Source organism: Algoriphagus lacus (genome assembly GCF_003583985.1).
Classification (GTDB): Bacteria; Bacteroidota; Bacteroidia; order Cytophagales; family Cyclobacteriaceae; genus Algoriphagus; species Algoriphagus lacus.
The window spans coordinates 1-57,671 of sequence record NZ_QXML01000003.1 but is presented as its reverse complement, the minus strand read 5'-3'; the positions used below and the strand labels follow the sequence as shown (position 1 = coordinate 57,671).

Genomic DNA, 57,671 nt, shown 5'->3' with positions numbered 1-57,671 from the left:
GAAATTGATAGTGTGATTAGGAAAATAAGAAACACTGCTCCCAAAAGCCGATCATCCGGACTTTAGCCCCAAATCGATATCTAAGCAGTATAAAAGAATTCACCGATTCCTTTTAAAGAAAATCGCATCTCCAAAGAGGAATGAATCCCAAACAAAAAATCAGGAAAGCTGCGGAGGAGGTGAGTCTAAGGTGAAATAAGGACTCATGTAAGGTGAAAAAATAAACCCAATCTTATCTTTAATAGTGTCCTGAGCAACAAATCCCAACTGGAAAGGCTCAGTTTCTATGTAATCTTTTACAAACAGCTTTAACTGTGTTTTGCCGTTTTGATCCTGAGGCAATTCATCCTCAGTTAAAGAAGATATCCAGCTCTTTACTGTGGATTCCAAGACCTTTCTTGCGGTATCCGGAACGTATACGATTTGTAAGGTATCGTTTTGGTAGCGTTGCTTGATCGCACGGAAGTATTTTCCGTCTTTTTCAAATCGCGTATTGGTTGGCTGAAACTCATCCTGATTGGACATGTAAGGTGCCGACAACGGAATTTCCATCAATCGTTCTTCCAAAGTCCCCAATTGCTCGCTGTAAATTTTATCCTGCCACTGATTTTCGAGGGTGTATTGGTAGGAATAATAGAATGCAAAGTAGCCAAAGTGATACATGGCGAAGCAAATTAAAAGTGCTATGGCTACTGCTTTTCTCAAAGGAAAGAATTTGAATCTGAAAAATAGAAAAAAACCTCTTCTCTAGTTCTCAACTTTAAAGATTTATCTAAAACAAAATACATTATTTTTTCAATCTCTATTTTTCAGACTATTATTCTGAAATTTCTTCGACTAAAACAAAAATCCGCCAAAGTAGGAGCGTGAAAAAAATCGCTTTGCCATAAAAGGCCAAGACCTTTTGACGGTTAAACCGATCCATGAACCACAAAACTAGGACAGGTTTGTACAAGCCCACAAGTATACAAAGTGAAAAAAACCCTGACAGAAGTAACAGAAATACCTGAATGGCAGAAAGCATGGGTTAAAAATAAAAAGGAACGACGAATGCCGTTCCTTTTTTATGAATAACCTGTGAAGGATTATTTTTTACGCTTAATCTCCTTCATTTCGTAACCTTCAATCGTATCGTCGATCTCGATGTTATTGAAATTTTTAATGGAAATACCGCACTCGTAACCAGCTTTCACTTCGGAAACATCGTCTTTGAATCGCTTCAATTGATCAATTTCTCCTTCGTGGATAACGATACCATCTCGGATGATACGAATCTTGTTCTTTCTGGTGATGAAACCATCGGTAACATAAGAACCTGCAACGGTACCCACTTTGGAAATTTTAAATACTTCTCGAACAACGATATTTCCGGTGATGACTTCCTCGAATTCCGGCTCCAACATCCCTTCGATCGCATCTTTGATTTGATTGATCGCATCATAGATGATGGAGTAGTGGCGGATTTCAATTTCTTCCTGTTCTGCGAGCTTCTTCGCATTTGAAGAAGGTCTCACGTTAAATCCAAGAATGATGGCGTCTGAAGCAGAAGCCAACAAGACATCGGATTCAGAAATTTGTCCAACTCCTTTGTGAATGATGTTTACTTTCACTTCATCTTTAGAAAGCTTCAGCAAGGAATCAGAAAGTGCTTCCACGGAACCGTCAACGTCACCTTTGATGATGATATTGAGTTCCTTGAAGCTTCCAATTGCCAAACGACGACCAATTTCATCAAGAGTAATGTGCTTCTTGGTTCGCAAGCTTTGCTCACGCTGGATCTGTTCTCTGGAGTTTGCAATTTCTCTAGCTTCTCTTTCAGTATCGTAGACCTTGAAGGTGTCTCCTGCCTGAGGAGCACCACTCAATCCCAATACCTGTACTGGAGTAGATGGGCCTGCTTCCTTCAATTTTTTGCCTTTATGGTCAAACATGGCCTTTACGCGACCATAATGTTGACCTGCAAGCATGACATCTCCGACTCTAAGTGTACCCGCCTGAACCATGATGGTAGCTACGTATCCACGTCCTTTGTCCAAAGAAGCTTCAATTACGGTACCTACTGCATTTTTATTCGGATTGGCTTTTAGCTCTAGAATTTCTGCTTCCAGCAATACTTTCTCCAACAGTTCGTCCACACCCTGACCGGTTTTGGCCGAGATGTCCTGAGACTGATATTTTCCACCCCACTCTTCCACGAGGAGGTTCATATTGGCTAGGGCTTCCTTGATTTTCGCTGGATTTGCATTGGGCTTATCCACTTTGTTGATTGCAAAAATCATCGGAACACCGCCCATTTGAGCGTGGTTGATTGCCTCTTTCGTTTGCGGCATAATGCTGTCGTCCGCAGCAATCACAATAATTGCCAAGTCGGTGATTTTTGCACCACGGGCACGCATCGCGGTGAATGCCTCGTGACCCGGTGTATCAAGGAAGGCTATTTTATGCCCAGTTTTGGTCGTTACATCATAGGCTCCGATGTGCTGAGTAATACCTCCAGCTTCGGCAGCTGTTACTTTGGACGTTCTAATGTAATCCAGCAATGAAGTTTTACCGTGATCGACGTGACCCATGATTGTAACAATCGGGGCTCTTTCGATGAGGTCTTCTGCTTCATCAGCAGCTTCTTCCACCATTTCATCTTCGATGGATTTGGTGAATTCTACATCATATCCAAATTCATCCGCAATGATCGTGATTGCTTCAGCATCCAATCGTTGGTTGATGGAAACGAACATTCCCAAAGACATACAGGTAGAAATGACCTGATTTACAGAAACATCCAATAATGCTGCCAGGTCATTGGCTGAGATAAACTCAGTTACCTTCAATACCTTGGACTCATCGCCCTCAACTTCTGCATCGCGGTCCCTCTCGGCGCGCTTGTCTCTTCTTGACTTGGTTTTTCCTCCTGGTTTTGATCCCTGAAGTCTGGCCAAGGTCTGTTTGATCTGATCCTGAATTTCCTTTTGGGTTGGCTCGGCTTTTTGTAAACGCTGCTGAGGAGGTTGATTACCACCACTTCGCTGTTGGTTTCCACCACCGCCTGGTCTTTGACCTTGTCCTTGTCCTTGACCCTGCCCCGGTCTACCGCCACCACCACTTCGTTGATCCTGTGGTGGTCTGTTTCCTCCGCCCGGTTGTGCACCTTGAGCGGGAGTTCCTGGCTTATCTATACGTTTTCTAGGGCGCTTTTTATCTCTTCCTTTTTCATCCGAAGAGGCAACCGGACCACCTTTCTTCTTTGCACGATCAACCGGCAATTCAATTTTACCCAAAACAGTAAGTCCTTTCAGGGAGTCTGCTTTAGCTGAAATTAAGGTATCCTGCTGCTGAACTGGCTCTTCTTTTACCGGCTGTGGGGCTGGCTTTGGAGCTTCTGGAGCAGGAGTTGGTTTAGGCGCTTGCTGAACCGGTTTGGATTCAGGTGCAGGCGCAGGTTTTGGAGGCTCCTGTTTCCTAGGCTCCTGATGCCGGGGTTTTTCGAATTTTTGTGCAGGCTGTGGAGCCGGTGCAGGCTTGGGAGCTGGTGCAGGAGCAGGAGCAGGTTTCTTTTCAAGATCGATCTTTCCAAGAATTCTGATTCCCTCCAGTTTAGGAGCATCCGGTGTGATTTTTTCCGGTTCCGGAGCAGGGACCGGGGTTGGTACGGCAGGTTTTGGTTCTTCCTTATGAACCGGTGCAGGAGCAGGCTCTGGAGCTTTTTCCTGTTTTGGCGACTCAGGCTCGAGCGAAATAGGCTCATGCCGCTTCCCTATAGAAAGGTGGGAAGCTTCCTCTTTTTCAAGGGCCGAGGATTTGAATTCCTTTTCCAACATAGCCACTTGCTCCATGGTTATTTTGGAATTTGGATTGTTTTCAACCTCAAAGCCCTTTTTAGCCATTGACTCAACGATGGTTGCCGTACCCACGTTGAGCTTTCTGGCTATTTGGCCCAATCGCATCATTTTCTCTTCTGACATAAGCAAAAACCTCTTTCGAAATCTTAAGTAAAATTAGGGTATTCTAAGGGGGAAGTCCCCCTTTTTATTGTTCAAATTCTTGTTTGAGGATTCTGAAAATCTCTTCGATAGTCTCTTCCTCCAATTCTGTACGACGTGTCAAATCTTCTTTGGTCAATGCCAAAACACTCTTGGCAGTATCCAAACCCGTCTTCTTGAGCTCCTCGATGATCCATGCATCAATTTCGTCCACAAACTCATTCAAATCCACATCCTCATCATCGTATTCGTTCAACTCACGGAATACGTCGATTTCATATCCTACCAATCGGCTTGCCAACTTAATGTTGAACCCACCTTTACCGATTGCCAATGAAACTTGATCTGGCTTTAGGAATACAGAGATCCTCTTTCGGTCCTGATCCACTGTAATTGAAGACACCTTAGCGGGGCTAAGTGCACGCGTCACATACAATTCCAGGTTTTCAGTATAGTTGATGACGTCTATGTTCTCGTTTTGCAATTCACGCACTACGGCATGAATTCTTGAACCTTTCATTCCTACACAAGCACCTACAGGATCAATTCGATCGTCATAGGATTCCACAGCTACTTTGGCTCTTTCTCCCGGCTCGCGAACAATCTTCACGATCGTGATCAACCCATCATAGACTTCAGGAACTTCGTTTTCAAAGAGTCTTTCAAGGAAAACAGGAGAGGTTCTGGACAAGATGATCTTTGGATTACCGTTGATCATATCCACCCGGTGCACGATCGCCTTTACAGTATCGCCTTTTCTAAAGCGGTCTTTTGGAATCTGCTCTCCTTTTGGAAGAATCAATTCATTGCCTTCGCTATCAATCAATAGGATCTCTCGACCCAGTATCTGATACACTTCAGCAGAAATGATTTCCCCGACTTGTTCCTCATATTTATTATAGAGAATGTCTTTTTCCAGATCTTTGATTCGCTGGATCAATGTCTGACGGGCCATCTGCACAGCCCTTCTTCCAAACTCTTCCAGTTCAATCTTTTCATAAACTTCTTCCCCAATTTCAAAGTCCGGCTCGATCTTTCTCGCCTCGCTGAAACTGATTTTGTCAAAATCCCAAATATCTTCGGAATTGTCGTCTACGATTTCTCTGATCCGAAATATCTCCAAGTCGCCCTTGTCGGCATTGATTGTTACATCGAAGTTTTCGTCGGTCTCAAACTTCTTACGAATCATTGCTCTGAACACATCTTCCAGAATACGGATCATGGTTGGGCGATCCACATTTTTAGATCTCGCAAACTCTGCGAAGGATTCTATTAAGACTTTGGCATCCATTTGAGTTATTTAAAAGATACTTGTACGATAGATTTCTTGATTTCCATTACAGGGAGAGTTATTTCCTCCTCCGTAGCTTTCTTTCCTTTTTCCTTTTTTTTCACCAGCAACTTGACTCTTTCCGAATCAGCTTCGAGTAATTTACCCGAAACGTCAGTTCCTGAATTAAGCATCACTTTCAGTTCCCGGCCGATATTTTTCTGATACTGCCTTTGGCTGCTTAGCGGATAATCCAATCCCGGAGAAGATACTTCAAGCACATAAGCTTCTCCAAGCAATTCATTGGTTTCCAATTCTTCAGATATTGCACGGCTTACTTTGGCACAGGCCTCGATGGTGACTCCTTGATCTGCATCAATCAGAATCAACACATGCGTTTTTCCAGCCTTGTCTTCCACTTTAACTTCTACCACGAAGTGGGACTCATCCGGGAGATGCTTTTCTACCAACTTTTCGATAGTCTGTCTCAGTCCAGTCATACGTTTGAATAATGAAAGAGGGGACTTTTGTCCCCTCCAGAAACTTTCGAATACGGTGCAAAAGTAATAGAAAGAATTCCGAAATGCAAAGCAGGGTGCTCTATTCCAAAGAGATTAGAAATTTTTGTTTGAAAAAATCTTTAAAAACTTCTCGAATCCAAAGTCAACAATTCATTTAGGCTCAGGAAACAAAAAAATCTTCTTTCCCTGAGTTTTGTCGATTTAAGATAATAATTTTGCCGACCCGCGTTTAAAAACGGTACCTACGTACTATCTTAAACAACAAACTCCAGTAAAAAAGACAATCAATATAAAATGGGATTATTTGATTTTTTCTCTAGTGATATAGCCATTGACTTGGGTACCGCAAATACCCTGATCATTCACAAAGATAAAATTGTGGTGGATGAGCCATCCATCATCGCTATCGATAAAACAAACAACCGGGTACTTGCTGTTGGCCGAGAGGCAATGAACATGCACGAAAAAACCCACGAAAACATCAAGACCATTCGCCCATTGAAAGATGGCGTGATTGCTGACTTCTATGCTGCAGAGCAGATGATTCGTGGATTGATCAAAATGATCCCAGGGCAGAAAAAGGGAATGTTCCCACAGTCCCACCGCATGGTAATCTGCATTCCATCGGGCATTACCGAAGTGGAAAAAAGAGCGGTTCGCGACTCAGCCGAGCATGCCGGGGCAAAAGAAGTTTATATGATTTATGAACCAATAGCCGCAGCGATTGGTATTGGAATCGACATCGAAAAGCCCATGGGTTCCATGATCGTGGATATCGGGGGAGGTACAACGGAAATCGCTCTTATCGCTCTTTCAGGTATTGTTGCGGATCAGTCCATTCGGGTGGCCGGTGACACCTTCACTAAGGATATTTTGGATTACATGCGCCGTCAGCACAATCTCCTCATCGGAGAGCGCTCAGCTGAAAAAGTTAAAATTGCAATCGGGTCGGCATTGACAGAACTGGATGATGCACCAGAAGATTACGAAATCCGAGGACGTGACTTGATGACCGGTATTCCTAAGGTGATCAAGGTATCCTATTCAGAAATTGCCTTCGCTTTGGACAAGTCTGTTTCAAAAATTGAAGAGGCTGTTTTGAAAGCGTTGGAGATTGCACCACCGGAACTTTCTGCTGATATTTATGATAACGGGATTCACCTAACCGGAGGTGGCGCACTTTTGAAAGGTCTGGATAAAAGGCTGCATCAAAAAACCAAGCTGCCTATCCACATTGCCGAAGACCCGCTAAGAGCTGTGGTAAGAGGTACAGGTACAGCCCTGAAAAATATCCAAAACTTCCGAACCGTCCTGATGACTTAAGTACTGAATGCTACGCATCCTGCAGTTCCTTTATCGAATAAGGGCATTTATTTTATTTGTTTTTCTTGAGGTGGCGGCGGTCTGGATGATTGTCTCCAATAATTCTCCACAGGGTGCCGCTTTCTTCAACAGTTCCAATGCGCTGGTGGGGTCTGTATTGAAAAAACAGGCCGATGTCGTCCAATTCTTTTCACTGGCAGATGCGAATGAAGCTTTAACAGCTGAAAACGCAGAAATTCTTCAAAAGCTTCAACTGTTTCAGGTCAAACCCGACAGCATCACGTTTACTCTTGACTCTGCACTGACAGCTACCTATCAGTTCAAAGGAGCCCGGGTAATCGGAAGTTCTTTAAGGTATTCACAAAACTACCTAACCCTCAATAAAGGCTCGAAACACGGGATCAAACCCGGTATGGGTATTTTTAATCCGGAAGGAGTGGTGGGCAGGGTAAAATCCGTTTCTGAAAACTATGCTGTGGCATTTTCCTTGCTGAATACTGGCTTGATGGTTTCCTCAAAAATCAAGTCTTCTGATGTGTTTGGATCAGTGCAGTGGGATGGGAAAAACTCCTCCGAAGCTCGTTTGCTATTTGTGCCCAGACACGTCAAGGCGCAGGAAGGAGACACAGTGATTACTTCGGGTTTCAATGCAGTTTTTCCGGAAGGAATCCTGATCGGTGTAATCTCCAAGGTAGCCCCTGATGCCAAAGATCCCAATTACCTGGACCTGACTGTCAAATTGAACACGGATTTCAGCAAGGTCAATTATGTCTATTTGGTGGAAAACACCCAATTCACGGAACTTGATTCGCTTTATCGTCAATCGGAGATAAGCAATGAATATTAGAAATCTGATTTCCCATCTTCTTCTAATCATTTTCCTCGGAGTGGTTCAGATTTTCCTTCTGAAAAATCTGGCTCTTTTTGGAGTTGCTTTTGCATTCCTTTATTTGTTGGGGATCTTGGTTTTGCCAATCTCTCTCCGCACAGTACCCCTACTTTTCATCGCATTCAGTCTTGGGTTTTTATTGGATGTTTTTTACGAAACCATCGGCATGCATACTGCTGCCGCTACGTTTCTTGCCTTTGTCAGACCTCTTTGGCTCAAAGCTATCAGCCCCACCGGAGGATATGTAGATTCTGAAGAGCCAACCCTTTCTGAAATGGGCTTGGGGTGGTTTTTAAGCTATTCACTTCCAATGGTTTTTATTTATTCACTCGTGTTTTTCACGGCTGATCAGTGGGGAACCGGGGGCTTTTTCGGAGTGCTGAACAAAAGCCTTTTTTCCTCGATTTTCACCTGCCTTTTGGCTATACTTGTACAACTACTGTTCTTCAAACGAAGGAGAGGAATCTGATGAAAGACCAAAGACCTGTAGTCATTCTCATCTTTATTTTCCTGGTGAGCGTGATTTTGCTTACCAAACTGTTTATGATCCAGGTGGTGGATGACAGCTTCATGAAAAAAGCTGAAAGCAACGCCATTCAACGAATTGTGGATCACCCCTACCGCGGACTCGTTTACGACCGAAACGGAAAATTGCTGGTCTTCAACAACCCGATTTTCGATCTTATGATCGTCCCTAAAGAATTTAAAGTCGGAGATACCACGCGCTTTTGTGAGCTTTTTAAAATATCCAAAGAAGAGCTGATCGAGTCCTACACTGCCGCACGAAAATATTCTTCTGTAAAGCCATCCACACTGATCAAGCAAATCTCCACCACAGACTTTGCCCGGATTCAGGATTTTCTCGTGGACTATCCCGGGTTGTTTATCATGACTCGGTCTGTAAGATCCTATCCTAGCTCCACAGCAGCTCATGCCCTGGGCTACATTGGTGAAATCAACGCCGGACAATTGGAACGGGATACCCTGAAATACTATTCTCAGGGCGATTATGTGGGCTTGAGTGGTATGGAGCGCTATTACGAAAATGACCTCCGCGGAAAAAAAGGGGTCAAATACAAAATGGTCAACGTCCGTGGGGTGGACAAAGGACCTTTCAAAGATGGGGAATACGATACCGCTTCAGTAGCCGGAAAAAACATCACTTCCACGATCGACATGGATTTGCAGGTCTATGGAGAAATGCTGATGGCTGGAAAAACAGGCTCTGTAGTAGCCATTGAGCCCAAAACCGGTGAAATCTTGGCGATGATCTCCGCCCCTTTTTATGATCCAAATGAGCTAACCGGAGCCGACTTCAGCAAAAACTACCGAAAACTCAATGCCGATCCCAGCAAGCCTCTCTTCAACCGGCCGATCATGGCCACTTATCCTCCGGGTTCGATCTTCAAGATTGTACAAAGCTTGATCGGACTACAGGATGGAGTATTAACCCCGGAAACCACTTTCCCATGCAACCGGTCTTTGGTGGCCTGCCATAATCACCCCAATCCGGTGAATCTATTTGGCGCTATCCGAAACTCCTGTAATCCATATTACCATCAGGCTTTTCGTCAGATCATCAACCGGGAAGTGTCCTCCAACACCTTCAAAGACACCGAGATCGGTCTGAATGACTGGCGCGAAAAAGTGCTGAAATTTGGGCTGGGTGGCACGTTGGGTGTCGATATGACGAATGAAAAAGGCGGATCCATTCCATCCAGCAAACTCTATGACCGGGTTTATGGTCAAGGCCATTGGAAGTATTCCACCATTTATTCGCTTTCCATCGGACAAGGTGAAATGCTGGTCACACCACTTCAGATGGCCAATTTGGCGGCAATTTTTGCCAACAAAGGCTATTATTATACCCCTCACTTGATCAAGGAAGTGGATGGTGATCCCACACAGATCCCAGCCAAATACCAGATCAAACATGAGGTCGGAATCGATGCCCATCACTTTGATTTGATTCAGGATGCTATGGCTGAGGCGCTTTACGGCACGGCTAACCGCGCGGTCATCAAAGATTTGGTGATTGCGGGAAAAACCGGAACTGCTCAAAACCCGCATGGTGAGGATCATTCCGTTTTCATTGCTTTTGCCCCAAAGGACAATCCAAAGATTGCCATCGCTGTCTATGTGGAAAATGCCGGTTGGGGTGGCCGAGCCGCCGCTTCGACGGCTTCACTTATGATCGAAAAATATTTGAAGGGTGAAATCACCCGTCCTGAATTGCAGGAATATGTCTTGGCCGGAAACTTTATCTACTGATGCGCGAATCTGACATCCATATCAACCGGGTCGATTGGATCACCGTTTCGATTTATTTCGCATTGGTCATGATCGGCTGGTTCAATATTTATGCGGCTGTCTATGATGGACAGGCTGAAAAAAGCATTTTTGACTTCTCGATCAATTCAGGAAAACAACTGGTCTGGATTGGTACTGCTATCATGTTGATTACGGTCATCATGGTCGCTGATCCCCGGTTTTTTGAGAATTTATCCCTGTTTATTTACCTAGCATTTGTTCTTCTATTGGTTGTCACCCCTTTTGTGGGAAAGGAAGTCAATGGTCAGATTCTGTCGGTAGGCTTTGGTGATTTCCGGATCCAGCCTGGGGAATTTGCAAAATTTGCCACGGGCCTTGCTTTAGCCAAAGTCATGGAGAGGCCGACTTTCGACCTTTCCAAAAAAAACTACCAAGCAATCGCATTTGGGATTTTGCTCGTACCGGTAATCCTGATCCTTCTTCAGCCTGACACGGGTACGGCAATGGTTTACTTTGCCATGTTGTTGATGTTTTATCGAGAAGGCCTTCCCTCGATTTACTATATTTTAGGATTTGGATTTGTAGGCATCACGCTACTGGCCCTGGGAATAGAAAATAACCTATACTTGGCAGGAGCGATTGTAGCAGTCGTACTGATTCTGATTTTTCTCGGAAAAAGAACCTGGCAAAGAATCCTTGCTTTTTCCCTGATCGGAGTAGGGTTAATTGCCTTTATTTATTCCTTGGATTTTGTCGTTTCCAAACTTCCCGAGCATCAGCAAAACCGGATTATGGTCTTGTTCAATCCAGACATAGATCCCTTGGGTGTGGGCTGGAACGTGACCCAATCCAAAATCGCAATTGGTTCCGGAGGATTGTTTGGAAAAGGCTATCTGGAAGGCACTCAGACCAAGTTTGACTTTGTACCGGAACAACATACCGACTTTATTTTTTGCACGCTTGGAGAGGAATTTGGCTGGATCGGAAGTTTGGTTGTGATTGGACTTTTTGTTGGTCTGCTTTATCGGCTGGTCATGATGGCTGAGCGACAAAAAACCCGGTTTTCGAGAATTTACGGCTACTGCGTGATCTCAATTCTATTCTTCCATTTTATGATCAATATCGCGATGACCATCGGTCTTTTCCCTGTGGTCGGGATTCCTTTGCCGTTCTTCAGCTATGGAGGTTCCTCGCTTTGGTCTTTTACCGTGCTGCTGTTCATCTTCATCAAAATGGACTCTTCCCGAGCTACCCAACTCGGCAGATTAGGATAAAATAAGACAAAAAAAGAGCGGCCTCAACCGCTCTTTTTTTTATTGCTATCAATCTGAAAACTTCCTGTACACCAGCTGCAAAAACTCCCTTACTGCATCAGAGTCCGTTTCCCAGCTTAATTCGGATACAAAGCGGGAATTGATCAATTCAACAGCTCCTTCGAAATTTTTACATTCATCGATGGATTTCAGTGCGTGACGAAGCAAATCTGCGTTCCCGTCAAAAAGCTCCTTGGTAAACATAAACCGTTGGTTCAGTGCAAGGCTCTCGGAAAGCTCTCCGATGATTCCTTTCATTCCCCGATACGATTCCGTCGCAAATTGAGCCTTCAGTTTGGCAGGATTCAACTGAACTCCTGCACTAGAAGCTGTATTTTTCATAACCGGCGGAGCCTCTACCAAGGGTTTTGCAACTACAACGGGCTCAATCACAGGTGCCGGAGCAGCCTGGACAAGTTGCACCTCCTCCACTTCCTCAAAGAAAGAAGATTGCGGATCTTCTATTTTCAGCTCTTCAGTCTCTTGCTTAGCAGATACAGGAACGTCAACCAGATAATGATCCAAGTCAAAAACTTTGACATCGCCCAAGGTGGCCAAGAGTAAATTCACAGACTCAAGGGAATCCTTAATGACCTGATAATTCGCACCAATTGCTCTGAGATAAGCTTCCGAATCATGCCCAAATCCCGTCTTGTCGATCAGAAAGGTCACGACCTTGTCATGCCACTTGTAATACTTTTTATTCTCTTTCAGGTACTCGTTGATTTTCCCCTGAGGAGCTTTACTGATTTCTTTTTGATAAAATCCAACCGGATCAGTTGCCACTTGAATGGCCAGGGAAACTGCCTCTTTGACCAATGGTTGCAGATTTGTGCGCTCCACTTTGATCCTTCGGGAAAGCACATTCATAAACTGTGTCAGCGCCTCATGTACTGCGATGTCACGGTAGTCGAAGTAAGGGCTACTTTTCAGTTTGGTCAATTCCTCCTGCCATAACTCAAACAATCGCTTGATGACAAAAAAATTGACCTGGGTACTACCCGTCAATTGAATGATATCCTGTCCGGTGATAAATTGCCTGTTGGAGAAAAATCGCTCGCAAACCAACTGTGCATACTCACGGGAATAATTTTCTAAATAATTGCTGTTAATTTGAACTGTCATGAGTGGGTCTTGTTTTCAAAAGCAAACGTGCAAATGCCCCGAATAGTCATTCAAAACCTGGAAAATCTTACCATTAATTCGGAACTCACTGATCGTAAAGTTATCGAATTAATTCATGAAAACGGCACAGATTGGATGCATGCTTGCGGGAAAAAAGGCCGTTGCACCACCTGCAAGATGATCGTTTTGGAAGGAATGGAAAATCTCAGCGATCCCACCGAGAGGGAGATTGTATACCGAAATCAAAACCGACTGAAATCAAACGAACGGCTTGCCTGCCAAGCTACAATCCAATCCGGCGAACTGATCATCCGGGTAGCAGAAATCAACAAATTCCCCCATATCGTCTATACTGAATAGAAATGTTTGTAGAACCCTCCCTGAACAGCCGCCGACAATCCGAACGGAAAGGACAGATCGAAGTCATCTGCGGCTCGATGTTTTCCGGGAAAACAGAAGAATTGATCCGTCGGCTAAATCGAGCTCGGTTGGCCAAATTAAAAGTTGAAATTTTCAAACCATCCGTAGATAGACGATATCACGAATCGGACGTTGTCTCCCATAACGAAAACAGCATTCGCTCCACTCCAGTCAACTTTGCCGGAGATATACTCCTGCTAAGCGGGGATTGTGATGTAGTCGGAATCGACGAAACCCAGTTTTTCGATGAGGAAATCGTCAGGATTGTCCAGATACTTGCCAATCAGGGAAAGCGCGTAATTCTGGCTGGATTGGATATGGATTTCGAAGGGAAACCTTTTGAACCTATGCCACGCTTGATGGCCATAGCGGAATACGTGACCAAAGTCCATGCAATCTGTATGAAGTGTGGGGATCTGGCTGCTTTTTCCCATCGCCTGACCGAGGCAAAAGAAAAAGTGGTTTTGGGAGAAAAGGAAAGCTACGAGGCACGTTGCCGCAAATGCTTTTTTGAGGATAAGAAGTAGTAATGCGGGGTGATGTTTTCGTCATTGCGAAGCGCGGTTTTAACCTCCAAAGTCAGAAGAGATTGCAAATGCACTGAAGCAATCCCTTAAAATGGAATACTACCCCATTAATAATTTATCTTTTCATAGCAACTTCCAAATTCAAAAAGATTGCTTCGGTCGTACCTCCCTCGCAATGACGAATCTCAAATCTCCAATACGATGATCCGAAAAACTTCCGGTTTGGTGCTAAGTTCGATCCGATACAAGGACACCAGCATCATTGTGAAGATTTTCACCCGGGAGCTCGGCCTGAAATCCTACCTCATCAATGGAGTAAGAAGTATGGGAAAGGGATCCAAAATGGCACTTTATCAACCCCTTACTTTGCTCGATATGGTCGTTTATGACAAGGAAAATTCCGGACTGCAGCGGATTTCCGAAGCCAAACTGCAGAGGGCCCATCAGCGCATTCCCTTTGAATTTTCCCGGACCAGCATCGCGCTCTTTATGACTGAGATTATTAACCGGAGCATTTATGAAAACTATCAAAATGAATTGCTCTTCGATTTCCTCTCTGAAAGCGTCGTCACACTGGACCAATCCGAAACCACCCTTTCCCACTTTCCGCTTGTTTTCCTGATGGAAAAAGCAAAGTACTTGGGATTTGCACCGGAAGAAGCCGAAGGATTTATTCTGGAATCAAAAAATCAACCTTTTAGTAGGGAAGAACTTAGCCTAACCCTAGAATACCTGAGAATCCTGCTGGAAGAAAGATATGAATGCAGGGAAAAAATCCCTGTAAGCTTGAGAAGAAAACTCCTTGATCATCTCCTGAACTTCTATGCCGAGCACATGGATAACCCCAATCCGTTGAAATCTCTGGCCGTGATCCGCCAGCTCATGGAGTGAAGAAGCTGACTTTCAAAAAGCTGGGCTGAAAACAAAAAATTTGTTTAATCCAAAAGCATCGTTTAATATTGTGCAATCACCGTGTATGAGCAAGTCAGCCCACTTTGACTTGAGCTTTTCCTGCAGACCTTTTTTGCTCAGAAAATCATCCACGATTCCAAAAACCGCATTTTACAATATCTTATTTATTTCATACCCTCTTTATGTATAACATAGAAGAACTCCGAATCAGGCTTTTATCTGAACTGAAGGAGATTGCTGAGGAGCTAGGAGTGAAAAACTTCAAAGGACTCAAAAAGGACGAATTGGTTTACGCCATCCTTGACCAGCAAGCCATCACCCCAGAGCAAGCCCTTCCCAAGAAAAAGCCTTCCATCGTGGAAATCCAAGCCACTGAGGTAGAAAAACCCGCCGAATCCCCCGCATCAAGCACTCCCGCACCAGAAGATCAGGCCGAATACAAGCCTAAGTTCAGAAGACAAAACGTCACTGAAATCCCAACCGCACCAGAATCTGAAAGTCCCGCTCCAATCAGCGCTGCCCCAACAGAAACAGCTCCGGAGCCAAAACCCGCAAAAGCGGAATGGAAACAAAAACGGGAGGAAAAACCAAGGGAAGAGAGACCAAAGGAGGAAAGACCTAAGTTTGAAAAGCGGGAACCAAGACCCGTTCAGCAACGAAAAGAGGTTCAACCCGAACGAAAAGAAGCTCAGCCGGAACGTGCTGAAACTCCAGCAGGCGAAGAACCAAAATCATTTAGACCACGCCGAAGAGTTTTTGAAGAAGTGGATGTCACCGCCAATGTAACGGCCGAAACCCCTGAAGGCACTGTCTCCTCGGTACCAATGGACGCTGCTTCCCCTAGACCTGAAGTTGAAATCGAACTTCCAAAGCGCAAAAACTTCAAATCTCCGGATGAGGTAATGGCCCCGGCAGCGGAGACCATCCACAATCCAAACCGCAAAAAACCTTTCGTAAGCCCAAGAGAATTTGACGGGGTGATCGAAAACGAGGGCGTGCTGGAAATCATGCAGGAAGGCTACGGTTTCCTTCGCTCACTCGACTACAACTACCTAGCCTCCCCGGACGATATCTATGTGTCTCCAAGTCAGATCAAACTTTTTGGTCTAAAAACAGGAGATCACATCAAAGGATCTATCCGTCCACCGAAAGAAGGGGAGAAATATTTTGCCCTACTGAAAATTGGAACTGTAAACGGAAAGACCACAGACGAAATCCGTGACCGGGTTCCTTTCGAATACCTGACTCCACTTTTCCCGGAGGAAAGATTGAACCTTTCAACAACTCACGACCGGTACTCCACCCGTATTCTGGATCTTTTTGCTCCAATCGGTAAAGGGCAGCGTGGAATGATCGTTGCTCAGCCAAAGACCGGTAAAACTGTCCTTTTGCAGCAGATTGCAAATGCGATCACCAAAAATCACCCGGAAGTTCATTTGATGATTCTTTTGATCGATGAAAGACCGGAAGAAGTAACAGACATGGCCCGTTCGGTCAATGCCGAGGTTATTTCCTCCACATTTGATGAGCAGGCAGAGCGTCACGTGAAAGTAGCCAATATCGTACTGGAAAAAGCGAAGCGAATGGTGGAAGTAGGTCACGATGTCGTGATCCTGCTTGACTCCATCACCCGTCTGGCCCGAGCACACAATACCGTGGTGCCAAGTTCCGGTAAGATCCTCTCTGGTGGGGTGGATGCCAACGCACTTCACAAGCCGAAGCGCTTCTTTGGTGCTGCCCGAAATGTGGAAAACGGAGGATCATTGACGATCATCGCCACTGCATTGGTAGAAACAGGCTCCAAAATGGATGAGGTAATCTTCGAAGAATTCAAAGGTACAGGTAACATGGAACTTGCCTTGGACAGAAAACTTGCCAACCGAAGAATCTACCCTGCCATCGATGTGCTGGGTTCTGGAACCCGTCGCGAGGACTTATTGATGGACAAGGAAGAAATGCAGCGTGTTTGGATTCTGAGAAAACTGATGAGCGACATGAACTCACAGGAATCCATGGAATTCCTCCTCAACCGTATGAAAGGAACCCGCGACAATGCGGAATTTCTGATCAGTATGAACGGGTAAATAAACTCCTCTTCGGAATAAAAATGATACCCCGGCCGGATTTGGTCGGGGTTATTTTTTTGGGTTATGATCACTTGGATGGGAAACCCGGTCTTTCAGACCTCTGTTCTTCCTACAATGTGACCTTTTCCCGGGGCTCTCGCCCCGGGTTGGTATAAGACAGGCTTTCAGCCTTTGGATTTCGATATAAGACTAGAGATTACTATTCCCGTGACAGAACTTCGAGAATGCAAATCCCCAAGAGCTGAAAAGCTGACCCAGCCGCATATCCTTCTGAAAATCGCAAGGAATCCAGCTGGTTTTTTAGAAGGTTTCTTTAGGCTTACTTTAAATTATTTTTAAGGTTAATACAGCTTTATTTATAAAAAAACCATATTGAACAGTAGTGTAGTTTCCATAAAATGAGAGACTTACACTTGGAATTACACACCTTTTTATCTAGTTTAAACTTATTGTTTGGCTGTTAACTTTTTATTTTATGGCAAAACTTCCCAACACCAGTCTCATACTACCGAAAGGCAAAATCGGCAATTTGGTATTTTATACACTGAACGGGCAAACGGTGGTTCGAAAAAGACCTTCGGAAAACAAAAAAAACAAAGAGCACCCCAGTCCCCTTCAACTAATCCAACGGGAAAAACTTCAAACCATCAATTCTTTTCTAAGGCCCATCAAACAGGTCTTGGATTTTGGGTATCAGGAAGTCATTACCCAAAGCAAAAAGGGAATCCATTGGGCCTATTCCGAACTGAACACCAAAGGCTATAATCATACCCGGGAACCAAAAATTGATCCTGCATTTCTCAGGATAAGCAAGGGGAATTTACTGGGGCCATTGGCTGCCGAACTCCACCGGATAGGCAACCGAATCCAAATCACCTGGGAGGATAATTCAAGGGAGGGAAAGGCAAGGGCTGAAGATGAATCGTTTATCCTTCTTTATTCGGTTGAAAATCAGCAATACATCTGGATGAAGAAAAAATTCCAAAGGAAATCAGGATTGGCAGAACTGGATTTGAATTCCGAACAAGCGCAACGGAACTGGCATGTCTACCTGGCATTCAGTCAAATCAACCTAAAGAAAAAAAGCTATCAACTTTCAGATTCTGTGTATTTGGGGAAAGTTTGAACGCGCTTTACCCGGAGAATTTGTGACAGACTTGAAATAGTTGAAAGGTGATTTTCAGTAATCGCTTGCCCAGTGATTTATTGAATGATGAGGTATGATGTTGGACTAAGTGGTATCCAATTGCCTGAATTTTAGAATTAACAGGTGAAATAAGGTGTAATGATGATTTCCCTCGCTCCATCCAGGCCAAAAGGCTGTGACGAGTATCCACCACATTCGGAGTCCTAAATGCTCTCCTGAAAAGAATTTCGGATAACCCTCCGGGTTAGGATAAAAACGATTCACCTTGTTAATCCGCTACGAAATCCTACTTCGTAAGTCTTCAAAAAATAGGATTCTGTTTTCAATCCACTTTAGGACCAACTAGCCACCAAATTGGAAGCAATAAGGTATATGCCAGCCTGATTTTCTCTTGAGGAAAAAATTATGGAAAATTCAAACCAGTACTTGATACTAAGCCAATAACCCTCCAATTCGAAAGTAAACAAGGAATAAGGAATTTTTACCCAGTATTAAATTTGTTTTATAAATATCATACATTATTTTCGAAGGCTTTTTTCGCATGTTAAACAAATAATATTTGTTTCAAGTGAATTAAATGCAACTCATTTACAAAAAAACGCAGTTGAAAAAATCCAGATAAAAACCCTAAAACCAAAGAAACTGAATCACCCGACCAATTCAATCCTTGGATTTATTTCCACTTCTTTTCCGGACGTGGGGGCTTAACAAGTATAAATTATTCAAAGCGAAAATAATGTTAGTCAAAATGCATTTTTATTCGTTTGAAATTTATATATTCTCTATATTTGTGCTCAAATCCAGGCCATTAATTACCTAAATACCTGTGAAAATTTTTACCAAATTGTTTCAGTTTATTTTTAAAGTTTCCCCAATGCTATTGGGGTTGGGGTTGGTTTTGGGTTTTCAGTCAAATGTTTTAGGTCAATCACAGACTTATAATTCTAGCGGCACATTCACGGTTCCCCATAAAATCACTTCAGTACAGGTTCAAATATGGGGAGCAGGCGGAGGAGGAGGTTTTGTAGATTCTAATAGAGGCGGTGGCGGCGGTGGCGGCGGAGCATACTTGCAGGTAAATTCATTTCCGGTATCTCCGGGAACAATTTCAGTTACTGTTGGTGCAGGAGGTAATGGTCAATCCCTGACCTTCACTGGGGTTGGGACCGGAGGAAATTCATCTTTTGGAGCACTTAGTGCCAACGGAGGAACAGGAGCTAATGGACTGAATGGTGGAACAGGTGGAGCTGCCGCCGCTTCAGGTGATATACGCACTGCTGGATTCTCCGGAATATCCGCATCTAACAGCGGAAATTCAGCAGGTGGTAATGGAGGAAATGGCGCAAATTCCACTGGTACTGGTGGAGCAGGTGGACCTACCTCTTCCGGAGTTGGACAACCTGGTACTCAGCCAGGCGGAGGTGGAGGTGGAGAAGGAGCAAATGGTGCCAATGGAGGGAGAGGTGGTGATGGACGAGTGATTGTTTCTTGGACTTGTTCAAATACCTTGACTTCTGGTGTAGGAACTAATAATCAGACAATCTGTCAAGGAACAGGAATTAGCAACATAACCTATGTTATTGCGGGTGCAACTGGTGCAACAGTTACCGGATTACCAGCGGGAGTAACTGCAAACTATGTCGATGGAGATTTAACCATCAGTGGAAACCCTGCTACACCTGGTACTTACAATTATTCCATTACCCCAACCGGAAGTTGTACCTCATCAACCGCTACAGGAACTATTACAGTTACTGCAAATAAAGCAGTCTCAGCTGCATCTTCTGTTCCTACCCTGTGTATTAATACGCCTCTTTCCGCAATAACCCATACAACGACTTCAATATCTGGGATTGGAGTGGGTCCGACTGGACTTCCTCCTGGAGTGACAGTAGGGCTTAGCGGCAATACCCTTACAATAAGCGGTACACCTACCGCCTCTGGTACTTTTAACTATTCGATCCCTTTGACTGGAGCCACTTGCGGACCGGATGTTTCAGCAACCGGAACCATTATTGTAAACCCCGATAAAACGGTAGGCGGTGCTTCCTCCTCACCTACACTCTGTATCAATAGCCCGCTTACGGCAATTACACATTCCACGACAAATGCCACGGGAATTGGTGTTCCCACAGGGCTGCCCTCTGGTGTCACTGCTTCTTTCAATCTGGCTACCCAAACCATCACAATATCCGGAACTCCTACAGTATCTGGTCCATTTAATTATTCCATTCCAGTCCTTGGATGTGGACCAGCTGTTTCTGCAACCGGAACAATTACTGTGACTCCAGATAAGGCAGTATCGGTAGCCTCTTCTGCTCCTACCCTGTGTATTAATACGCCTCTTTCCGCAATAACCCATACAACGACTTCAATATCTGGGATTGGAGTGGGTCCGACTGGACTTCCTCCTGGAGTGACAGTAGGGCTTAGCGGCAATACCCTTACAATAAGCGGTACACCTACCGCCTCTGGTACTTTTAACTATTCGATCCCTTTGACTGGAGCCACTTGCGGACCGGATGTTTCAGCAACCGGAACCATTATTGTAAACCCCGATAAAACGGTAGGCGGTGCTTCCTCCTCACCTACACTCTGTATCAATAGCCCGCTTACGGCAATTACACATTCCACGACAAATGCCACGGGAATTGGTGTTCCCACAGGGCTGCCCTCTGGTGTCACTGCTTCTTTCAATCTGGCTACCCAAACCATCACAATATCCGGAACTCCTACAGTATCTGGTCCATTTAATTATTCCATTCCAGTCCTTGGATGTGGACCAGCTGTTTCTGCAACCGGAACAATTACTGTAAATCCTAACAATACAGTCTCTGCCCCTTCTGCCAATCCAACGGTTTGTGTCAACGCGGCGATTACACCGATTACCCATACCACCACGGGCACTACAGGAATTGGGGCAGCTACCGGGTTACCCACAGGGCTAAGTGCAAGTTGGGCAAGCAATACCATCACTATCAGCGGTACACCAACCCAAACCGGAACATTCAATTACACTATTCCTTTGACTGGGGGATGCGGCACAGTCAATGCAACCGGAACAATCACCGTTCATGCACAGGCGGCTATCATTTCTCCAAGTTTGGGGGCTCAGGTCCGTTGTATCAATACCGCATTTGCACCGATTTCGGTTGGAACGGGCTTTGGTCTAACCTATCAATGGTATAGTAACACAACCGCCTCCAACTCTGGTGGTGCTTTGATTGGAAGTGCTACTTCTAATACCTTTACACCACCATCCAATGTGGCGGGTACCACATACTACTACGTAGTGGTGACTTCAGCCACTTGCGGTACTACAGCCACAAGTGCTCCTTCTGGCGCCTTCGTAGTTAATCCTCTCCCTGTTGTCACGTTTTCATCGCAGCCAGCGGTAGGGGATTACTGTGTGGATACGGACCTCACCTACACCACTCAGTCTGGTCAGTCCAATTACATTTGGTCTATTCCCGGCACAGCAGGAACAGAATACACTATTATCTCTGGAGGAACATCGACCAGCAACACGGTGGTAATCCGATGGCTCACAGCAGGGCCCAAGTCAATTTCAGTAAACTATACCGATACTAATGGATGTGGAACCCCAACGGCTGCTATCTCCAACAGTATCACTGTAAGAAAAAACACGGTAACTGCATCATCTGATCCCCATCCAAGTTCCTGCTTTATTAATCGAACGATCACCCCGTTCACACATACGACGACATTAGCTAACGGTATAGGTACTCCTGTAGGCCTTCCTACAGGGATTTCAGCAAGTTTTAGTGGCAATACAATTACTATCAGCGGTACAGTTGATGGTTCGGTTTTACCAGGAGTTTACCCTTACACTATTCCTTTGACTGGAGGCTGTGGTACTGTTTCTGCTTCGGGATTTATTGATGTACAGCCGGAATATGCCTTAACCAAAATCACTTCAGTTTCCCCTTCAAATACAGGAGGAAACGCAACGATCACGTTAACTGGAAACCCTTCCCTTTTTGCCGACGGTCCTTATGTGGTAAATTATCAAATGGGGTTAGCGAACCCATTATCCGCTACAAATACAACAGTAAATTTTGTAAATGGGGTTGGTCAATTCTTTTCTTCGACTATCAATAATGAAAGCTTGACCTCATTAACGGTTAATTCGATTAGGAAAGTAACCGATGATTGTCCGGTAGATTTAACAGTAAACAACATTACCTTCTTCGGGATTCAGCCAAAAATTTATAATACAAATGGCACTTTCTTCGTGCCCGCTGGCATCTACCAAATCACAGTAAAAGTTTATGGTGGAGGAGGTGGAGGAGGAAGTGGATCTCACGGTGCCGGAGGTGGTGGAGGTGGATACTCTGAAAGAACTATAAATGTGGTCCCTGGAGAACCAATAGCCATTTTTGTTGGGAATGGCGGAAACGGACAAACAGGAACCACTGCTGCACAAACTGGTCAGCCCAGTTATGTAACCAGAGATTCCAACCACCCTAATCCTGTCGCTTCAAGCCTAGCATATGCGTATGGAGGAATTGGTGCGACCGGAGGAACTCCAGGGCTAGGTGGAGTAGGACAAACTACCAATGGTAATCCGGGCAATAATCCAACAGGATCAGCCGGTGGGCAAGGTGGTAAAGGCGGAGGAGTAGACGGAGGAGTTGGTGGAGCTGGTGGAGTCAGTGGAAATGTAGCAGCTAGAAGAGGGAAAGCAGGCTTACCTTTTGGAGGTGGTGGCGGAGGTTCTCACTCAAATGCAGATGGAGGTAATGGTGCTGGAGGTTATGTTATTATAACCTATCCCCTACCTCCGGTTGATTCCTGCTTTGTTGTTATTGATGATGGTTCCATATCCGGGTTTACGGTTATTGAATATCTCTGTGACGATGTATGGGAAGCTCCTGAGGGACTTAGTGAATTCACCGTGTACGTTGGTAGCGGCGGAGGTGGAGGCGGAGGCGGAGAAGGCTCCGGTGGTGGTGGATCAGGATCCTTAATTGTTCAAACAATCAATAGTCCATTTCCAGGATTCCCAGCAGGAACTACTTATACAATCGGAGTCGGTCAGGGAGGAGCAGGAGCCCCAGGAATCGATCAGCCAGGTTCAGCAGGGGAACCATCCACATTTAGTGGCACTGGTGTAAATATAAATGTTCCAGGAGGTGGTGGAGGTGGATCCAGTCAACAAAACCCAGGAGGGGACGGTGCGTCCGGTGGTGGAGGTGGTGCAAGTCCTGCCCCTGATAAATCATTTGGTGTTGGAGGAAGCGTTATTCCAATCACCTACACTGGCCCTAGCGTGATAGTATATCAAGGAAATGTAGGGGGATTGGGAGATTACAGTGAACCCCAAAACTCAGTTGCAGGTGGCGGAGGTGGAGGGTTAGTTCCATGGGGAAGTGGCAACGATGGGCAAAATGGTAAGGCGGCTGGAAATGGCCAAGGTGAAGGCGGAAGAGGAGGAGATGGTATTGCTCTTATTCTTGGTGATTCGGTAAGATATTATGGAGGTGGAGGTGGAGGAATTGGAGAATTCTTTAATGGTACAGAAAAAATAGGAGAAGGTGGAATAGCTGTTGATCCAAATACAGGAGTAAGTGTAAAATTAGGAGGAGACGGTAATTTAAATATTTTAAATACTACCGGACTTGGGCTCCCAGGAAGAGATAAAACCGGTTCTGGAGGAGGAGCAGGCTATAATGGTGGAGGAAAAGGTGGCAACGGAGTAGTTTACATTGTTTATTTCAATGTAAGAATCCTTGGCGTTGAACTTCAGGAATTCACCGCCAACTACAGCTCTGATAACCGAACAGGTAAATTGAAATGGTCAACTGCCAAAGAACGTGGCAACTCCCACTTCGAAATCGAAAGGGCCGTTGGCGATACAAAAACCTGGACTAAAATCGGGGAAGTTGCTGGCAAGGGGTATTCTGATTCGCCAGTGGAATACAGCTTTGATGACTTGGAGCTTCCAGCAGGGGGTGGAAATATCTTCTACAGGCTGAAGCAGGTAAGCTTGAATGGTCAGTATGAATACAGTGTCACCCGGGCGATTCAGGTCCATCCTGTGGACGGAAGCTCGACTTGGGTTGTCTATCCAAATCCAAGCAGCTCAGGTTCAAATGTGAAAGTGGAGCTTCTCCAAAAGTCCAGCTATCGCGAGGAACCGGTACAAGTGATGATCTCGGATATTCGAGGAATCGCAGAGATTTATTCCGGAGCGAAACCCGAAGAAGTTAGCAATCTGGTCAATAACTACTTGGAAAAAGCCAGACCGGGAGTCTACATCCTTCAGTTGGTCTGGGGAGACCGAACCGAACAGCACAAACTTCTAAGAAGGTAAATGAGCCACCGAAGACTAAAAAAGCCACCTCACTTAGGTGGCTTTTTCGTTTTAAAACGCTGGTATTGAATTTAAAAACATGAGCATCTCTGCTGAATTATGGCAGATTGGGTTTTGGAAAGTTAGTCATTCCCCTCCTCTTCCCTCCTCTTGGGAACTTTGGCTTTTCCCAATCCTACGGTTCCTTTGAGGCCGCTTAGCGTCGCTTTTATCCACGCATTGAAAACAAACTTCTGCTTATTCCGCTCCAAGTAAATCGGCCGGCTGATTATTTTGGAAGACGAGCCACGGGGATTTGAATTTTTTGCCACGAGGTTGGCTCCAAAGGTGAAGATTTTCAGTTTGCCTAGGCCTCTTTCCAAGGTCAGCGAATCCAAAAACCGGATCTTGAGGTCCGTATATCCAAATTTCATCTCGCCTATCGCTTCATCTTCTGTCAGCGAAAATTCCCAATTCCCATCCGTGACCGTACCATCCACCGCCTCCACAAATAGCGTTTTCGACAAAAAATCATTGGCTTCCGCAAAAGCAAAAGTATCCATACTGACTTGTACATCCATGGGGTACTTTTCCCGGAAGTACATCAGAGCCTCCAGATTGACTTTGGAGGTTCCCATGATATGGGTCTCTATTCCCAATCGAACGGTGTCCGTGGGATAAACACCTCCGGGTTTTCTCAGGTGATAAGGAGCCATGTCCAGATTAATCTGATCAAGAGAAATCATACCCGGCGCCAAACCTTTGGGAGCAAATTCAAAATATCTTACCTCCCCATCACGAATTTTTAATGAAATCAAATCAAGATCGATTCCGGCATTTTCCATCAAATATTGAGGCATTTGCTTTCGGACCAAAGAATCTGCAGGAAGGCGCTTGTCCCTGAACAAATCAACTTTGGGAGATTGAACGATTAATTCATCCGCTTTGATGAGATTCTTCTCCAAATAAACCTGTGGATCAATGTTTGTGAGCTGGACGGCATCCACTTTAGCCGTTATTGCATCAGCCTGAAATGGCAGTTTTCTAAGCAAACTGTAATTCCCATTGGCTGGCCTGTACGAAATGTTTTCCAATACCAAGTTATTGTTCTTGAAGTCAACACTTCCGATGTTGACTTTGTATAGGCTGTCAGGGGTAAGAAGCGCGTAATCTTTGATTCCGAATTCAAGCTTTTTCTTTACCAATTCATCCAAATCAATGATTTGAGTTTTGTCCAGCAGATTCACATCCAAGTCTGTCGCGCCAAATTTGATTCCTTGGAAATCCAGTCTTGGGATCGGCCCCTCTCCTTTTCGATGCATGGTCAGGGCTCCATTTTCAATGAAAACATCCCGAAGTAAAATGTCCTGAATCAAGGAAGTCTTGGATTCGGACTTGGCTTGTTTAGGCTCCTTTTCCACCTTGGCCGAGTCCAAAAAAACATTGATCTTGGGATTAACCATCCGGATTTCCCTGAGATCCAACTGCCCGGTATCCTGAATATTTGCAAGCTTGTTGTTTTTCAGGATCAACTGATCAATTTTCGCATCGATCACGGGGTTTCCGGGCTTGCCGAAATGGTCTTTGGGCGTCAGCGAAAAGTCAGTGAACAGGATTTGATCCTTCAGATTTCCTATGGAAACTTTGGAGAATTGAAGCGTGTGAACACTGTCCGGCAGGGCAAAGGTGAAATCCTTCAGATTCAGATCAACCTCGGCATATAATTCCCCCACATCCTTGGTCGCTCCGATCAACGAGTCCAGTTTGAATTCTCGGACGGTCAGGTCAAAGTCCGTTTCGATGGATTTCAGGGAAGTCTCATCCACCTGATAATTGAGGGCGAGTTTGGAATTTTTGGTCTCAATGGTTCCAATTAGCAGCTCCTCAAGAGATTTCTTCCGGGTATTCTTTGGTTTGGTCGTCTTTGGCTTAGCCTCGATCTTCCGGTCAATCGCCACTTCTATCACTCCCCGGTCGAATTCGAGTTTGTCAAGGACAAGTTTATTTTCGAAGAAAAACTCCTCGATGTTCACTCCTTTAAAATTCACCTTGGGGAACTGCAAACCCAAATTTATCCTTCCCGGAAAATTCTCATTGGGCACTAGCTCAAGGTTGTCGATCACGATCGTTTTTCCAAGGGAATTGTAGCGTAACTTGTCAGTTGTCACTTCATATTTCCCTCCTGCCAAGCTGAAGGAATAATTGTTGAAGACTAGATCAATCTCATCCGAAAAAAGGGTTTTCCCTTCCTGATCAGGCGCTTCTTGGTCCAGTACAAAGTTTTTTAACTTGAGTGAAAAATTATCCTCCGAAAAACTGGACCGCTTGTTTTCTATCAAACTTTGGTATCGAACCTGGGCATTGCTGAGATTGACCGAATCGACAGCTATGGCCTTAAAATATCCCAAAAGGAGGTTTTTTACTTCATCGGAGGATTCAGGAGACTCTTTCGATTTTGCTTTTTCCCGGTAACTGGAAATAGAAAAAACCGGTCCGGGAAGGGAAATTTGCCTTACGAAAAGTTTTTCTTCATAAAGTGCTGCCATAATATCAATCCCTTCCGCACGAAAAACAGGCACTGAAAAATCCATGGCTGCAGTCTTTCCATAGGCGTCCAGGGAAGCTTGTATTTGGGCTTTATTTTCAGGCCTAATGGTAAGGTTTTTCAATTCCAGCAATTGATTCTTGGAATCTACAGTCAGTTGATCAGCCAGAATTGTATGCAGGTTATCCTTTAGTTTTAGGCGATAATTGTCCAAGGAAATGTAAATCTCTTCAACAGTTAACTTTTCGGTAACTGACAATTCAGGCGCGGCAAACAATTTCATGCCTCCCAGACGGAAACTGAATTTTTCAAAGCCGATATCATTGCTCCGTTGGCCCCTTTCATCTTTGAATTGGATCATCCCTTCCTGAACCTCAAAATTTCGGATTTCCACCTGGTTCATGAAGCTTCCGATGATTTCATTGACAGGCACCTGATTGGTTTTTTCAGCAGTGGATTTAATCAGGTTGGTAAATTCAACCTGCGGCTTATAGATAATCAATTCGTCAGCACGAAGGATCCCCTCGTTATACAATAAGTTGAGATCGGCATCCGAAAGCTCAAATTCCGGCAAGTTCAGTTTGATCAGCTTTTCCGGATTTTGCGAAATCTGGGCTTCAGGCCTTGGGTGAATGCTCAAATTCCGGACGATCAATTCATCTTTGAAGGAAGACACACTGACTTCTTCTCCTTCGATCAGGTGAATCTGATCTCCCAAGTAAATCCGACTTCCCTTGATGTCAATAGCGGCATCCTGCCCATAAAAAAACTGGTTTATTTTCTTGAGCGAATCATCACCCAGGTAGAATTCGACCATTTTGAAATCCATTTCATCCAGCTCGATCCGGTTCTTAAGTGTGTCCTGAAGTTCGGATTTCACAAATTTTGCCCGGTTGATTGAAAGTTCTTTAATCGCTACCGACTTCAGATTCCCTTTGATAAAATCATTGAGGTTCCCTGAAGCTGCACTGTCAGACTTGACCTTTGGATTACTGGCCACATTGAGGTCAGGGGCATCGAGTATCAACTCGTCGACTTCCAAAACCGATGTCATAAAAGCCTTGTTAAGGTCTACATTTCCAATTCGGAGTTCCTCGAGTCCGACTTTGTAATACGCTTTACTTTCCTTGGTTTTGTCGGGAGTCAGTTTGAAATTCTGGATATCGATCAGATTGTCCAGCGAGGATATAAAAACTCGGTCTGCCAAAAGGGTATGAACACCGTCCGGTAGGGGGAATGTGGCTTTTTCGAGTTCAAATTCAAATCCTTCCGCATTGAAAGGCGTTTTCCATTCTTCTTTGGTGGTAAAATCCATATTCCGAACCAACAAAGAGGTATTGTCTGCCTCAAGTGCATTTTGACTCAGGAAGTTGAAAAAGAAGAAGTTGGCATGATCAATTTCCACCTCTTTGATAAGCAGTCCGGTGAGATTGATCCGTTGAACCGTTTTCTTGATTTCGTCTTCAAGTGCTTTGACAGGTGAAACTTTGTCGCCTTTTTTTCCTGATTTGGAAGATTTGGAAGTTCCTCCAACCTGAGGTTTTGGAGGCAAATCCATCTTAACATTCGGATTGTCGATGTAGATTTTACCAATGGTAAATTTCCTGTCAAAGAAGTTGTACCACAGTCCCCTAAAGGCAATCTGATCCAAAGTGATGTCAAAAAGGGCCTGTCCCTCTTTTCTACTTTCAGGATGGATTGGCTTCATCACTATCCCATCCATAAAAAAACCTCTTCTCAGGAGAGAAAAACTAAACCGGTTAAAATCTATCTCATAGATGTTACCGGTAGCTTCATTGATTTTTCGTTGGGCAAATTTTGAAAGGAAAATATTGGAACCGAAGTAGACGATGAATTCCAAAAAAAGTAAGGACAGAAGGCCGATCATTCCCCAGCGGAGAAATTTCTTCCGAATTGGATGGGCAGAATGTTTCTCCCGTTTCCCCGACACCATAAAAGCCAATTATCAATTTATTACTGAAAATATAGCATAAAAAACGCCCAAAAACACCAAAAGCAATGCCTTGCATTGCTTTCGTGTAAGTGCTGTAGGAGAAGGATTCGAACCTCCACGGAGCAGTTAGGCAGTAGTCCGGTTTGAATTACGCTTTATTCTGGTCTCCCCACCCCCGAGACAGGAGGGCTTGTCTGCCAATTTCAACATCCTACAGTATGTGGTTTTTTAAACTGGGGAGAAAGACTTGAATCTACACTTTTGCAGATTATCGGCTAACTCCCTGATAATCAAAAAGCTCTTGACGAGCTTTCGTAATCGATTGAATAGGTTTGAGAACTTTGTGCCTCAAAATTAGAAATACCATTGGTTTATTAAAATTTTGGCAAGTTTTATTTTTATTTTTTACATTATTTTTAATAAAAATATACTTTTACAACATTTTTGAAAATGAATCTCTAAAAAATCGCTCTTTTATTAGAGAATTGTTAAGCTTCTATAGATTTGGCCTTTTGACTAATCTAATTTGGTATAAACAATTAATTACCAAATAATATTTGATTTATTAAAAATTGGGCAATAAAAAAACCATGAAATAAAATTCCATGGTTTTAGTCAATTAACAATAAACCCAAAATAACCTGCTGTAGGAGAAGGATTCGAACCTCCACGGAGTAGTTAGGCAAAATTACGAGCTCGCTAATTGCTTTATCCTAGAATCTCCACCCCCGAGACAGGAGGGCTTGTCTGCCAGTTTCAACATCCTACATTGTGTGAAGAGATCTTTTATCTCTTTTGATGTTTCAAATATAGCAGATCAAATCTCTATTTTGCAAATAATTCAAATATTTGACTGAATTTTTACAGTATTTTTAAGGAAATCGATTGAATTATGACGATTAATTAATTTAAGATGGATTTGGATTAGCTATTTTGACGATTTGATAAAATATGAGATATATTTTATCATTTAATCAGATTTTCGATTATTTAATTACGAATTCAACACCATTTTTGATTTTTACTTGCTTTTTTCGCAATTTAATTATTCGAAATTGACATAATTCTCCCATTTCTCAAGCACTGCCTGGAAATCTTGCGGAAGCGGCGCTTCGAAGTACAGCTTTTCTTTGGTGATCGGATGAATAAATCCCAGACTCATCGCATGCAAGGCTTGCCTGGGCATCAGATCAAAACAGTTTTGCACAAAGGTCTTATACTTGGCAAACTGAGTTCCCTTACGAATTTTGTCTCCTCCGTACATCGAGTCATTAAAAAGCGGATGGCCAATATATTTCATGTGGGCTCGAATCTGATGGGTTCGTCCTGTTTCGAGATTACATTGAATCAAAGACACATAGCGAAGCCTCTTTATGACTTTCCAATGAGTTACCGCATGTTTTCCCTGACTTCCATCCGGGTAAACGTCCATTACCTTTCGATCCTTGGCACTTCTTCCAACATGTCCTCGGATGGTTCCTGAATCTGCCTCGGGCTCTCCCCAAACCAAGGCAAGGTAGGTTCGGTCTATGGTATGATGGAAAAACTGGGCGGCCAATGGAGTCATCGCATCTTCGGATTTTGCAATTACCAATAATCCGGAAGTGTCCTTATCAATTCGATGTACCAATCCGGGCCTACCTTCATTTCCTTTCATTTCCGGCAAATGCTGAAAGTGATAAACCAATGCGTTTGCCAAGGTTCCATTCCAGTTGCCGTGAGCAGGATGGACCACCATTCCCGGAGGTTTATTGACCAATAAAAGGTACTTATCCTCATAAATGATATCCAATGGAATATCCTCCGGCACGACCTCTGTATCCCGCCGCGGTTTATCCATGAAGACCTGAATGTCATCCAACGGTTTGATCTTATAGTTAGCCTTGACAGGCTTTCCATTCACTAATACCGTTTCATTTTCAATGGCTTGCTGAACTTTATTCCGGGTGACGTGGGCAATTTTTTCGGTTAAAAATTTATCAATTCGTACCAGGGACTGGCCTTTATCCACCAAAATGCGGTGGCGTTCGAACAATTCTAACTCGTCCTCTTCAAACTCTTCTTCGGGCTGTTGGATCATGGCGCAAAAATAGGAGGATGTAGCTTAACTTTGGCAAAAGTCCCCGAATGCTTCAGCCTCAACCTGTTCCGGTTCAAGATCTTCTTCACCCAATTTTTGAAGAAAAAGGCATTCAACTGTCCATTCTAAGACTGGATTTGGTCCATCCGGAAGTATCGGGAAACAAGTTTTTCAAACTCAAACACAACCTGGCCGAAGCAAAAAAACAAGGCAAAAGAACGCTCCTGACTTTTGGAGGGGCATTTTCCAATCACATCTATGCAACTGCTTCGGCAGCCCAGTCGGCAGGATTTCGAAGTATCGGAGTCATTCGGGGAGAAGATGCCGATGAGTATAACCCCACCATGCTCCATGCAAAAGAAATGGGCATGGAATTGAATTTTATCGATCGGGAAACCTATCGGCAGAAAAACACTCCTGAATTTCTGGAAAAACTTAAAATCCAATTCGGGGATTTTTACCTGATTCCGGAGGGAGGAACCAACGAGTTAGCAGTCCGGGGAACTGAAGAAATCCTCGAGAAATCCCATTTTACATTCACTGATATCTGCGTTTCCATTGGTACCGGTGGGACGTTTGCAGGATTGGCATCCTCCATTCAGGAGCATCAGCGTTTAGTAGGATTTTCCTCATTGAAGGGGGAATTTATCATTCAGGAAATGGAAAAAATGCTGACTGGTTTCGGGATTCAATCTCGGGGAAAATTGGAGATCAACACCGATTTTCATTTTGGAGGGTATGGGAAGTTCAAACCGGAATTAATTGATTTTATGATTTGGTTCCACCGGGAATTTAAGATTCCACTTGATCCTGTCTACACCGGAAAAATGGCTTTTGGTGTTTGGAATTTGATCGGGGAAAATCATTTCCTCCCAGGCTCAAAGATCCTGATGATTCACACAGGGGGATTACAGGGAAACTTAGGGTTCAAAGAAAAAACGGGAATTAAACTTCCTACTCTTTGAGGGTAAAATAATCCTCGGATTCCTGAGGATGAATTTGCAGAACATTGGCCGAAACGAGCTTGACCAAGGTCTTGGATGCCAAGAATCTAGGAATCTGAGCTAATCGGGCAAATTCCTTCAGTGTGATTTTTCCGCTTTCACCCAAGGCCTTCATAAGCACTTCCTCTTTTCTGCCATAAGAAAAGACAGTGTCTTTTGGGACTCTGCTTTTTTTCAGAACCTCCCACACTTCCCGACTCGCCTGAACACTGCGGTCTCCTACCCGGATGTAGGCCTGCTTTTTATCTTTCTCTTTTAAAAAATGCGGGCGATCAGGACTATGAGGAATTCGAAATACAGCAACACCTTTTTTCTCCGAAAGCTTTACGGTAAAAACTTCATAGTGTAGAGCAGGAAAAATCAGTTCCCGGATGGCTTTGTCCATCACAAAAATTTCCTCCTCGATAAATCGCTGTCCACTGACTGTGCCGTCATCATCCACCCCAATGAGCAAATTTCCTCCTTCAGTATTTGCCAAGGCAATGACCTCCCGGACAATTTTCTCCGGAAAAGCTGCCTTCTTTTTAAATTCGATGGTTAGCCCTTCGCCATTTGCAGCCAAGGTCTTCACTTCCTGAAGGGTCATTGATTCGAATTTTAGTAAACTGATTTACTTGCCGGGGCCCCTATTGAGCTCCTCCAATCTGGCTTTTTGGGATTGCCACTCGTCTCTCAATCGTGCAGCTTCCATAAAGTTAAGCTCTTTGGCAGCTTTTTCCATTTGCTTCTGCGTCTGCTGAATCAGCTTTTCCAACTTGTCCTTGCTGAGGTATTGCACCACCGGATCAGCAGCAATCTGCCCCTCACCCGGCATTGGTTCTGCATAAACTTTGGCGTTTTTCTTCGAATCGGCCACCTTAGTCTGCCCCATGATTTTGTCCCTTGACTTGATCACAGTGGTTGGGGTGATTCCATGCTTCTCGTTGTATTCAATCTGTAGAGCCCGTCTGCGTCTGGTCTCATCGATGGCCGCCTGCATGGAATCGGTGATTTTGTCCGCATACATGATTACACGGCCTTCCGAGTTACGGGCTGCACGTCCGATCGTTTGCACAAGGGATCGTTCATTCCTAAGAAACCCCTCTTTGTCCGCATCCAATATCGCAACCAGGGAAACTTCCGGTAGATCCAATCCTTCTCTAAGCAAGTTTACTCCAACCAGCACATCAAATACCCCAAGTCTCAACTCACGCAAAATCTCCACCCGATCGAGAGTTTTGACCTCTGAGTGAATGTATCGGGACTTGACCCCGGCACGTTCAAGGAATTTTTGAAGCTCTTCCGCCATCCGCTTTGTCAGCGTAGTGACCAAGACTCGGGCGTCAGTTTTTATGGTCTGATCAATTTCTTCCAACAGATCGTCAATCTGATTTTGACTGGGCCTTACTTCAATGGTTGGATCCAAAAGCCCCGTAGGCCTGATGATTTGCTCCACCACTACCCCTTCGGTCAGCGAAAGTTCATAATCCGCAGGAGTAGCCGAGACATAAATCACCTGACTCGTCATCTGCTCAAACTCCTCAAACTTCAGGGGACGATTGTCCAATGCAGAAGGCAGGCGGAAACCGTAATCCACCAAATTGACCTTTCGGGATCGGTCGCCACCCCACATGGCACGAATCTGAGGCACTGTCACGTGGCTCTCATCGATCACCAACAGGTAATCATCCGGAAAATAATCCAAGAGGCAGAAAGGTCTCATGCCTGGCTTCCTGCGGTCAAAGTATCGGGAGTAATTTTCGACCCCGGAGCAATACCCGAGTTCACGGATCATCTCCAGGTCAAACTCAGTTCGCTCCTGAAGACGCTTGGCTTCGAGGTATTTACCTTCCTTTTCGAAGAAATTAACCTGAGCCACCATGTCATCCTGGATTTCATGGATTGCTGTATCGATAATATCCCTACCGGTTACGAAAAGGTTAGCCGGGAAAATGGAAATGATTTTTTCATCGGCAAGCTTCTTTCCGGTGGATGGTTCGACCCGCTGAATGGCTTCGATTTCGTCCCCCCAGAAGAAAATCCGATAGGCAAAATCCGCGTAGGCCACAAAAATGTCGACGGTGTCACCTTTCACCCGAAAGGTACCATGAGTCAGATCCTGCTGTGTCCGGCTGTATAGAATATCGACCAGTTTAAATAGCAACTGATTGCGGGGAATACGGTCACCTTCCTGAAGACGGACTACGTTTTTTGCAAACTCCTCCGGATTTCCAATACCATAAATGCAGGAAACTGAAGCCACCACGATCACATCGCGCCTGCCTGTGAGAAGAGAAGATGTGGCACTGAGACGCAACTTTTCGATTTCCTCATTGATGCTCAGGTCCTTTTCGATGTAGGTTCCCGAACTGGGAATAAAGGCCTCAGGCTGATAATAATCGTAATAGGAAATGAAATACTCAACGGCATTTTCAGGGAAAAACTGCTTGAATTCCCCGTAAAGTTGGGCAGCCAGGGTTTTGTTGTGACTTAGAACCAAGGTAGGTCGTTGAGTCTCCTGAATTAGATTGGCAATAGTAAAGGTCTTTCCCGAACCGGTCACCCCAAGCAGAACTTGAGCAGGTTCGCCTGCATTCACCCCTTTAGTCAGTTCTTTGATGGCTTGAGGCTGGTCCCCGGTGGGCTGATAGTCTGAGGTAAGTTTGAAATTCATGCGATGCTATTCCTAACCCAACATCAAAAGCCGGGGAAAAGGTTTTTAAAACTTCAAAATCATGCTGCCTTTAGGGATTTCCCCCCCAAGTTGTAATAGAGGTAATTGGTACGAAGAATGATTACCAACAGAATTGGAATCAAGCTCGGATGAAGGGACTGCCATCCCAAAATCCAGAATACCACGGCTGCATCTGCCATAATCAGGGCAAAGAGAAGATATTTTCTTACCCACGGTTGAAGCTCTTTTCTGGTAAGTCCCCAGACCAAAGCTAAGTGTCCAGGGAAAGCCCATAGAATATTCCAGTTCCACTTGGTCGCAGAGTGGTCTGTAAGAAACCAAAGGAAGGCTACTACTATTCCCAATACTCCCAGAATGGAGAAAAGACCAAGGTCAAAGCCGATGAATAAGCGCTTCCTTTTATATCCAATAAATGTGATTAGGGTAAATAGGACAGCTACTCCCCAGAAAATGACATAAGGATTGAGAAAATCCATGGAAGACTCCTTTTCAGGATATTCCAAAATCACCCGGGACTCCCTCACCAAAGGCCGTGAAGGTCCATCCCCCTGAATGGTTGCCTTGGCAAAGGCGGCCTCCATGTAATCCGGCAAAAACTGCTCTTCCCGCTCAGTTGCATCCCGGTCTATCACCGAACCCAAAGCCAAGTCTATTCCAAGATCCGCCCAAGGAAGGGGATAAACGTATTCATCGATTAGGGTTCGAAAGGTTTTTTCCTCCACCTTGACTGAATCATCCCAAACCAGGGCATCTCCTATGGCAATCTCAAAAGCGTCCCGAATTTTGGTAGCACAGTTGTTAAAAAAGAAGTCGTATCGGTAGAATCTTCGGGCGGGATCGTACTGAGCCCAAAGGTGCTGAAGCAAATAATCAATCTGATCCGAACTCAAAGCCAAGACCTGTTCCCGGACATCCCGCTTGTAATAATCATATTCCAAAATGAAATCCGCGTAAGTAGTAACGCTGAGCATATAGTCCAGTTTGCCGGTAGCAAACTTTCCGTAAAAATTGGGGGTCTGAAAATCAAAGGTTCCAAAATTGAACACCAAATCCTGACCCTCGGAACCGATCTCCCTCACCCGGATGGCACTGTGGCCAAAACTCGAATAGAGCTGGTCCCCCGGTTCGCAAGTCAGTAGGCTGATTTCGTAAACTTGAGCTTTTGCCGGAGCTAACCCCATGAAAATCAGGAAAAAAAAGAGGTAAACTATTTTATTTTTAATTGCCATTTTTTAATTTCAACTACTTTTTAAATCAATTTTTTATGGTTGCTTTTTGCTGTAAAGCTCCCTTAAGGGAATTTTTTTTCTGCCGAATATACAGGTTATTCCTGGCAGTTGCAGAGGTGTGGATGATTCTGAATCCCGTCTTTTCTCAGGATCTCAATGCTTATAAAACCATTGCCAGCGGTGACTTTCCGAATGTGGGAATCTGGCAAATCTGGAATGGAAGTACTTGGAATCCCGCGACTGTCAAACCAAGTCTAGGCAATGATATTTATATCGATCAAACCCACACCTTGAGGCTGATTGGAAATGAACAGGTGAAGAGTGTATTTATTAATGCTGAAGCTGGAGCAGATGAGAAATTAAATCTAAATGGATTCAATTTAGATATTTATGGAACATTACAAGGGTTTGGAGGTTCCGCGCCTGGCACACCAAATCGTGCTTGGAATAGCACTAATTGGATAGGAAATTCAATTTCAAGTACCATAACTTTCAGAGGCAACTCGAGAACTATAATCCCATTAAACTCTTGGAGTGCTCAATCAGACAGAAGTCGCTATTCTGTCATTTTTGATCCTGGAACTAGCGCTGAGTTAATTGTAGAGGAGGCATTCAAGTCCCTCTCTTTCACCGTGAAATCCGGAACGGTCATCCAAAAGTTGGACAAAAGCGTCATTCCCAGTGATTGCCCTACTTTTTCCTTTAACACCGAAACCTCGGTATTTGGGGCGGGACCATTTGGCCAATTCGTCATTGAACCGGGAGCCACACTTATCTCCGACTGCAATTCGGACATCTTATTCAGATCCGGCACTGTAAGCGCGCTGAATTTTGATGTACAAAACGGAGGAACACTCATCTTGGAAGGAAATGCCCCACGAATTGAGGCTGCTAATTTCCAACTTAATGGAAAAATTATCTACCGTGGGGGAACAACTCCCAAATCCTACCTAGCCAGCTCTTTTTCAGACGCAGCCTCCCCACAGTCTGTCAGGGATGTTGAACTTCAGGGAAACCAAAATCTTAACCTTCCCAATCAATTGATCCTTTTGGGGAACCTTCAAAAAAGCGGTTCTGGAAATTTCATCACCACCAGTACCAGCCTGACTTTGATGGGTTCCCATGATCAGGAAATCCTGGGATTCCCACTGGCAGTGAGGGATTTGACTTTGAATAAAATGGGAGGGGTGTTTTATCCAAACGGTATACTGACAGTCCAACGGAATCTGACCTTGACTCAGGGAAGCGCGGATTTGGAAGGAAATGAACTTCGAATCAATACGGGAGGAAGTGGGTCTCTATCGTACACAGGAGGCAGTTGGAGAAATGTGGGTCTTTTTACTTACTTCAATATTCCGGGAACACTCTCAGGGAACAATTCAACTTTTCCTTTTGAAGATACCCAAAACGGAGGCATCCGAAAAGTCCAGCTTCTTGGGAATTCTGCTGGGGGAAATCTTTCCATTCAATTTACTGAATATGAAGGTGCCGAATACAACTCAGGATTTAACGATTCAGACGGGACCAAAATTCTCTATCGGCTGTTCAGTTATTTCCAATTTTCAAACATCAGCCCAAGTGCAAATCCTTTGGAACTTCGAATTTCGGCAGATAAGTTGATCGTAGACGATGAGGACGATCTTCGCATTGTCGGCACAGGCTATGCCAGCCCAGGAACTCACCTTCCTGGTTTGAACCCAGTGGACCTTTGGGCAAGAAGGAGCTTGACTTTTGCAGATTTACCGGGAAAAAACTTTACGGTGGGAAGTTATCGAACACTGACCATTTTGCCTGTTAGCTGGCTGGAAGTGAATTCGACCTCAACTTCAAAAGGAAATCTCATCAGTTGGAAAGTGGCTTGGGAAAGAAACAACATGGTTTTTGAAATCTACAGAAGCCAAAATCCGCTGGCCAACTGGGAGAAAGTAGGATTGGTGAATTCATCCGGAATCACCGATGCAATTCAGGATTATGAGTTTTTGGACACTTTGCATGATCGATTTAAGGACCATTATTATCGGATAAGACAGGTAGATTGGAGCGGAAGATATTCCTGGAGTGAAGTGACCAAGGTCCCCAAAACAAAGGACTTTGGTGTTGAGGAGTTAGTCATTTACCCAAATCCCTATGAGTCGGGAAAGCTCCACCTTTATATTCCAGATTATAGGGATGGCTCCTATGCGCAACTGAGCATTCAAGATGCTCAGGGAAAACTGGTTGATCGATCTGCTTACAATGAATCGAATCTTACCAGAGTGGTAGAGGATCTCGCTCCAGGCTTGCACTTTATCCATGTTAAAATGGAAAACCGGGTATTTATCGGAAAGCTAATTAGGAAATAGACCATTATTTTTTGGGCCGAAAGGCTCTTTTCCCTGATTTTCCTATCTTACTCCATTAACTTCAAACCCAAGCTATGACCTTTGTTTTTGTCCTTTTGAGCATTGCTATTCTGGTATTGCTGATCGTATGGGCCAAGCTAAATCCTTTTCTGGCCTTTCTCATTTCCTCCATAGCCGCCGGATTGATGCTTGGTCTCCCGGCAGATCTGGTAGCCAAGTCCATCCAAAAAGGCATGGGGGCCTTGCTCGGGGATTTGGTAATAGTAATTGTCACCGGGGCTATGTTAGGCAAACTGGTTGCCGAAAGCGGTGCTGCGCAGCGTATTGCAGGATTTCTGATGAAGATTTTCGGAGAAAAGTACATCACCTGGGCGATGTCATTCACCGGATTGATTGTGGGGATTCCACTCTTCTATAATGTGGGTTTTGTGCTTTTGGTGCCTTTGGCCTTTACTGTTTCGTACCAATACAAGCTCCCTGCAGTATATGTGGGAATTCCTTTGTTGGCGGCACTTTCGGTCACCCACGGTTTTTTGCCTCCCCATCCTTCTCCCGCAGCATTGGTCGCACAATTCGGTGCAAATATGGGATTGACATTGTTTTACGGGTTTTTGATAGCCATTCCGACAATCATCATTGCCGGGCCTCTCTTTGCTCCATTTCTTAAGAATATCAAATCCGAGCCGCTGAAAACCTTTCAGGCAGAACCCAAACCGGAAAGCGAACTTCCCAGCATTTTTAACAGCCTCTTCACTGCGCTTTTGCCCGTGATTCTCCTAATCGGAACCACAGCGCTGAGTCTTAACATTGCCAAGGAAGATCCACTCAGCCCTCTTATTACTTTTATCGCAGACCCCAGTGTCGTTATGCTGGTTTCTTTGCTTTATGCCACTTTTTCCCTTGGCATCAGCAGAAAAACTGAAATGGTCAAACTGATGGACACCTACACTGCAGCCACTAAGGATGTGTCGATGATTCTGTTGATTGTCGCAGGTGCCGGGGCACTGAAGCAGATTTTTACCGATACCGGAGTCAGTCAGACCATAGCTGAAAGTCTGAAAACTTGGGATATGCACCCGCTGGTTCTAGCCTGGTTGATTACTTCCGTGATCCGGGTCTGTGTTGGGTCCGCTACAGTTGCTGGATTAACCACAGCGGGAATCATTGCTCCGCTGGTGACGACCATGAATGTGGATCCGAATCTATTGGTTTTGTCTATCGGTGCAGGTAGTCTGATGTTTTCACATTTCAATGATGGGGGATTCTGGATGTACAAGGAATTTTTCAATGTGAGTATCAAGGACACGATCAAATCCTGGTCACTGATGGAGACGATTGTAGCGGTAGCGGGACTGATCGGAGTCCTCGTATTGGATCTTTTTGTCTAATTTCAATTCAAAATTTACCCGAATGGAAACACCTGAATTAAACTTTGAAAAGCTGGGCCTGACCCTGCCACCGGCCCCAAAGCCACTTGGAGTATACAAGCCATGTCTCATCGATGGAAAGTACCTTTACCTATCCGGGCATGGTACAGTGAAGCAAGATGGTAGTCTCATTATTGGAAGAATTGGAGTGGATTTGGATATTGATCAGGGAAAATTGGCCGCAAGACAAGTAGGGCTCGCGATGCTGGCTACCATCAAGGCAAATATCGGATCCCTGAATAAAATCAAGCGCGTAATCAAAGTCCTGGGCATGGTCAATTGCACTCCGGACTTTGAGCGACACCCTTTTGTTATCAATGGCTGCTCGGAATTATTTGCCAGCGTTTGGGGAGAGGAAAACGGAATTGGGGTTCGCTCAGCAGTAGGAATGGGCTCTCTTCCCGACAATATCCCAGTAGAAATTGAGGCGTTGTTTGAGCTTTATTAAAAAATCAAGGCTCAACCAAGGCCTTGTAAGAATCAAACAGGCCAAGCAAATCCCGGACATAGTTTACGGCTATGTGCCCTTTGGCATAGCCACTTTTGACTACAGGATCCCGATAATATTCGGGATCACTTTTTAAATTGAGGAAAAAAGCCACGTCTTTCCAGCTTTGGGTATTTCTCCCATACTTCATGGCAAGTCTCCAGGCGTCTTCCACGTGACCTTGTCCAATGTTGTAGGACGCCAGAATAAATCTGATTCGCTCATTGGTATCCGGCACTCGCTCTCTCCAAAATTTATCCAGGTATTGCAGGTATTTCACACCGCCTTTGAGGGACTGAACCGGATCATTGGGATTAGTCACCCCGAAACGTTCCAGGGTAACTGGCATCAGTTGGAGTAGCCCTTCCGCTCCCGCATAGGAAATCGCAGTAGTATCAAATCCTGATTCTTTATAGACCAAAGCTGCCAACAGTCTCCAATCCCAGCCTAGGTCTCCTGCACTTTCTTTGATGATATCGTCATAGACAGAAATCTTATTCCCAGCTAAGGAAGAATAGGGACTGTTGGTTCGATAGAAATTATTCCTGGAGCTTTGGAAATACTTTGAATACAAATCAGGAATTAGTCGCTTCTTCTTGTCGTCCAGCCAAGTGTTAAGTTCTTCCAACAGCTGAGGTGAATTTTGGCGTACTGCCCAGGCGACTTCTCCTTCTTCTGCTACTTTAAGAGAAGCATCCATCCCTTCATAATATGTGACATTTGCCTGCGCAATATTTTTATCAGCTACGGTCCACTTGATTTTCCGATCGGCTACCTGATCAATGAGCGTTTCTTCATGCTCTGGGGATTCAATGACTGCAAAATCAAGGTTGAGGGAATCCTGAATCCTTTCAAGCTGAGTTTTGTAGACTGTTCCCTTTCTTACAAATACTGTATCATTTCCGATTTCTTGCCAAGTGACAGGCTTTTCGATAGGCTTCATACCCACTATAACAGAACTCATGGAGCCTAAAGATCTGGAAAAAGCAACCCGCTTTGCACGCTCTTCATTTTGCTCCAGGTTCATAGCAATCAGGTCTACTTTACCCTCTTCCAATTGGTCAAAGGCACTTTCGATATCGGATACGACCACATACTCAACCTGGACTCCCAGTCTTTTCCCCAAATCTCTCAAAAGTTCATACTCATAGCCCATTCTTCGACCACGGTAGATGTAATAGCTGGTGGAGTTGTTGTCCACGGCAGCGCGGATTGTGCCGCGGACCTTTATTCCGTCCAAGTCCAGGACAAATGGTTCCTTGAAAACAAATCCGAGTTTATTCTCCAAAAAGGTACATTGTACTCCAAAAAGCAACAGCGCAATAACAGATAAGAATCGGATTAGTGTGTTTTTCATTCCTTCGGGAAAATCCCGGATGGTACTCCTGCCGACTTGGCAAACGCTATGCCAAAAGAAAAATAAAGCGATTCTTAAAAAAAGCAAATAAAAAACGGAAGCTTTTAAGGCTTCCGTTTTGGATCAATTTTCAGGCAGTTGAAATTCCTGCATACTATTTTCAAAGAAAATTTTACCACTCAGTCTCATGAGTTCAATTTCCTGTTCTTTAATCTGAAAAACAGAAGTTATAAGTCTGTTTTCTGCCGTCAGCAAATTTACCTGAGCATCCCGGAATTCAAGATAAGAGGCTATTCCCAACCTGAATCTTTCCAAGGCAATTTCTGTGTTTTCCCTAGCTACCGCGTAATTCATTTTCTCAATATTCAAGAGGCTGAGATTATTCTGATAGGTATTGTAAGCCCTAGCGATATCGGATTTTAATTGAATTTCATATTCATCCATGGCATAATCCTGAATTCGCTCCTGCGCTCTGGCACTCTGAATTCGTCGATTCAGTGTCAACCCGCTGAAAAGATTCACAGTTATGTTTCCACCGTAATTAAATCCTTGTCGTTGGTTTTGGATCAAAAATCCGGCGTCCGAATTTGCTGTATTGTTTACGTAACTTCCATTTAGATTCAAGATGGGCAGTCTTGAAGCCTGCAATTCTCTTCTTTGCAAAAAGGCCACATTCTTAAGTCTTTGATTGATCAAAAGAAGTTTGTTTTCCAAAAAAGCATTTTCCTGCAAGTCTTCCAGAGTAAGGATCTCCCCTACTGTAATGGTATCCTTTACCATAAATGCTTCATTTGGATCGGTCGCCATCAACTCATTGAGATTTACCCGAGCATTTTGGATAATCTGCTCCTGAGTCAAAAGCAAACTGGAGTCCGAATTGTAATCGACCTCAGCCGAAAGGAAATCCCTTTTCCCTGCACCTCCAAGCTCATATTGAGCTTTGGCAATATTCAATCGGGCTCGGCTTAGGGTCAGTGTTTCTTTCAAAACCTGGTATCTCTGCAATTCCAAAATAAGCCGGTAATACGCAGTGGAAATACCAGCTACGGTATTTTCAACAGATATTTTAGCTTCCAAATCACTGATCTCTGTCAATTGCCCCAATCGCTTCATGGTCACGACAGACTCCGGACGAAAGCCATAAATACCTACAATGTTGAAGTTCTCATTTCGGGATTTTGCATTGTCGATTTGCCGTGGAGCGGGGTCGTTCACAAATTTCTGAGTCACATCCTCCTGACTGAAAGACCGCAAATAGGTCGCATCAACCTGAGGCATAAACAAATCCCCCATTCCAATTTTTTCGTCAATTTCACGCTGTGTGACATTTTCGACTGAAATCTTGATCTGGAGGTTCTTTTCAAGACCAATTTGGATGGCTTTCTCAAGGTCGAGCGACTCTTGAGCAAACGCATTCAATCCGGTCAACAAGCAACCCCAAGTGATAAAAAAGGCTAATTTTTTCATTAAATTCTTGCTAAGCTTCCCTTTTTAGAAGTGAGATAGGTGTAAATGGCAGGGATAACAAACAGTGTCAAAATGGTCGCGAAGGTCAATCCTCCGATAACTGCTGCACCCATTGGAACTCTACTCTCCGCACCGGCACCAAGTGCCAAGGCAATCGGCAAAATACCAAGGATAGTAGACAAGCTTGTCATCAAAATAGGGCGGAATCGGGAAACTGCCGCTCCATAGATGGCTTCCTCCACAGACATACCCAGCGATTTCCGCTGGTTGGCAAATTCCACAATCAAGATCCCGTTTTTGGTCACCAAACCTATCAACATAATGATCCCAATCTGGCTGAAAATATTTAGGGTAAAACCGAAGGACCATAGTGTAGCCAAAGCTCCAAATATCGCAAGCGGAACAGTGAACATGATCGTCAATGGATCCATGAAGCTTTCAAACTGGGCGGCAAGAACCAAATAGATCAAGACCAGGGCGAAAATGAACGCAAACAACAAACTGTTTGAGCTTTCTCGGAATTCCTTGGAAGGACCAGCCACGTCTGTGGAATAAGACCCGTCCAATACTTCCTCTGCGATTCGATCCATCTCATCCAAACCAGCACCAATCGTATACCCCTCTGCCAGGTTAGCAGAAACGGTTGCACTAACGAAGCGGTTGTAACGATACAATTGTGGTGGTGTACTCTTTTCTACCACTTTGACCAAGTTGTCCAGCTGAACCAACTGACCATTTCCAGCCCTAACATAGAGCATTCTCAAGTTTACTGGTTCATTTCTGTCCTGCAGCCTCATTTCTCCAAGTACCTGATATTGCTTACCGTTCATAATGAAATAGGCAAAACGCTGGCCGGAATAGGAAAGCTGAAGGGTTCGGGCAATTTCCTGAACAGATACCCCCAGGTTTCTCGCTTTTTCCCGGTCGATTTCGATTTCAAGTTCAGGCTTGGTAAACTTCAGGTTGATATCTGTGAAGATGAATGCCGGGCTTTGACCTGCCTTCTCCATGAAGGCAGGGATCACCTCTTTTAGCTTTTCAAGTGTAGGTGCCTGGATCACATATTGAACCGGGAGGCCACCTCTGCGATCTCCCACTGAAGGAGGCTGCTGGGCAAAAGCTCTCACCGAAGTAACATTTTTCAACTTAGCGTTTATACTGTTGAAAATCTCTTGCTGGGTCCGTGTTCGCTGAGAAGCGTCGGTCAGATACAATCTGACAAATCCTGAGTTGGTATTTGCTGTACCAAATCCCGGAGAGGTAACAGTCGTGATCGAAATTCTTTCCTCTTGTGGGATGACTTCTGTTAATTCTTTGGAAAGATCCTCGATGACCTTGTCCATGTACCCAAACGTTGCTCCTTCGGGACCTGTAAGGTTCACCCTCAGTTCGCCACGGTCTTCGATCGGAACAAGCTCCGTTTGCAGTTGGTTGAAAAAGAAATAAATCCCTGCAATCATCACTAGAATAATCGGAAATGAAATCCACTTAACTTTCATGAATTGGGCAAGGGCTCTATCATACAGATCATTCAACCATACGAAAAAGGGCTCCGTGAATGTATAAATCGCGTTATGTTTTTGCCTGTTTTTCAACATTTTGGCACTCAACATTGGTGTCATTGTCAAGGCTACAAACGCTGAGATAATTACCGAACCAGCAACTACAATCCCGAATTCCCGGAAAAGTCGACCGGTGGTACCGGTCAAGAATATCACCGGAAGGAATACTGCAGCCAGGGCTACAGTGGTAGCAATTACCGCAAAGAAAATCTCCTCTGAACCTTCCTCAGCTGCTTTTTTGGGACTTTCCCCCTTTTCAATTCGTGCATATATGTTTTCCAATACCACGATGGCATCATCCACCACCAGACCGATGGAAAGTACGATACCAAGTAGGGTCAATACGTTGATGGAAAAATCCATCAGGTACATGATGAAGAACACCCCCACCAAGGAAATCGGAATTGTGACCACTGGAATGAAAGTGGTCCTCCAGTCTCTCAGGAAAATAAAAATGATCGCAACCACCAGGATAAATGCGGTGATAATGGTCTCTTCCACCTCAGCGATGGATTGCCGGATATAGCTTGTACTGTCAAAACCAATTTCCACGCCCACATCCGCGGGAAGGTCCTTCTTGATAAACTCAAGTCTGCGATAAAATTCGTCTGCGATCTCAATGTTATTAGAACCGGGGAGCGGGACCAAAACAACCGCCACCATGGGAACACCGTCTCTTCTCAGCAGTGTCTTTTCATTTAAGGCTGACAGTTCTGCCGTACCGATATCCTGAAATCGAACAATATTATTTTGATCTTCTTTGATGATCAGGTTATTGAATTCCTGAGGTGAACTCAACCTACTTTTTGTCCTCACCGAAAGCTCAATACTCTCTCCTTCGATCCTCCCTGAAGGCAATTCCACGTTCTCGCTTTGAACCTTTTGTAGAACGTCCAATGGAGTAATCCCATATGAAGCCATTCTCAAAGGGTCCATTCGGAGGCGTATGGCATACTGCTTTTCCCCCCAAATCTGAACCCTACTTACACCGGGAATGGTCTGCAACCTTTCTTTGAAAATATTGGTAGCGATATCCGTAAGTTCCAGCAGGTTCCTGTTTTCACTTTTCACATTAATTGCCACGATGGGCTGAGAATCCGCATCAGATTTAGATACTACCGGAGGTTCAGCATCGGGAGGTAAGTTTCGCTGTGCGCCAGCAACTTTGTCTCTCACGTCGTTGGCCGCCGCCTCCAAATCACCACCCACTTCAAATTCCACCGTGATGTTGCTTCGCCCGTCCGCACTTACTGAAGTTAGGGATTTGATCCCTTGTATACCATTGATCTGCTCTTCCAATGGCTCGGTGATTTGAGCCAAAATAACATCCGCATTGGCTCCCACGTAACTTGTGCTCACATTGATCACAGGAGGATCGACACTCGGATATTCTCGAATACCTAAAAATGAAATCCCTATTCCCCCAAAAAGGAGAATCACCAAGGACATCACGATGGCCAATACTGGCCTGTTGATACTGATTTGGGATAAACTAGCCATAGCTTAGTTGATTTGATTCGGTTTGATCGGCATTCCCTGCCTTACCTGCATTACACCTGTGGTGAGTACCAGGTCTCCTTCGTTCAATCCCGAAATGACCTGTACCTGAGACTCTGTTCGAGTTCCAATTTGAATCTGCCGCTCCTCTGCTTTGCCGTCTGCTCCTACAATGAAAACCTTATACCCGGAAAGTTCAGGAATTACGGCTTCTGCCGGCACCATCAGTGCACTTTCTGTCACTTCCAGAATAAAACGGATTTTCACAAACATCCCTGGAAGGAACCTGCCGCTCTTGTTGGGGCTTTGAGCTCTCAATTTCAAGGTTCGGGTAGCCAAGTCGATCTGAGGCTCAAAAGCATACACCGTGCCCTGAACCTCCTCTTTGGAATCTTCATTGGAGAAATAGATTGGGGATCCAACCTTCACCTGAGTGGCATACCGCTCCGGAATTGAAAATTCAATTTTTATAGGATCAATATTGACAACGCTGGTAATCACGTCATTTGTACCAATTACGCTACCCTCACTAATCATTCTCAATCCCAACATCCCATTGAAAGGAGCTCGAATCACTGTTTTTGAAAGTTGGGCCTCGACCAATTTGATATCTGCCAAGGCGGTGTTGAATTGATTCAGCGCGATATCATATTCCTCCTGAGAGATCGCCTCTCTGGCAAGCAACTGTTTTTGTCTGTTTTCCTGCGTTTCAAAAAGTTTCTGAGTGTATTGAAGTCGCTGATACTGCGCCTGAAGCTGATCATCATTCAAATAGATCAAAGGCGTCCCTTTTGTTACGTACTGCCCTTCTTTGAATGCAATCCTGCTTACCAAACCGGATATTTCAGATCTCAGATTTACAGATTCATTGGGAAGAATTGTGCCGGTAACCTGAAGCTGTGTTTGCAGCGTATCATTTTTAAGTTTGATGACATTGACAGGAAGGTCTTGCTGTGCTCCACCACCTCCTGGTCCGGCTGCGGCTGGCGCTGGTTCAGCCGTTTTGTTAACCAAACGAGGATAGAAAAATGCAATAGCTATGATTACAAGAATACCGATGATCAGAGCGATTTTTGTCTGTTTTTTCATTGAGAGGAAAAGGTCAGATTGGAGTTGGTTTTAATGAAGTTTGTTGAGAGTTGATTGAATAATTCCGGCTGTTCTACATTGACTACGTGCCCACATTTTTCAAGAATTTTCAACACTGAATTCCGATGTTGTGCAACCAGATTCTTGACCGGCTCCAGAAACATTACATCCTGGTCCCCCATTACATAGAGCGTTGGGATTCCCAAGTCTTTTTCTTTGAAGTACCTCAACAGGGGGTTAATATCCTTGGTCAGTTTGAACCAACGAATGAATTCCTTTTGGCAAAGTTTTTTGGCCTCTGTCACAAAAAGGTTTCTGGATTCAGCATGTTGCTTTCTTGGCATGATGATGAATGCAAACAGTCTGTAAAGCCACATGTAAGGAATAATCTTCTTGAAAGAATTTCCGAGAAAAACCAAAACACGGGATTGTAAAGTAAGCCTGGTAACGGCACCTGCCATGATTAAGGATTTGACCCGATGTGGTTCCAACTCGGCAAGTTGGCGGGCTAAAATTGTCCCAAGCGAAACGCCCATCAGATGAGCAGGAGGAGTCTTGAGATGATCCAAAACTTCTATGATGTCCTTTGTTACAGCCTGGAAAGTATACTCTTCATTCCAAATTGCCTTTGGCAAGTCAGTGGATTTACCATGGCCTCTTAAATCAATGAGCAGCAGGTTGAATTCTTTTTTAAAATCCTTCAACTGCTTGTACCAAACGGCTGATGAGCCTCCTGCTCCATGGATGAATACCACCCATTCGCTACTATTGGGATGTATATATTGCTTGAAATACAGCATAACAGTTTAGACAGGAGAATCAGTAAAAAGTTTACCGAATAGCAAAAATAAACCATATTTTGGCTAAGCCTTCACAAAAGATACTGGAGGCAAATCTTCGCTACCAAAGGAAAAAATAAGTGATACTTTTCCTATTCAATCCTAAATCCGGCTGAATTGCTTTTTTTCACAACTTTATAATTTCCAGCCCACTGTTGTTTGAAAAATATAATCCACTGTTGAAGCTCCTTCTGTTGGCTGATTATCGAAGTTGACCGTTGTACCTATTTTGAAATACAGATCAAACTTCAACTCGTAGCGAAAATCAAACTTAAAGTCAGTTCTCCATCGGCCTTTTTCGGTCAAACTTGGGTAGGCTACAAGGGTAGACAAAAGGTCTAAATCTCCGATGTCAAAAATATTGTATTGGGCTCCCAAAAAAGCTTCCCCGGATTGAGTAGTAGACTCCTCCCCAGTGAATTTTTCGTTGTTAAAGTTGACTCCGGTGGAAAAACCAAGGTAGGTTTTATTGGTATGTACTAAGTATTTTCCCACACCAACCATGTTTGAGGTTCTTAAATCAATCAACTGCTCCGTGTTGGTCAGCGTGTTCAGGTAATAAAGCAAGTACCAATCCTTTTGCAGGAAGTAATTATACTGGGTACCGAATTCTGTTCGATTAATTGGGTCAGTGTCATTCTGGTTAGATTTCAGGTTGTTGAAAGTCATATTGACCTTCCATCGATCCGCCAAATATCCGAGAGCAGTATTGAATGTAAACTGCCGGAAATCATTGGCCTTGGTAAGATTTGTTCCAATGTCAAAATTGAAGGAAAGCCTACTCCAAAACCCTTCATCCAAAGCTTTGAGATAGACAAGTTGAGGCTTTGTAATCTCTACCCTATCCCCTGCAGGTTTTTCAATATTCTCGGTTTTTGCCGAAAACTTGATTACCGTGTAAGGCATATAGGTGTCAATTTCCACAATAGTGTCATTGAGGCTTCGGATTCTACCATTGTATCTTCTCCCGTCAGAAAGAGTGATCAGGTAATTGGTTTTTGAATATACCCTCTTGATGCCGTTCCATTTAATTTTAAAATCCACATCCGAATAATCCGTTTCAATGGCCAGGATGTTTTTATCCATGCTCTTTATCTCGCCGATAATCAGGTCGTTATTATTAAGAATCAAGGTGTCTGTTTGTGAAAAAGCCCAAACAGAACTAAGCATAAACAGAAAAATGAGTTGGATTTTCTTCATTTCCTTTGGATAAACTGGGGGGCGGTTTTTTTTGAAAAATACAAAAAAAGGCGCCCCAAAAATCGGAGCGCCTTCACTATGTGTTAAAATTGGCTTAATTGAAAATGTATCTCAAGCCAAACTGCATTCTCCAAACGTCAGACACACCGGCTGTCGGTCTGTAAGTTTCTGTAATCAGATTGGCACCGAAGTTTCTAAGTCTATACTGAGAAACTCCCTGAGCATTTGCAGGTCCACCTTGGTTGTTTGCTGGGATAACCAATGGCTGAGTGGAGTTGAAGGTTTGACCCAAGCCCCAATCCTGATTGATCAGGTTGCCTACGTTAAGAATATCCAAACGGAACTCCAATGTATTTCGCTTTCCGTTGATGTTGGTAAACAACTGCTGAGCAAAAGAGAAGTCCGCACGGCTTACCATTGGCATGATTACCGCACCTCTTTCGGCATAATTACCTCTGTTTTCTCTGAGGTATTCGTCCTGCTGAATGTATGCTTCCCAAGCCTCTGCTTGCTGCTGTGAAGTAAAGGTTACCGGCTGACCAGACACTGTTACGGTGTATTGCTGGAAATTCATTTCACTTGTGTTTTTGTGGATATAAATCAAATCGTTGGCTGTTCCACCGTCACCGTTCATGTCACCACCGAATACATAGCTAGCATTACCGATAGTTCTGGATTCCCAGAAGAGCGATACGGAAGTATTTCCAAACTTGAAGATATCCTTGGTATAACTCACCACACCAAATACTCTGTGACCCAAATTATTGGAAGAGAAGCCAAGACCGGGGTTATTAGGGTTTTCGGAAATCGCATTTCCAAACCAAGTTCCCGCAGCAATTGATCCTGGATCCACGGTGTTTTTGGACTCACCGTAGCTGTAAGCTGCTTTCGCATACAGGCCATTTGCAAATGGTTTTTCCAAAGAGAATGAAGCTACCCAAGAGTTACCAACTGCTTGATTTGACAAAACAATAGCGTTTGGAATATTGCTATTTATTCTGTTTGAGGTCCATCTAGCTCTATCGTCTGGTCCTGAGAATCTTGTTTGCTGAACTGGGAGGTTACCATTGTAATAGGCTACTCCATTGACATCAGCACTGTAGATAAATTCACCTGTGGCTACAAGTCCACCTGGCAATTGCTGATCGATACCAATGTTGGATCTCCATACCTGAGGAAATTTGAAGTTGGATTCTGTCAAAGCCAATTCGTAAGAAGAAGCTGGTTTCCCGGTTACTTCGGTAGGCTTGTAGGTGTCAGGATTTGGATTGAATGGACGGGTGGTGGTGTTATCCAACTGGGCAAAACCTGTCAAAATACCGTTGTTACCTACTTGGTTGGAAATCCATACATAAGCAGGTCTACCGGTAAATATACCCGTACCACCTCTTACTTGAGTCTTCTGGTTGCTGAATACATCCCAGTTAAAACCAACTCTTGGGGACCATAAAATATTAGGCTCTGGAAGTTGATCCGTTCTGAATTGAACATAAGCACTTTCTGGATTTCTGAAGTATAATTTTTCAACATCCGTATTTCTAAGGGCTGTTTCTCCAAAGATTGGTACATCAAGTCGAAGACCAAAGGTGGTTTTCAAATTGCTTCTGAGTTGGATCTCATCCTGAGCAAAGAAACCTACATAATCCACCTCCAGAGGTTGAACTGGCTTTTCTGAACCTGGAATATTATTCCATCTTACTTGGAATCTTCTTTGGGTTACACCTGAAGGAACAGTATTTCCATTTTGCAAGAAGTTGTTCGCGTCCTTGTAAAAATCATCAAGGGAGTTATACACGTATACTGACTGAGAACCTGGGAAAAACACGTTTTCAGACTCATATCTTTCGTAGCTGAAACCACCTGTAAAGGTGTGTTTTCCTGCAAAGATTTGGAAGTTATCCTGAATCTGGAAAGTCTTATATCTCAATTCGTTGTTTGGAGTGAATGGTTCAAAACCAAATGACATATAGGTCGCACCATTATTCAAAATGTCAACCATCGGGAAAAACTCTCCTTTGTATCCACGGCTTTCATCCTGATAGGTATATCCTATGATCAGGTTATTGGTCATGTTGTCTTTTACTCGGGTATTCAATTCACCTACGATTGAGCGGATGTTTTCCAGGATGCTGTAATCTGAATTCTGGAAGCTCATCGATTCCGGTCTCAAGTTTCTGTTACCAAAACCCAGTGAAGAAGAGTTGGACATCAAGACATCAGTAGAAGAATCCAAGTGGTTGTATCTTATGCTGAGTTTATTCTTGTCATTGATGTTGTAATCCAGTTTTACCAGAAATTTGGTTCCCACTGTTTCGTTGTCATAATCCTGATAAGGACCTGTTTCATAATCGAAATTATCCCTTAGGAAGGTACTCATTGCATCCAGGTCAGATGCCAAAACCCGGGTCACATTACCTTGGATAGGCTCGCTTCCGTTGTTTGCTCTCCAGGTGGTACCAGGACGTGCCTCAGACTCATCTTCAAATGAAGCGAAGAAGAACAACTTGTCTTTGATAATTGGGCCTCCAAGACGGAAACCAACTTGGTTATAACTAAAGTCACCAGGATTGAAGGTGTTTTCTCCAGCCTTGGTACCTACGTTGTTGTTATTTCTCCAGAAATAGTAAGCAGAACCTGAGAATTCGTTTGTTCCGCTTCGGGTAACTGTATTTACACCTGCACCCGTGAAGTTACCTTGTCTTACATCGTAAGGTGCAACGTTTACAGAGATTTGTTCAATTGCGTCAAGAGATATAGGGGATACACCGGTTCTACCTCCTGGATTGCTTCCACTTCCCAATCCGAATGAGTTATTGAAATAAGAACCATCCACAGTAATGTTGTTCAATCTTGAATCCTGACCTGCAAAAGACTGACCGTTTGATTGTGGAGTAAGTCTGGTGAAATCATTGATACTTCTTGAAATAGTGGGAAGCTTGCTCAATGCCCGGTTATCAATGGAAGTACTAGCTCCAGTTCTTTCATTGGAAAAAAGGTTGTTTGGACTAGCAGTTACAACCACTTCAGATAGTTCCTGTCCATCTTCAGCAAGAGTTACATTTACGTTAGAAAACACGCCCAAGGAGAGGACGATACCTTCAACGTCCTGAGTTGAATATCCGATGAATGAAACAGAAAGTCTGTAAGGACCGCCTACACGCATACCTGGGATGGAATATTTTCCGTCCACATTAGACACCGCACCATATCGGGTTCCGGATGGTAAGTGCGTTGCAACCACGTTCGCTCCGGGAAGCGGTTGACCGTTTGCTTCTGTCACCACCCCGGAAATACCGGAAGTCGTCACGCCCTGTGACCATGCTATACCTGTGCTAAGCACAAGTAACATCATCGCCAGCAAGTTCTTCAGTAAATTTTGCCTCATAATGTTTTGTTTTGGAAAGTTGGTTTTGATTGAAAATCCCTGCAAAGGTAAGTTGGGCCACCTGTTATTTAGGGTAGTTAACATTAATTTTTGCAACGCAAATTTCACATTTTTTAACGAAAGCTTAACACCCCTTCTTAAACAATTTTTCTGTTTTTTCAGAGTTGAGTATTCATTTTTTGAAGCCACTTTGAAAAAAAAAGGAGAAAAATAACGGATCTTCAATCCTCACAGCCCCAATTTTGAAAAAGGATGAAAACTCTAAAATCGAATTCAACTCTTGCGTAAGTCTCATTACGCAGATAATTCAATTATATTTAGCATTAAACACAGAATAATATTCCATTGAGAGATAAGAACATCATCTGGCTTTATTTGTTTTTGATTGCCACTTTGGCGGACCTTGCATTCGTAATTGAAGGCAATTCTGATTACCGATTTTTTTCAAAACCCCTGATTCTTTTGGGGTTAATTCTCTATTTCTACCGGATTACCAAGCCTATTGCTTCCACTCTCTTGACTAAATCGATCCTGGGAGCTTTGATATTTTCTTGGATCGGTGATATCCTATTGATGTGGAATCACCTGTTTGTTTATGGATTGGGAGCTTTTCTTATGGCTCATGTCTGCTACATCATCGGGTTTAAAATTGCACAACAAAGTCCGGTAAGAATTGAACGTGTGGACTTTGTAAAGGCCTTTTTCTTCAATCTCCCGATTTACCTTACTGCAGCCTTTACGTTTTACCTCATCAATCCCAATTTGGGAAATATGAAGATCCCCGTGATCATCTACATCATTGTAATAGTGAGCATGGTGGTTACTGCAAGGGAGCGGTTCAAAAAATGTAATCCTGCCTCTTTTTGGCAAGTATTTATAGGCGCAATTCTGTTTTTTATTTCAGACGGAGCAATTGCCATCAGCAGATTTTTCATGGAATTCCCCGAGTCAGGAATCCTGGTCATGGGAACCTATGCCACTGCGCAACTTCTGATAGTGATGGGAATCAGATCCTATCTGATAAACCACAACTAAAAAAGAGGCCGAAGCCTCTTTCTTTTATTTTCTCAAACTTACCCGAATCGAGAGTTCTTCCAACTGCTCGTCTGCGATAGTGCTTGGAGAATCGATCATCACATCTCGGCCGGAATTGTTTTTTGGGAAAGCGATGTAATCCCGGATGGAATCAGATCCTCCGAAAATCGCGCAAAGTCGGTCAAATCCGAAAGCAATTCCTCCATGTGGTGGGGCTCCGTATTCAAATGCCTCCATCAGGAACCCGAACTGCTTTTGAGCCTCTTCGTCAGTAAAGCCCAAATGCTTAAACATCAATTGCTGCGTAGCTCGGTCATGGATACGAATGGAACCACCGCCGACTTCAACTCCGTTGATGACGAGGTCATAAGCATTGGCGCGTACTTCTCCCGGATTGGTTTCCAACAATGGAATATCCTCTCGTTTTGGCGATGTAAACGGATGGTGCATGGCATGGAAGCGCTTGGTTTCCTCATCCCATTCCAAAAGCGGAAAATCAACCACCCAAAGTGGCTTGAATACATTTCGGTCACGAAGCCCTAGGTCTTCCCCCATTTTTAATCTCAACTCAGATAGCTGCTTGCGGGTAGATTTAGCCTCACCGCTGAGTACCAACATCAGATCGCCCGGCTGAGCACCAAAGGCCTCGGCCCAGGTTTTCAGGTCTTCCGATGAATAGAATTTATCCACACTGGACTTCAGTGTTCCGTCAGAGTTGTATCTCAGGTACACCAATCCCTTAGCTCCGATTTGTGGTCTTTTCACCCAATCAGTCAGCTCATCAAGCTGCTTTCTGGTGTATTCTGCAGCTCCTTTTGCACATATCCCCACAACTAATTCTGCCTGATCGAAAATCGCAAAGCCTTTTCCCTTTGCCAGGTGATCCAGCTCGACGAATTTCATATCGAATCTCAAATCCGGCTTGTCGTTTCCATAGCCTTTCATGGCATCAGCGAACGTCATGTGCTCAACGTATCCGAGGTCGATTCCTTTTACGGAAGAAAAAAGATGTTTTACCAAGCCTTCGAAAGTTCTCAGGATATCTTCCTGAGTTACAAAAGCCATTTCACAGTCGATCTGAGTAAACTCCGGCTGACGGTCCGCACGAAGGTCCTCGTCACGGAAGCACTTTACTATCTGGAAATACCGGTCAAATCCGGAAACCATGAGTAATTGCTTGAAAGTCTGCGGGGATTGAGGCAAGGCATAAAACTCCCCAGGATTCACTCGGCTAGGAACCACAAAGTCACGGGCACCTTCCGGTGTGGACTTGATCAATACCGGAGTTTCCACTTCGATGAAATTTTGCCCATCCATGTACTTACGGGTCTCCTGCATCATGCGGTGACGAAGTTGAAGTTTCTCCCGGATGACATTCCTTCTGAGATCGAGGTATCGATATTTCATTCTCAACTCATCACCCCCGTCTGTTTCATCTTCAATAATAAAGGGAGGAACTTTGGCTGGATTAAGGACTTCCAATTGACCAACTTTGATTTCGATATCACCAGTCGGCATTTTATCATTCTTGGATGTTCGCTCGATGACCTTCCCACTCGCCTGCACCACAAACTCCCTTCCGAGCTGGGCAGCTTTTTCAAGTAGCGCTTTATCAGTAGATCCTTCTTCGAAAATCAATTGAGTGACACCATATCGATCACGGAGATCTACCCAGATCAATCCCCCTTTATTCCGCACGCGCTGTACCCAGCCGGCAAGAGTTACATCCTGATTTACGTGATCGATGCGCAATTCGCCACAAGTATGAGTTCTCAACATTTTACTACATTGATTTTTTTGGGAGGTCAAAGATAAATATTTGCGTCAGAGATCACCACGTGTCTTTTGAAGATTCGCAACAAAAGGAAGATTTTACCTGATCGATCATGAATTTTTCTGAGAAAATTTTAAAAAGTTATAAATCAGTTCTTTTGACCTTTTCTTTTACTTTCTGCAACATTGCGGCATGAAAATTGGCAATCGGGAGACGTCATTGGGCATTTCGTTTGGAAAAAAGCCCTGATTTCCCTTGATTGGGGATTAATTCGAATTCATCCTAAAATCTGATTGATTAATGAACAAGAAATGGATAGGCATGGCTGCTCTTTTTATCGCCCTTGGAGCTGCCGCCGTTTTCCAAATCGATAGCTATCGAAGGAATTCAATTGAAGCGGATACGATCGTTGCAGACAGTGCAGCCTTAGCCAAGGAAAAAGAGGTTTTCCTCTATGGCATCAATGTCACCGGACTCAATATCGTGGAGGGGACAGTCAGTAAAAACCAAACCCTGGCATCGATTCTTTCCCCTTTCAATGTTCCCTATCAAATCATTGATGAACTCGCCAAAAAATCCAAGGAAGTATTTGATGTAAGGTGGATTGCCGCCAACAAAAAGTTTACAATCCTCACCCCTTCTGATTCATCACAGGCCCAATTTTTCATCTACGAACCCAATCCAGCCGAATACGTGGTGTTCAACTTGGACTCCATGGAGATTTACAAAGCTGAAAAGCCAGCAATAATCAAGAAAAGAGAAGTAGGAGGTGTCATTGAAACCTCGCTTTACGTGGATATGGTAAAGCAGGGAATTTCACCAGAAATTATTGACCAGTTTGCTGATTTGTACGGTTGGTCAGTGGACTTTCAAAAATTGCAAAAAGGTGATTTATTCAAAGTCGTATTCGAAGAAAAGGTTATCGAGGAAACAGTAGTCAGTGTTTCGGAAATCGAACTTGCCTATTTCGAACACATGGGACAGCCTTATCATGCGATCCCTTTTGAACAAAACGGTCAGGTTTCATTTTTTGACCAAAATGGAAACAGCTTCAAAAAGGCTTTTCTCAGAGATCCGCTCAAATACACTCGAATCAGCTCACGATATAATTTGAACCGATTCCATCCAGTTCAGAAACGATACAAAGCACATTTAGGAACTGATTATGCCGCTCCAACAGGAACTGAAATCCGATCTGTAGGCGACGGCACAGTAGTCGAAGCAAAATATAGTTCAGCCAACGGGAATTATGTAAAAATCAAACACAACGGGACTTATACCACCCAATACTTGCACATGTCCAAGATCGGGAAAGGCGTAAAAGCAGGTACCCGAGTAAAACAAGGCCAGGTCATTGGTTACGTTGGTAGTACGGGATTGGCGACAGGCCCTCACCTTTGTTTCAGATTCTGGAAAAACGGCAAACAGGAAGACTGGTTGAAGGAGAAAATTCCACCATCTGAGCCTATTTTGGAAGCTAATAAAGTAGCTTTTAATGCCAAAAAGGAAGTAGCGATGAAGCTATTGGCTGAGATCAGCACCTCCGGTGAGCAAAAGCTATTAGCGGCAAAACCAACCACAGACTCCAAATCTTCCGAGTAAATTCTTTATCTCTTATTTTTTACCTTAACCAAAAAGGTGGATTTGATCGATTAAATTTCGCTCAAATCCACCTTTTGATTTTATGGAGCAAGAAAATTCAATCCGTATCAATAAGTACCTCAGCGAGGTTGGCTTTTGCTCCAGAAGAGCTGCTGATCAACTGTTGGAGCAAAAAAGGATTACCATCAATGGAAAATTACCTGAATTGGGCACCAAGGTATTCCCGGAAGATGAAGTACGGGTAGACGGAGAGTTAGTTGGGAAACCCAAAAAAAGGCATACCTACATTGCATTTCATAAGCCGGTGGGCATTGTATCCACTACGGATACAAAAGGAGAAAAAAATAACATCATTGATTTCATAGGGCATCCAGAGCGGATATTCCCGATCGGCAGATTGGATAAAGACAGCGAAGGCCTGATTTTGTTGACCAGCGAAGGGGATATTGTAAATAAAATCCTACGGTCAAAAAACAATCATGAAAAAGAATACATCGTAACTGTTGACCGGCCGATTGATGATAATTTTATTAGAAGAATGTCATCCGGGATTCCAATTTTGGGTACTGTTACAGACCGATGCAAAGTAGAATTGATCAGTAGATTTAAGTTTAGGATCATCCTTACGCAGGGCCTTAACAGACAAATTCGGAGGATGTGCGAATACCTCGGATACACCGTGAAACAGCTCAAGCGCATCCGTATTATGAATATCCATTTGGACATTCCTGTCGGAAAATGGCGGGATTTAAGCGAGAAGGAAATGGCGGAACTTAACTCTTTAATTGCCGACTCCTCCAAGACGTTTTAGAAACAAAAACTCAGGAATAAAAGCGAAAAGACCTCTCTAAACTTGGGAGGTCTTTCGAATTTATTGAGCAGACTTAAGTTTTGGTCTTATCTGAATTACATCGTATCGACTTTTTTCTGTCTTCCGGTGTAGCCGTAGGAGGACTTGCCCACTCTGAGTTCCGTTCTTCTGTTGAGCTGGTGCATCGCAGGGGTACAGGTCACCTCGTTGCAG

At 44.1% G+C, this 57,671-nt stretch carries 36 protein-coding genes; 18 read left to right on the top strand and 18 right to left on the bottom strand.

Translation table 11 applies throughout. From position 1 onward, the window contains the following. Nucleotides 1-159: 159 nt before the first annotated feature. The 4 genes from D0X99_RS07345 to D0X99_RS07325 all read right to left on the bottom strand — a co-directional run bounded on the left by D0X99_RS07345 (nt 160) and on the right by D0X99_RS07325 (nt 5,747). On the bottom strand, nt 160-705 hold the full coding sequence (locus D0X99_RS07345) for a hypothetical protein (protein ID WP_199708036.1): 546 nt from the start codon (nt 703-705) through the stop codon (nt 160-162). A gap of 380 nt (nt 706-1,085) precedes the next feature. After that, nucleotides 1,086-3,959 (bottom strand): translation initiation factor IF-2, encoded by a 2,874-nt coding sequence (gene infB, locus D0X99_RS07335; RefSeq protein WP_119477033.1) that lies wholly within the window; start codon nt 3,957-3,959, stop codon nt 1,086-1,088. Between the two features lie 64 nt (nt 3,960-4,023). Further along, nucleotides 4,024-5,268, bottom strand: coding sequence for a transcription termination factor NusA (gene nusA, locus D0X99_RS07330; protein WP_119477032.1), 1,245 nt, complete (start codon nt 5,266-5,268; stop codon nt 4,024-4,026). Nucleotides 5,269-5,273: 5 nt separating this feature from the next. Further along, on the bottom strand, nt 5,274-5,747 hold the full coding sequence (locus D0X99_RS07325) for a ribosome maturation factor RimP (protein WP_119477031.1): 474 nt from the start codon (nt 5,745-5,747) through the stop codon (nt 5,274-5,276). Nucleotides 5,748-6,062: 315 nt separating this feature from the next. On the opposite strand from D0X99_RS07325, the gene D0X99_RS07320 reads away from it, so the two are divergent. From D0X99_RS07320 to rodA, 5 genes are read left to right on the top strand one after another with little or no spacing between them, the layout of a single operon-like run. Then, nucleotides 6,063-7,091, top strand: a complete 1,029-nt coding sequence (locus tag D0X99_RS07320) for a rod shape-determining protein (protein WP_111394575.1) — start codon at nt 6,063-6,065, stop codon at nt 7,089-7,091. 7 nt (nt 7,092-7,098) lie between these two features. After that, a complete protein-coding gene (gene mreC / locus D0X99_RS07315) occupies nt 7,099-7,938 on the top strand; it encodes a rod shape-determining protein MreC (protein WP_119477030.1) in 840 nt (279 codons plus the stop codon). After that, the gene (locus tag D0X99_RS07310) at nt 7,928-8,449 is read left to right on the top strand and encodes a rod shape-determining protein MreD (RefSeq protein ID WP_119477029.1); all 522 of its coding nucleotides are present in this window, start codon (nt 7,928-7,930) and stop codon (nt 8,447-8,449) included. The genes mreC and D0X99_RS07310 overlap by 11 nt, the downstream gene beginning before the upstream one ends. Then, nucleotides 8,449-10,251: a penicillin-binding protein 2 gene (gene mrdA, locus D0X99_RS07305; protein WP_119477028.1), complete on the top strand. Its 1,803-nt coding sequence runs from the start codon at nt 8,449-8,451 to the stop codon at nt 10,249-10,251. The genes D0X99_RS07310 and mrdA overlap by 1 nt, the downstream gene beginning before the upstream one ends. Further along, nucleotides 10,251-11,525, top strand: a complete 1,275-nt coding sequence (rodA, locus tag D0X99_RS07300) for a rod shape-determining protein RodA (protein WP_119477027.1) — start codon at nt 10,251-10,253, stop codon at nt 11,523-11,525. The genes mrdA and rodA overlap by 1 nt, the downstream gene beginning before the upstream one ends. A 48-nt stretch (nt 11,526-11,573) precedes the next feature. Here rodA and D0X99_RS07295 read toward each other — a convergent pair whose 3' ends face one another. Beyond that, entirely contained in the window at nt 11,574-12,689 is a 1,116-nt protein-coding gene (locus D0X99_RS07295; protein WP_119477026.1) for a hypothetical protein, read from the bottom strand. A 33-nt stretch (nt 12,690-12,722) separates the two neighbouring features. On the opposite strand from D0X99_RS07295, the gene D0X99_RS07290 reads away from it, so the two are divergent. From D0X99_RS07290 to D0X99_RS20685, 6 genes are all read left to right on the top strand, one after another. Continuing rightward, a complete protein-coding gene (locus tag D0X99_RS07290; protein WP_119477025.1) occupies nt 12,723-13,049 on the top strand; it encodes a 2Fe-2S iron-sulfur cluster-binding protein in 327 nt (108 codons plus the stop codon). A gap of 2 nt (nt 13,050-13,051) precedes the next feature. Further along, a complete protein-coding gene (locus D0X99_RS07285; protein ID WP_119477024.1) occupies nt 13,052-13,636 on the top strand; it encodes a thymidine kinase in 585 nt (194 codons plus the stop codon). A 201-nt stretch (nt 13,637-13,837) separates the two neighbouring features. Beyond that, nucleotides 13,838-14,527 carry a DNA repair protein RecO gene (recO, locus tag D0X99_RS07280; protein ID WP_119477324.1) on the top strand — a complete coding sequence of 230 codons (690 nt, stop codon included), beginning with the start codon at nt 13,838-13,840 and terminating at the stop codon, nt 14,525-14,527. A gap of 203 nt (nt 14,528-14,730) precedes the next feature. Further along, entirely contained in the window at nt 14,731-16,632 is a 1,902-nt protein-coding gene (rho, locus tag D0X99_RS07275; protein WP_119477023.1) for a transcription termination factor Rho, read from the top strand. A gap of 478 nt (nt 16,633-17,110) precedes the next feature. Beyond that, complete coding sequence (locus D0X99_RS07270; RefSeq protein WP_119477022.1) at nt 17,111-17,761, top strand: DUF6266 family protein; 651 nt, start codon at nt 17,111-17,113, stop codon at nt 17,759-17,761. Between the two features lie 865 nt (nt 17,762-18,626). Further along, entirely contained in the window at nt 18,627-24,119 is a 5,493-nt protein-coding gene (locus tag D0X99_RS20685) for a beta strand repeat-containing protein (RefSeq protein WP_158587686.1), read from the top strand. A gap of 122 nt (nt 24,120-24,241) precedes the next feature. Here D0X99_RS20685 and D0X99_RS07260 read toward each other — a convergent pair whose 3' ends face one another. Both D0X99_RS07260 and D0X99_RS07255 read right to left on the bottom strand, forming a co-directional pair. Continuing rightward, complete coding sequence (locus D0X99_RS07260; RefSeq protein WP_147392203.1) at nt 24,242-28,531, bottom strand: hypothetical protein; 4,290 nt, start codon at nt 28,529-28,531, stop codon at nt 24,242-24,244. Between the two features lie 1,111 nt (nt 28,532-29,642). Next, on the bottom strand, nt 29,643-30,677 hold the full coding sequence (locus D0X99_RS07255) for an RluA family pseudouridine synthase (protein WP_119477019.1): 1,035 nt from the start codon (nt 30,675-30,677) through the stop codon (nt 29,643-29,645). 47 nt (nt 30,678-30,724) lie between these two features. Between D0X99_RS07255 and D0X99_RS07250 the strand changes: the two genes are divergently transcribed. Then, complete coding sequence (locus D0X99_RS07250) at nt 30,725-31,642, top strand: 1-aminocyclopropane-1-carboxylate deaminase/D-cysteine desulfhydrase (RefSeq protein WP_119477018.1); 918 nt, start codon at nt 30,725-30,727, stop codon at nt 31,640-31,642. On the opposite strand, the gene D0X99_RS07245 is transcribed toward D0X99_RS07250, so the two are convergent. Genes D0X99_RS07245 through D0X99_RS07235 form a run of 3 tightly spaced genes read right to left on the bottom strand, consistent with a single transcriptional unit; the run spans nt 31,632 to nt 35,584 of the window. Next, complete coding sequence (locus tag D0X99_RS07245) at nt 31,632-32,267, bottom strand: AlbA family DNA-binding domain-containing protein (protein WP_119477017.1); 636 nt, start codon at nt 32,265-32,267, stop codon at nt 31,632-31,634. The genes D0X99_RS07250 and D0X99_RS07245 overlap by 11 nt on opposite strands. Before the next feature lie 24 nt (nt 32,268-32,291). Then, on the bottom strand, nt 32,292-34,334 hold the full coding sequence (uvrB, locus tag D0X99_RS07240) for an excinuclease ABC subunit UvrB (RefSeq protein WP_119477016.1): 2,043 nt from the start codon (nt 34,332-34,334) through the stop codon (nt 32,292-32,294). Between the two features lie 59 nt (nt 34,335-34,393). Continuing rightward, entirely contained in the window at nt 34,394-35,584 is a 1,191-nt protein-coding gene (locus tag D0X99_RS07235; RefSeq protein WP_119477015.1) for a lipoprotein N-acyltransferase Lnb domain-containing protein, read from the bottom strand. Between the two features lie 122 nt (nt 35,585-35,706). Between D0X99_RS07235 and D0X99_RS07230 the strand changes: the two genes are divergently transcribed. The 3 genes from D0X99_RS07230 (at nt 35,707) to D0X99_RS07220 (ending at nt 39,801) form a co-directional block, all read left to right on the top strand. Beyond that, nucleotides 35,707-37,926 (top strand): T9SS type A sorting domain-containing protein, encoded by a 2,220-nt coding sequence (locus D0X99_RS07230; RefSeq protein ID WP_158587685.1) that lies wholly within the window; start codon nt 35,707-35,709, stop codon nt 37,924-37,926. A 74-nt stretch (nt 37,927-38,000) separates the two neighbouring features. Then, on the top strand, nt 38,001-39,314 hold the full coding sequence (locus D0X99_RS07225) for a gluconate:H+ symporter (RefSeq protein WP_119477013.1): 1,314 nt from the start codon (nt 38,001-38,003) through the stop codon (nt 39,312-39,314). Between the two features lie 22 nt (nt 39,315-39,336). After that, on the top strand, nt 39,337-39,801 hold the full coding sequence (locus tag D0X99_RS07220; protein WP_119477012.1) for a RidA family protein: 465 nt from the start codon (nt 39,337-39,339) through the stop codon (nt 39,799-39,801). 4 nt (nt 39,802-39,805) lie between these two features. Here D0X99_RS07220 and D0X99_RS07215 read toward each other — a convergent pair whose 3' ends face one another. The 7 genes from D0X99_RS07215 to D0X99_RS07185 all read right to left on the bottom strand — a co-directional run bounded on the left by D0X99_RS07215 (nt 39,806) and on the right by D0X99_RS07185 (nt 52,236). After that, entirely contained in the window at nt 39,806-41,197 is a 1,392-nt protein-coding gene (locus D0X99_RS07215; protein ID WP_119477011.1) for an MltF family protein, read from the bottom strand. A gap of 123 nt (nt 41,198-41,320) precedes the next feature. Continuing rightward, complete coding sequence (locus D0X99_RS07210) at nt 41,321-42,664, bottom strand: TolC family protein (protein WP_119477010.1); 1,344 nt, start codon at nt 42,662-42,664, stop codon at nt 41,321-41,323. Further along, on the bottom strand, nt 42,664-45,726 hold the full coding sequence (locus D0X99_RS07205) for an efflux RND transporter permease subunit (protein ID WP_119477009.1): 3,063 nt from the start codon (nt 45,724-45,726) through the stop codon (nt 42,664-42,666). The genes D0X99_RS07210 and D0X99_RS07205 overlap by 1 nt, the downstream gene beginning before the upstream one ends. A gap of 3 nt (nt 45,727-45,729) precedes the next feature. Beyond that, nucleotides 45,730-46,812 (bottom strand): efflux RND transporter periplasmic adaptor subunit, encoded by a 1,083-nt coding sequence (locus D0X99_RS07200; RefSeq protein WP_119477008.1) that lies wholly within the window; start codon nt 46,810-46,812, stop codon nt 45,730-45,732. Then, nucleotides 46,809-47,612, bottom strand: a complete 804-nt coding sequence (locus tag D0X99_RS07195; RefSeq protein ID WP_119477007.1) for an alpha/beta fold hydrolase — start codon at nt 47,610-47,612, stop codon at nt 46,809-46,811. The genes D0X99_RS07200 and D0X99_RS07195 overlap by 4 nt, the downstream gene beginning before the upstream one ends. A 174-nt stretch (nt 47,613-47,786) precedes the next feature. Next, nucleotides 47,787-48,851, bottom strand: coding sequence for a DUF481 domain-containing protein (locus D0X99_RS07190; protein WP_119477006.1), 1,065 nt, complete (start codon nt 48,849-48,851; stop codon nt 47,787-47,789). Nucleotides 48,852-48,945: 94 nt separating this feature from the next. After that, entirely contained in the window at nt 48,946-52,236 is a 3,291-nt protein-coding gene (locus tag D0X99_RS07185; protein ID WP_119477005.1) for a TonB-dependent receptor, read from the bottom strand. A gap of 345 nt (nt 52,237-52,581) precedes the next feature. Here D0X99_RS07185 and D0X99_RS07175 point away from each other — a divergent pair, with 345 nt between their 5' ends. Continuing rightward, nucleotides 52,582-53,271, top strand: a complete 690-nt coding sequence (locus tag D0X99_RS07175; protein WP_119477003.1) for a lysoplasmalogenase — start codon at nt 52,582-52,584, stop codon at nt 53,269-53,271. A gap of 24 nt (nt 53,272-53,295) precedes the next feature. Here D0X99_RS07175 and aspS read toward each other — a convergent pair whose 3' ends face one another. Further along, nucleotides 53,296-55,050, bottom strand: coding sequence for an aspartate--tRNA ligase (gene aspS, locus D0X99_RS07170; RefSeq protein WP_119477002.1), 1,755 nt, complete (start codon nt 55,048-55,050; stop codon nt 53,296-53,298). Nucleotides 55,051-55,345: 295 nt separating this feature from the next. Between aspS and D0X99_RS07165 the strand changes: the two genes are divergently transcribed. Beyond that, the gene (locus D0X99_RS07165; RefSeq protein ID WP_119477001.1) at nt 55,346-56,647 is read left to right on the top strand and encodes a peptidoglycan DD-metalloendopeptidase family protein; all 1,302 of its coding nucleotides are present in this window, start codon (nt 55,346-55,348) and stop codon (nt 56,645-56,647) included. Nucleotides 56,648-56,729: 82 nt separating this feature from the next. Beyond that, entirely contained in the window at nt 56,730-57,458 is a 729-nt protein-coding gene (rluF, locus tag D0X99_RS07160) for a 23S rRNA pseudouridine(2604) synthase RluF (protein ID WP_119477000.1), read from the top strand. The last annotated feature ends 213 nt before the right edge of the window (nt 57,459-57,671 follow it).

What these genes read in the sequence shown, in the direction of transcription:
- infB (WP_119477033.1), bottom strand. Translation starts at nt 3,959, where the DNA reads ATGTCAGAAGAGAAAATGATGCGATTGGGCCAAATAGCCAGAAAGCTC.
- nusA (WP_119477032.1), bottom strand. Translation starts at nt 5,268, where the DNA reads ATGGATGCCAAAGTCTTAATAGAATCCTTCGCAGAGTTTGCGAGATCT.
- D0X99_RS07325 (WP_119477031.1), bottom strand. Translation starts at nt 5,747, where the DNA reads ATGACTGGACTGAGACAGACTATCGAAAAGTTGGTAGAAAAGCATCTC.
- D0X99_RS07320 (WP_111394575.1), top strand. Translation starts at nt 6,063, where the DNA reads ATGGGATTATTTGATTTTTTCTCTAGTGATATAGCCATTGACTTGGGT.
- mreC (WP_119477030.1), top strand. Translation starts at nt 7,099, where the DNA reads ATGCTACGCATCCTGCAGTTCCTTTATCGAATAAGGGCATTTATTTTA.
- D0X99_RS07310 (WP_119477029.1), top strand. Translation starts at nt 7,928, where the DNA reads ATGAATATTAGAAATCTGATTTCCCATCTTCTTCTAATCATTTTCCTC.
- mrdA (WP_119477028.1), top strand. Translation starts at nt 8,449, where the DNA reads ATGAAAGACCAAAGACCTGTAGTCATTCTCATCTTTATTTTCCTGGTG.
- rodA (WP_119477027.1), top strand. Translation starts at nt 10,251, where the DNA reads ATGCGCGAATCTGACATCCATATCAACCGGGTCGATTGGATCACCGTT.
- D0X99_RS07295 (WP_119477026.1), bottom strand. Translation starts at nt 12,689, where the DNA reads ATGACAGTTCAAATTAACAGCAATTATTTAGAAAATTATTCCCGTGAG.
- D0X99_RS07290 (WP_119477025.1), top strand. Translation starts at nt 12,723, where the DNA reads ATGCCCCGAATAGTCATTCAAAACCTGGAAAATCTTACCATTAATTCG.
- D0X99_RS07285 (WP_119477024.1), top strand. Translation starts at nt 13,052, where the DNA reads ATGTTTGTAGAACCCTCCCTGAACAGCCGCCGACAATCCGAACGGAAA.
- recO (WP_119477324.1), top strand. Translation starts at nt 13,838, where the DNA reads ATGATCCGAAAAACTTCCGGTTTGGTGCTAAGTTCGATCCGATACAAG.
- rho (WP_119477023.1), top strand. Translation starts at nt 14,731, where the DNA reads ATGTATAACATAGAAGAACTCCGAATCAGGCTTTTATCTGAACTGAAG.
- D0X99_RS07270 (WP_119477022.1), top strand. Translation starts at nt 17,111, where the DNA reads ATGGCAAAACTTCCCAACACCAGTCTCATACTACCGAAAGGCAAAATC.
- D0X99_RS07260 (WP_147392203.1), bottom strand. Translation starts at nt 28,531, where the DNA reads ATGATCGGCCTTCTGTCCTTACTTTTTTTGGAATTCATCGTCTACTTC.
- D0X99_RS07255 (WP_119477019.1), bottom strand. Translation starts at nt 30,677, where the DNA reads ATGATCCAACAGCCCGAAGAAGAGTTTGAAGAGGACGAGTTAGAATTG.
- D0X99_RS07250 (WP_119477018.1), top strand. Translation starts at nt 30,725, where the DNA reads ATGCTTCAGCCTCAACCTGTTCCGGTTCAAGATCTTCTTCACCCAATT.
- D0X99_RS07245 (WP_119477017.1), bottom strand. Translation starts at nt 32,267, where the DNA reads ATGACCCTTCAGGAAGTGAAGACCTTGGCTGCAAATGGCGAAGGGCTA.
- uvrB (WP_119477016.1), bottom strand. Translation starts at nt 34,334, where the DNA reads ATGAATTTCAAACTTACCTCAGACTATCAGCCCACCGGGGACCAGCCT.
- D0X99_RS07235 (WP_119477015.1), bottom strand. Translation starts at nt 35,584, where the DNA reads ATGGCAATTAAAAATAAAATAGTTTACCTCTTTTTTTTCCTGATTTTC.
- D0X99_RS07230 (WP_158587685.1), top strand. Translation starts at nt 35,707, where the DNA reads ATGATTCTGAATCCCGTCTTTTCTCAGGATCTCAATGCTTATAAAACC.
- D0X99_RS07225 (WP_119477013.1), top strand. Translation starts at nt 38,001, where the DNA reads ATGACCTTTGTTTTTGTCCTTTTGAGCATTGCTATTCTGGTATTGCTG.
- D0X99_RS07220 (WP_119477012.1), top strand. Translation starts at nt 39,337, where the DNA reads ATGGAAACACCTGAATTAAACTTTGAAAAGCTGGGCCTGACCCTGCCA.
- D0X99_RS07215 (WP_119477011.1), bottom strand. Translation starts at nt 41,197, where the DNA reads ATGAAAAACACACTAATCCGATTCTTATCTGTTATTGCGCTGTTGCTT.
- D0X99_RS07210 (WP_119477010.1), bottom strand. Translation starts at nt 42,664, where the DNA reads ATGAAAAAATTAGCCTTTTTTATCACTTGGGGTTGCTTGTTGACCGGA.
- D0X99_RS07205 (WP_119477009.1), bottom strand. Translation starts at nt 45,726, where the DNA reads ATGGCTAGTTTATCCCAAATCAGTATCAACAGGCCAGTATTGGCCATC.
- D0X99_RS07200 (WP_119477008.1), bottom strand. Translation starts at nt 46,812, where the DNA reads ATGAAAAAACAGACAAAAATCGCTCTGATCATCGGTATTCTTGTAATC.
- D0X99_RS07195 (WP_119477007.1), bottom strand. Translation starts at nt 47,612, where the DNA reads ATGCTGTATTTCAAGCAATATATACATCCCAATAGTAGCGAATGGGTG.
- D0X99_RS07190 (WP_119477006.1), bottom strand. Translation starts at nt 48,851, where the DNA reads ATGAAGAAAATCCAACTCATTTTTCTGTTTATGCTTAGTTCTGTTTGG.
- D0X99_RS07185 (WP_119477005.1), bottom strand. Translation starts at nt 52,236, where the DNA reads ATGAGGCAAAATTTACTGAAGAACTTGCTGGCGATGATGTTACTTGTG.
- aspS (WP_119477002.1), bottom strand. Translation starts at nt 55,050, where the DNA reads ATGTTGAGAACTCATACTTGTGGCGAATTGCGCATCGATCACGTAAAT.
- D0X99_RS07165 (WP_119477001.1), top strand. Translation starts at nt 55,346, where the DNA reads ATGAACAAGAAATGGATAGGCATGGCTGCTCTTTTTATCGCCCTTGGA.
- rluF (WP_119477000.1), top strand. Translation starts at nt 56,730, where the DNA reads ATGGAGCAAGAAAATTCAATCCGTATCAATAAGTACCTCAGCGAGGTT.